General features: G+C 46.7%; 42 protein-coding genes, 1 pseudogene and 1 riboswitch. Of the genes and pseudogenes, 18 read left to right on the top strand and 25 right to left on the bottom strand.

What is annotated here, in order from left to right; all coding sequences use genetic code 11:
* Nucleotides 1–83 precede the first annotated feature (83 nt).
* From AC5YB3_RS22470 to AC5YB3_RS22460, 3 genes are all read left to right on the top strand, one after another.
* Complete coding sequence (locus AC5YB3_RS22470; protein ID WP_494526220.1) at nt 84–1,274, top strand: amino acid aminotransferase; 1,191 nt, start codon at nt 84–86, stop codon at nt 1,272–1,274.
* A 391-nt stretch (nt 1,275–1,665) separates the two neighbouring features.
* Nucleotides 1,666–3,213, top strand: a complete 1,548-nt coding sequence (locus tag AC5YB3_RS22465) for a YjjI family glycine radical enzyme (RefSeq protein WP_494526219.1) — start codon at nt 1,666–1,668, stop codon at nt 3,211–3,213.
* A 26-nt stretch (nt 3,214–3,239) separates the two neighbouring features.
* Nucleotides 3,240–4,100, top strand: a complete 861-nt coding sequence (locus tag AC5YB3_RS22460) for a YjjW family glycine radical enzyme activase (protein ID WP_494527205.1) — start codon at nt 3,240–3,242, stop codon at nt 4,098–4,100.
* Here AC5YB3_RS22460 and AC5YB3_RS22455 read toward each other — a convergent pair.
* The 3 genes from AC5YB3_RS22455 to gyrA all read right to left on the bottom strand — a co-directional run bounded on the left by AC5YB3_RS22455 (nt 4,097) and on the right by gyrA (nt 9,396).
* Nucleotides 4,097–5,017, bottom strand: a complete 921-nt coding sequence (locus tag AC5YB3_RS22455) for a LysR family transcriptional regulator (RefSeq protein ID WP_494526218.1) — start codon at nt 5,015–5,017, stop codon at nt 4,097–4,099. The two genes, AC5YB3_RS22460 and AC5YB3_RS22455, sit on opposite strands and share 4 nt — an antisense overlap.
* Nucleotides 5,018–5,418: 401 nt before the next feature.
* Nucleotides 5,419–6,510: a 3-phosphoserine/phosphohydroxythreonine transaminase gene (serC, locus tag AC5YB3_RS22450; RefSeq protein WP_006086766.1), complete on the bottom strand. Its 1,092-nt coding sequence runs from the start codon at nt 6,508–6,510 to the stop codon at nt 5,419–5,421.
* Nucleotides 6,511–6,645: 135 nt separating this feature from the next.
* Complete coding sequence (gyrA, locus tag AC5YB3_RS22445) at nt 6,646–9,396, bottom strand: DNA gyrase subunit A (RefSeq protein ID WP_283628960.1); 2,751 nt, start codon at nt 9,394–9,396, stop codon at nt 6,646–6,648.
* Between the two features lie 385 nt (nt 9,397–9,781).
* Between gyrA and ubiG the strand changes: the two genes are divergently transcribed.
* The 5 genes from ubiG to yfaE all read left to right on the top strand — a co-directional run bounded on the left by ubiG (nt 9,782) and on the right by yfaE (nt 15,655).
* Nucleotides 9,782–10,492 (top strand): bifunctional 2-polyprenyl-6-hydroxyphenol methylase/3-demethylubiquinol 3-O-methyltransferase UbiG, encoded by a 711-nt coding sequence (ubiG, locus tag AC5YB3_RS22440; RefSeq protein ID WP_006086768.1) that lies wholly within the window; start codon nt 9,782–9,784, stop codon nt 10,490–10,492.
* Nucleotide 10,493: 1 nt separating this feature from the next.
* Nucleotides 10,494–11,165 carry an HAD family hydrolase gene (locus AC5YB3_RS22435; protein ID WP_006086769.1) on the top strand — a complete coding sequence of 224 codons (672 nt, stop codon included), beginning with the start codon at nt 10,494–10,496 and terminating at the stop codon, nt 11,163–11,165.
* Between the two features lie 526 nt (nt 11,166–11,691).
* Nucleotides 11,692–13,980 carry a class 1a ribonucleoside-diphosphate reductase subunit alpha gene (gene nrdA, locus AC5YB3_RS22430; RefSeq protein WP_494526217.1) on the top strand — a complete coding sequence of 763 codons (2,289 nt, stop codon included), beginning with the start codon at nt 11,692–11,694 and terminating at the stop codon, nt 13,978–13,980.
* Between the two features lie 83 nt (nt 13,981–14,063).
* Nucleotides 14,064–15,194 carry a class Ia ribonucleoside-diphosphate reductase subunit beta gene (nrdB, locus tag AC5YB3_RS22425; protein ID WP_413495265.1) on the top strand — a complete coding sequence of 377 codons (1,131 nt, stop codon included), beginning with the start codon at nt 14,064–14,066 and terminating at the stop codon, nt 15,192–15,194.
* Between the two features lie 11 nt (nt 15,195–15,205).
* Nucleotides 15,206–15,655: a class I ribonucleotide reductase maintenance protein YfaE gene (gene yfaE, locus AC5YB3_RS22420; RefSeq protein WP_494526216.1), complete on the top strand. Its 450-nt coding sequence runs from the start codon at nt 15,206–15,208 to the stop codon at nt 15,653–15,655.
* Nucleotides 15,656–15,969: 314 nt separating this feature from the next.
* On the opposite strand, the gene AC5YB3_RS22415 is transcribed toward yfaE, so the two are convergent.
* Nucleotides 15,970–17,988 (bottom strand): oxidoreductase, encoded by a 2,019-nt coding sequence (locus tag AC5YB3_RS22415; RefSeq protein WP_494526215.1) that lies wholly within the window; start codon nt 17,986–17,988, stop codon nt 15,970–15,972.
* Between the two features lie 165 nt (nt 17,989–18,153).
* Here AC5YB3_RS22415 and sppA point away from each other — a divergent pair, with 165 nt between their 5' ends.
* Both sppA and ansA read left to right on the top strand, forming a co-directional pair.
* The gene (gene sppA, locus AC5YB3_RS22410; protein ID WP_494526214.1) at nt 18,154–20,001 is read left to right on the top strand and encodes a signal peptide peptidase SppA; all 1,848 of its coding nucleotides are present in this window, start codon (nt 18,154–18,156) and stop codon (nt 19,999–20,001) included.
* A 137-nt stretch (nt 20,002–20,138) separates the two neighbouring features.
* Complete coding sequence (gene ansA / locus AC5YB3_RS22405; RefSeq protein WP_006086774.1) at nt 20,139–21,152, top strand: asparaginase; 1,014 nt, start codon at nt 20,139–20,141, stop codon at nt 21,150–21,152.
* A gap of 262 nt (nt 21,153–21,414) precedes the next feature.
* Here ansA and AC5YB3_RS22400 read toward each other — a convergent pair whose 3' ends face one another.
* The 11 genes from AC5YB3_RS22400 to AC5YB3_RS22350 all read right to left on the bottom strand — a co-directional run bounded on the left by AC5YB3_RS22400 (nt 21,415) and on the right by AC5YB3_RS22350 (nt 36,021).
* Complete coding sequence (locus tag AC5YB3_RS22400) at nt 21,415–21,696, bottom strand: YeaC family protein (RefSeq protein ID WP_006081736.1); 282 nt, start codon at nt 21,694–21,696, stop codon at nt 21,415–21,417.
* A complete protein-coding gene (locus AC5YB3_RS22395; protein WP_006081737.1) occupies nt 21,693–22,010 on the bottom strand; it encodes a hypothetical protein in 318 nt (105 codons plus the stop codon). Before AC5YB3_RS22395 ends, AC5YB3_RS22400 begins: the two co-directional genes overlap by 4 nt.
* Before the next feature lie 12 nt (nt 22,011–22,022).
* Nucleotides 22,023–23,150 (bottom strand): M14 family metallopeptidase, encoded by a 1,128-nt coding sequence (locus AC5YB3_RS22390; protein ID WP_494526213.1) that lies wholly within the window; start codon nt 23,148–23,150, stop codon nt 22,023–22,025.
* A 224-nt stretch (nt 23,151–23,374) separates the two neighbouring features.
* Complete coding sequence (ssoR, locus tag AC5YB3_RS22385) at nt 23,375–24,055, bottom strand: response regulator transcription factor SsoR (protein WP_494526212.1); 681 nt, start codon at nt 24,053–24,055, stop codon at nt 23,375–23,377.
* A 261-nt stretch (nt 24,056–24,316) separates the two neighbouring features.
* Nucleotides 24,317–26,878, bottom strand: a complete 2,562-nt coding sequence (locus tag AC5YB3_RS22380) for a TonB-dependent receptor plug domain-containing protein (RefSeq protein WP_006086779.1) — start codon at nt 26,876–26,878, stop codon at nt 24,317–24,319.
* Nucleotides 26,879–27,884: 1,006 nt separating this feature from the next.
* Nucleotides 27,885–28,889: a Holliday junction branch migration DNA helicase RuvB gene (gene ruvB / locus AC5YB3_RS22375; protein ID WP_259504153.1), complete on the bottom strand. Its 1,005-nt coding sequence runs from the start codon at nt 28,887–28,889 to the stop codon at nt 27,885–27,887.
* A 47-nt stretch (nt 28,890–28,936) separates the two neighbouring features.
* Nucleotides 28,937–29,554 (bottom strand): Holliday junction branch migration protein RuvA, encoded by a 618-nt coding sequence (gene ruvA, locus AC5YB3_RS22370; RefSeq protein ID WP_494526211.1) that lies wholly within the window; start codon nt 29,552–29,554, stop codon nt 28,937–28,939.
* Complete coding sequence (ruvC, locus tag AC5YB3_RS22365; protein WP_006081743.1) at nt 29,551–30,072, bottom strand: crossover junction endodeoxyribonuclease RuvC; 522 nt, start codon at nt 30,070–30,072, stop codon at nt 29,551–29,553. The genes ruvA and ruvC overlap by 4 nt, the downstream gene beginning before the upstream one ends.
* A 120-nt stretch (nt 30,073–30,192) precedes the next feature.
* On the bottom strand, nt 30,193–30,939 hold the full coding sequence (locus AC5YB3_RS22360) for a YebC/PmpR family DNA-binding transcriptional regulator (RefSeq protein ID WP_012089297.1): 747 nt from the start codon (nt 30,937–30,939) through the stop codon (nt 30,193–30,195).
* A gap of 308 nt (nt 30,940–31,247) precedes the next feature.
* The gene (gene aspS / locus AC5YB3_RS22355) at nt 31,248–33,026 is read right to left on the bottom strand and encodes an aspartate--tRNA ligase (RefSeq protein WP_012089298.1); all 1,779 of its coding nucleotides are present in this window, start codon (nt 33,024–33,026) and stop codon (nt 31,248–31,250) included.
* A 184-nt stretch (nt 33,027–33,210) separates the two neighbouring features.
* Nucleotides 33,211–36,021 (bottom strand): transporter substrate-binding domain-containing protein, encoded by a 2,811-nt coding sequence (locus AC5YB3_RS22350; protein ID WP_494526210.1) that lies wholly within the window; start codon nt 36,019–36,021, stop codon nt 33,211–33,213.
* Between the two features lie 150 nt (nt 36,022–36,171).
* On the opposite strand from AC5YB3_RS22350, the gene cmoA reads away from it, so the two are divergent.
* The 7 genes from cmoA to AC5YB3_RS22315 all read left to right on the top strand — a co-directional run bounded on the left by cmoA (nt 36,172) and on the right by AC5YB3_RS22315 (nt 44,419).
* A complete protein-coding gene (gene cmoA, locus AC5YB3_RS22345) occupies nt 36,172–36,903 on the top strand; it encodes a carboxy-S-adenosyl-L-methionine synthase CmoA (protein WP_494526209.1) in 732 nt (243 codons plus the stop codon).
* Nucleotides 36,900–37,895: a tRNA 5-methoxyuridine(34)/uridine 5-oxyacetic acid(34) synthase CmoB gene (cmoB, locus tag AC5YB3_RS22340; protein ID WP_494526208.1), complete on the top strand. Its 996-nt coding sequence runs from the start codon at nt 36,900–36,902 to the stop codon at nt 37,893–37,895. The genes cmoA and cmoB overlap by 4 nt, the downstream gene beginning before the upstream one ends.
* Before the next feature lie 34 nt (nt 37,896–37,929).
* Complete coding sequence (locus AC5YB3_RS22335) at nt 37,930–38,673, top strand: ATP-dependent zinc protease family protein (protein WP_494526207.1); 744 nt, start codon at nt 37,930–37,932, stop codon at nt 38,671–38,673.
* Between the two features lie 344 nt (nt 38,674–39,017).
* Nucleotides 39,018–40,523, top strand: a complete 1,506-nt coding sequence (locus tag AC5YB3_RS22330) for an inactive transglutaminase family protein (protein WP_494526206.1) — start codon at nt 39,018–39,020, stop codon at nt 40,521–40,523.
* A 2-nt stretch (nt 40,524–40,525) separates the two neighbouring features.
* The gene (locus AC5YB3_RS22325) at nt 40,526–41,470 is read left to right on the top strand and encodes an alpha-L-glutamate ligase-like protein (protein ID WP_006086787.1); all 945 of its coding nucleotides are present in this window, start codon (nt 40,526–40,528) and stop codon (nt 41,468–41,470) included.
* Entirely contained in the window at nt 41,445–43,307 is a 1,863-nt protein-coding gene (locus tag AC5YB3_RS22320; protein WP_494526205.1) for a M3 family metallopeptidase, read from the top strand. The genes AC5YB3_RS22325 and AC5YB3_RS22320 overlap by 26 nt, the downstream gene beginning before the upstream one ends.
* Before the next feature lie 203 nt (nt 43,308–43,510).
* The gene (locus AC5YB3_RS22315; protein WP_006081753.1) at nt 43,511–44,419 is read left to right on the top strand and encodes a LysR family transcriptional regulator; all 909 of its coding nucleotides are present in this window, start codon (nt 43,511–43,513) and stop codon (nt 44,417–44,419) included.
* A 218-nt stretch (nt 44,420–44,637) separates the two neighbouring features.
* Here AC5YB3_RS22315 and AC5YB3_RS22310 read toward each other — a convergent pair.
* The 10 genes and pseudogenes from AC5YB3_RS22310 to AC5YB3_RS22265 form a co-directional block, all read right to left on the bottom strand.
* Nucleotides 44,638–44,842, bottom strand: a pseudogene (locus tag AC5YB3_RS22310) (hypothetical protein).
* A gap of 98 nt (nt 44,843–44,940) precedes the next feature.
* On the bottom strand, nt 44,941–47,163 hold the full coding sequence (locus AC5YB3_RS22305; protein WP_494526204.1) for a putative metalloprotease CJM1_0395 family protein: 2,223 nt from the start codon (nt 47,161–47,163) through the stop codon (nt 44,941–44,943).
* Between the two features lie 5 nt (nt 47,164–47,168).
* The gene (locus AC5YB3_RS22300) at nt 47,169–47,432 is read right to left on the bottom strand and encodes a hypothetical protein (protein WP_006081755.1); all 264 of its coding nucleotides are present in this window, start codon (nt 47,430–47,432) and stop codon (nt 47,169–47,171) included.
* A 102-nt stretch (nt 47,433–47,534) separates the two neighbouring features.
* Nucleotides 47,535–48,650 (bottom strand): 2-iminoacetate synthase ThiH, encoded by a 1,116-nt coding sequence (gene thiH / locus AC5YB3_RS22295; protein ID WP_494526203.1) that lies wholly within the window; start codon nt 48,648–48,650, stop codon nt 47,535–47,537.
* The gene (locus tag AC5YB3_RS22290; RefSeq protein WP_494526202.1) at nt 48,647–49,411 is read right to left on the bottom strand and encodes a thiazole synthase; all 765 of its coding nucleotides are present in this window, start codon (nt 49,409–49,411) and stop codon (nt 48,647–48,649) included. Before AC5YB3_RS22290 ends, thiH begins: the two co-directional genes overlap by 4 nt.
* 1 nt (nt 49,412) lies before the next feature.
* Entirely contained in the window at nt 49,413–49,616 is a 204-nt protein-coding gene (gene thiS, locus AC5YB3_RS22285; protein ID WP_006081758.1) for a sulfur carrier protein ThiS, read from the bottom strand.
* Between the two features lie 16 nt (nt 49,617–49,632).
* A complete protein-coding gene (locus AC5YB3_RS22280) occupies nt 49,633–50,547 on the bottom strand; it encodes a HesA/MoeB/ThiF family protein (RefSeq protein WP_494526201.1) in 915 nt (304 codons plus the stop codon).
* The gene (locus AC5YB3_RS22275) at nt 50,540–52,495 is read right to left on the bottom strand and encodes a bifunctional hydroxymethylpyrimidine kinase/phosphomethylpyrimidine kinase (protein WP_494526200.1); all 1,956 of its coding nucleotides are present in this window, start codon (nt 52,493–52,495) and stop codon (nt 50,540–50,542) included. The genes AC5YB3_RS22280 and AC5YB3_RS22275 overlap by 8 nt, the downstream gene beginning before the upstream one ends.
* Before the next feature lie 2 nt (nt 52,496–52,497).
* The gene (thiC, locus tag AC5YB3_RS22270; protein ID WP_494526199.1) at nt 52,498–54,603 is read right to left on the bottom strand and encodes a phosphomethylpyrimidine synthase ThiC; all 2,106 of its coding nucleotides are present in this window, start codon (nt 54,601–54,603) and stop codon (nt 52,498–52,500) included.
* Between the two features lie 201 nt (nt 54,604–54,804).
* A riboswitch (TPP riboswitch) is annotated at nt 54,805–54,903 on the bottom strand.
* Between the two features lie 168 nt (nt 54,904–55,071).
* Entirely contained in the window at nt 55,072–56,403 is a 1,332-nt protein-coding gene (locus AC5YB3_RS22265; RefSeq protein WP_494526198.1) for a hypothetical protein, read from the bottom strand.
* A gap of 505 nt (nt 56,404–56,908) precedes the next feature.
* Here AC5YB3_RS22265 and trhA point away from each other — a divergent pair.
* Nucleotides 56,909–57,592 (top strand): PAQR family membrane homeostasis protein TrhA, encoded by a 684-nt coding sequence (gene trhA, locus AC5YB3_RS22260; RefSeq protein ID WP_494526197.1) that lies wholly within the window; start codon nt 56,909–56,911, stop codon nt 57,590–57,592.
* Nucleotides 57,593–57,671 lie beyond the last annotated feature (79 nt).

Raw genomic sequence — 57,671 nt, 5'->3', positions numbered from 1 at the left:
TATTCTAAGCCCCAAACGATAAATAACGCATATCTGATACAAACAATCACGTTTGCACTATAACCAGAAAGGTAGATGGAGCTATGTTTAACTCACTCATCGCAATGCCAGCAGATCCCATCCTTGGCTTGTTGACTCAGTACCGCGAAGACACCCACCCACAAAAAGTTGATTTAGGTGTAGGCGTTTATAAAGACCCTACAGGCGTGACCCCGATCCTTAACTGCGTGAAAAAAGCTGAGAAATTCCGTCTCGATACCGAAACCACCAAAGTGTATATCGGTCCAACGGGCTCGCCACAGTTCAACACCTTGATGACTGAACTCGCCTTTGGTGCTGGCCACAGTGCCATAATAGCCAATCGTATCCGTACCGTTTCTACACCCGGTGGTACAGGCGCACTGCGCGTGGCAGGAGATTTTATCAAACGCTGTAACCCGAATGCGGTGTTATGGGTAAGCGACCCAACTTGGGCAAACCACATCGGTTTGTTCGAAGCGGCTGGCATTACCGTTAAAACCTATCCGTATTATGACTACGATAGCAAATCATTGAAATTTGATGAGATGCTTGCTGCACTATCGCAGGTGAGTCCAGATGATGTGGTGTTATTCCACGCCTGTTGCCATAACCCGAGCGGAATGGATTTAACCACAGAACAATGGGATAAAGTGGTTGCCCTGACAAAAGAGCAAGGCTTTACCCCACTGATTGACATGGCCTACCAAGGTTTTGGTGATGGCGTTGATATCGATGCCTACGGCGTGCGTCAAATGGCGGCAGCGGTCGATAATATGATCCTTTGCAGCTCATGCTCGAAAAACTTCGGTTTGTACCGTGAGCGTATCGGTTCCTGCTCTGTGATTGCCAAAGATGCCCATACCGCCAATGTCGCGCAATCTGTGCTGCTTTATGTGGTTCGCTGTCTCTACTCTATGCCGCCAGCCCACGGCGCCGCGATTGTTGAGACAATTTTAGGATCGGCGGAGTTAAAACAAGAATGGCTTGATGAGCTGAAAGTAATGCGCGATCGTATCAACGGCAACCGCGCCATTTTAGTCGATAAACTAAAAGCCAATGGCGTAGACCGTGACTTTAGCTTTATCGCCCGCCAAAAAGGCATGTTCTCCTTCCTCGGGGTAGCTCCAGAGCAAGTGGCGCGCCTACAAAAAGAATTCAGCATTTATATGGTCGGTTCAAGCCGCATCAGTATTGCTGGGATCAGTGAAGATAACGTCGATTACTTAGCCCAATCGATCGCCAAAGTGCTCTAAGCACGGCTGAATTTATCTGCATCGCTCACTCTGCTGTACTCCCGCAATAAAGGAATACAGCAGAGTTCATTTACCGCCTCAAGTTTTAAGTTTTAAGTTTTAAGTTTTTCAATCATCCCACCCGATCAGTTTTGACAGTTTATTATCCTCTGTTACATATCCCCCAATATGGCAAGCTGCGCCACGTCTCACTGTTTCAAGCATTTATTTTCAATCGTAAAACCACATTCTAGTGATTTTGACATCGCGGCTTTATCGCAAGAAACCACAAATTGTGACCTCGGTCGGCGGATTTCCATTTCATCAATCAGTGCTGCGGCTATTTTCACTTTTTAAAGCCAGAGTCGCCCAGTAGATTAATGGTCATCCTAGAACCTGTGGATATTACGCCATGTTATTACAAGATAAATTAGTGCAAATCGTCACCAACCCGCAGCTTTCACCTAAGCAAAAATCCAGCTACTTAGCGTTGGAGGCTGAGGCGAGCTTGCCCTACATGTTGATATCGACAGAGGTAAAAGCGGCGATGAATGATGGTATTATTTGCGACATGTTTGAAGGCCATGCGCCATTTAAACCACGCTATGTATTGCCAGATTATGCCCGCTATCTAAAGCAAGGTTCAGAATATTTAGAGCTTTCACCGGCGCAGGATTTAGATGAAGCCATCAATGCCTTGACCATCCTTTATCATCATGTGCCATCGGTGACCAATATCCCCGTGTATTTAGGTCAGCTGGATAAAATATTAATGCCTTTCATCGAAGGAATGGATGCGGAAGTCCTTTATCGTAAATTAAAACTGTTCTGGATCATGCTCGACCGAACCCTGCCCGATGCCTTTATGCATGTGAATATTGGCCCTACAGATAACATCGTTTGCCGCACCCTACTGCGCATTGATGCCGAGTTAAAACAAGTTGCCCCCAATTTGACCTTTATGTACGACCCAGCCATTACGCCAGATGATTTGTTGTTGCTCGCCACCACCAATATTTGTCAATGCAGTAAGCCGCACATCGCGAATTATCCACTGCATGCCAGTGCGTTTGATGCACGCGGTTTTGGTATTGTCAGTTGCTACAATGCCTTGCCGTTAGCGGGCGGCGCTAATACCTTAGTGCGGCTCAATCTTAAAGAGGTCGCGTTAAAGGCAAATTCTATAAACGATTTTTTTGATACAGTATTGCCAAATTACTGCTCGCTCACCTTTGAACTTATCGAGGCGCGCTCGGCATTTTTGCATCAAGAGTCACACTTCTTTGACAGCTTTTTAGTTAAAGAACAATTGATTGATGAATCGCGCTTTGCACCTATGTTTGGCATTTACGGCATGGCAGAAGCAGTGAACATTCTGCAGGGATTAACAGCCAGTGGAGAAGTTAAGTCAGCTAAACACGCGAGATATGGCCATGAAACGGATGCAAATCAGCTGGGCTATCGTATTTCTGCCACGCTCGATGCCATAGTGAAATCCACACCAGTCGCGTATGGTTACCATGGGCGAGCACTGCTGCATTCACAGGGCGGCATCAGTATCGACAAAGACGTGACCCCAGGTGTTCGCATTCCCTATGGCACTGAGCCCAATCCCATCGCCCATATTCAAGCCCTAGCACAACATCATCAATATTATACGGCGGGAATTAGCGATATTTTGACTATCGATGAAACCGTAAAATCCAATCCTCAAGCCATGTTGCAACTGTGTAAAGCCGCGCTTGAGTTAGGTTTTAGGGAGTTTACCGCCAATGTCGCCTCTAACGATTTAATGCGCGTGACTGGCTATATGGTAAAACGCTCAGATATTGAAGCGTTTAAACAGTGCGGCTCGCGTCTCAATACCACAGGCTTAGCCGCAGAAGCTGCGGTCAATACGGGAATATTGCAACGACAAGCACGCGTTATCGCCCATGAGCACTCCCCCCTGTGTTGTTAAATGAACCGGCCATAAATAAACAGGCAATAGTCAGTCAGCTGTTGCCCTTTTCTTGCGTCGACGGGCCTGGCAGCAGGCTAGTGTTATTCCTGCAGGGCTGTAACTATCAATGCAAAAACTGCCATAACCCACATACCATAGGTTTATGCGATGCCTGTGGCGATTGTGTCGCCACCTGCCCTGACAATGCGCTGACATTAATAAACCTCAATGATAAGCCTCGCATTCACTGGGATAATGGGCGTTGTAGCCAATGCGATACTTGTCTTAATGTGTGCCCGAAACAAGCCAATCCTAAAGTCACCCAATACACTGTTGAAGAGATACTGACGATTCTTCACCATCAGCGTCACTTTATTAATGGTATTACCGTGAGTGGCGGCGAAGCGAGTCTGCAACTGCCATTTATTATTGCGCTGTTTCAAGCGATTAAGGCCTCAAAGCCGTTATCACACTTAACGTGCATGCTCGACACCAATGGCAGTTTGAGTCTAACCGGTTGGCATAAACTACTGCCGTTTTTAGATGGCGCTATGGTGGATCTTAAAGCATGGCAGCAAGATACCCATAGGTATATTACCGGGCGAGATAACCATGCGGTATTCAAATCCATTCAGCTATTGGCTAAACAGCAAAAACTGTATGAGGTGAGATTGCTGCACATTCCGAGCATCACGGATTACGAGGACGAAATAGACGCACTAGCGACCTACTTACTTCTGCTAGGCCCAGATACGCGAGTTAAGTTAAATGCCTTTCACCATCATGGTGTTGTCGATGACGCACTCAATTGGCCAAGCTGTAAACAAGCCGATATTGAACGCTTAGCAGCAACGCTTGCAAAGCGAGGCGTAACCAATCTCGTGTTACCGTCCATCTACCTTTAACGACTGCAAAGCAAAATTTGCTCATAAAGCCAGCGCAGTGCGGGATCTTTCATGCTTTGTTTATGCCAAACTAGGCTGTAAGCCACTTTGCCATATTCTATGGGTAAAGATTTAATCGTTAAGCCTTTGGCTTGGCTAGCGATGGATGCCCAGCGGCGCGAGCAGGTAAAGAGCAACTCACTGTGATGGCACATTAACGCCGCGCTGCCAAAATCAGGGACCGAAATGGGTACAGCACGTTTTTTAGATTGCTGGGAGAGCAAAATATCAAAAAATGGCGTACTCAGATCCGTATCGGTAATGCCAATATGGCGGTAACTTAGGTAATCATCGAAGCTGATCTGCGGCTGTTTAGCCAAGGGATGGGACGAATTCATCAGACAGACCATTTCATCGCTGAACAAGGTTTCCCACACCAGATCATCTTGAAGATAATTAGGTTGGCTCAGATCGTGAGGTAACAGCACAAAATCTAACGAGCCTTTGATGAGTCCATCAAAACCAATATTGTCTTTACTATAAATATCGAGATGGATATGGGGGGCCAAATTGAGAATATGGGCACTTAATTTGGCGGCCAGCAGTTCAAAGGTACTTTCGCGCATCGCAAGTGAAAAACGCCCCTCAAAATGGGCTGAATTAAACGCATCTTGACTCATGATCTGATTCATATCATTGATCATTTGCTGCACGCTTGGCCCTAGTCGTCTTGCCAATGGGGTGGCGACCAGTGAGTTGCCGTTACGATAAAACAGTTCATCGTTCAAACTGTCCCTGAGCTGGCTTAAGGTTTTACTGACGGATGAGGGGCTAAGACATAAACGTTCGGCGCTGGCGGTTACGCTCAGGGTATCGAGCATCACATGCAAAGTGATCAAGTGCTTCATACTAATTCGCGAAAGCTTGGCCAAATCCATCAGTGACATCCTATTGATTTATCTTCTATGCACACTCAAATACGTACTTTTAAGCATGATAAACAATAGCATCCAACCAACCCAACACATTGCTGAGAATATTCACCAGTAATGCGCGTCAGCTCACAGGCTTGCACACCGCCCTCTCTAATCCAAGTTAACTTTAATATAAGGTTCTTCCGAAGTTCATCTTGCTTAACGCCAAACGCCAATAATCGATAAATTACAGCCAACAAAAAAGCGAATGCATTTGAGCATTCGCTTTTGGGATGTCTAGCTTTGGATAGCTAACTTGGAATGGCTAACTGATGATAAACGTTCAATAAACATAGCGGTTATCTGCAGGCAGCAAAACCTAGGCGCTAAGCGCCGCAAGCTAGTGAGTGACTATATAGCTAAGCCTAGCTATGTTTCGCCGCAAACTCGTTCATGAACTTGACCAAGGCAACTATGCCATCGAGTGGCATCGCATTGTAAAGGCTAGCACGCATGCCGCCGACAATGCGATGACCCTTGAGGGCCACGAGTCCGGCAATTTGCGCTTGCTTTAAGAACTCACCATCGAGCGCTTCGTTGACTAACTGGAAGGTCACGTTCATTTGTGAGCGATTCGCTGCAACAACACCATTACGGTAAAAAGCATTACCATCAATGCATTGATACAACATCTGCGCTTTTTGTTGATTAATTTTCGCAATACTCGAAATACCGCCAGTCGATTTAAGCCAAGCAAAGACTTCAGCGGCAAGGTACCAAGCAAAGGTTGGTGGCGTGTTGAACATAGAATCATGCTCGACGGCTAGACGATAATCCATGATGGACGACTGCGGTAAACTCGGCAGTTTTAACATGTCATCGCGTACTATCACTATCGACAGACCCGATGGACCTATGTTCTTTTGCGCACCGGCGTAAATCAAGCCGTAGCGGCTGACGTCGATTTCACGGGACATGATTGTTGATGATAAATCGGCAACAATCGGCCATGGTGAGTCTAATTCGTCAAAAATTTCGATACCATCTACTGTCTCATTTGGACAGTAGTGAACATAGCGATAATCGGCATCGATTTTATGTAAGTCAGGTAAGACAACCGCATTGAGTCCATTGTGTTTTTCAACAATATTCAGACTATCAATTTGTGCTTCACCCGCCAGTTTCTGCGCTTCTGCTAACGCGGCAGATGACCATTGACCACTGACTAAATACAGGGCTTTACCCTGCTCGCCGAGAAAATTATTCACAACAGCAGAGAACTGTCCGCGACCACCGCCGTGCATAAATAGCACATGGTAATTTGCAGGGATCTGCATCAGTTCACGTAAATCGGACTCGGCTTGCTCGGTCAGCGCGATGAACTCTTTACTTCGGTGGCTGATTTCCATCACGGAAACGCCTTGGCCATTCCAATCAAGTAATTCCTGTTGTGCTTTTTTCATTACCGCTGCGGGTAACATTGCAGGTCCAGCACAGAAATTATAAATCGCGCTCACTGACACTCTCCTTAATCCCAACCATGATGTATGTATTGATAAAACGAAATCATTCTAAAACGAATAATGCTACCAACAATCAATGCCATTAAAAAAACGAGCGTCCAATTGGACGCTCGTTAATATGACACTTAATTACTCTTCGTCTTGCTCATCATCAGCAAGCTCGTCTTCATCTTCGTCCAACTCTTCTTCGTCATCCAGCTCTTCATCAAGCGCCTCGTCGGCTAACTCGCCTTCGATAATCACAGGAACAATCGGTAAACCGTTTTCATCCAGCTCGACTTCATCTTCATCACTTTGGATTTCGTCGATACGTTGCAGGCCAACCACTTTCTCATCGCCAGCGGTGCGGATAATCGTCACACCTTGCGTGTTACGGCCAATGATTGACACGCCGCCCGCTGGTGTACGCACTAAGGTGCCTTTATCACTGATGAGCATAAGTTCGTCGTTAAGACCCACTTGCACTGCGCCAACAACTGCGCCGTTACGTTCGCTCACCTTGATAGAAACCACGCCTTTAGTCGCACGACTCTTCGCTGGGTATTCAGACAGTTGAGTCCGTTTACCGTAACCGTTTTCAGTCACAGTCAGAATCGCGCCATCGCCTTTGGGTACGATAAGCGACACAACTTTTTGACCTTCTTCTAAACGGATACCACGAACGCCTGTTGCAGTACGGCCCATAGGACGTAAGGACAAGACTTCTTCACCAGTTTCAGGATCGGTTTTCACTTCGCCGGTTTCAGAATCACGGACTTTCTCACCAAAGCGAACCACTTTACCTTCGTTCGAGAACAACATGATTTCGTCATCACCGTTAGTGATATCGACACCGATCAGTTGGTCACCGTCTTTCAGGTTAACGGCGATAATGCCGTTTGCACGTGGGTTGCTATAAGCTGTTAGTGCGGTTTTCTTCACAGTACCGTGTGAGGTCGCCATGATGATGTACTTGTCAGCCGCGTATTCACGTACTGGCAGAATCGCAGTAATGCGCTCGCCATCGGATAACGGCAACAAGTTAACAATTGGACGACCGCGGGCCGTACGGCTCGCTAATGGCAATTGATACACTTTGAGCCAGTACATCTTACCAAAGTCAGAGAAGCACAAAATGGTGTCATGGGTATTGGCAACTAACAGCTTCTCGACGAAATCTTCATCTTTCACTTTAGTTGCCGCTTTACCTTTACCACCACGGCGCTGGGCTTGGTAATCGGTCAAGGGTTGATACTTGGCATAACCTAAGTGCGACAGTGTCACCACAACGTCTTCTTCGTTGATCAAGTCTTCAAGACTCATATCGACTTCGTTGGCATTGATCACGGTACGGCGAGCATCACCGTATTCATCAAGGATTTGAACTAATTCTTCCTTGATGACTTCCATCAAACGCTCAGGACTGCGCAGAATAAACAGCAGACCCGCGATAAATTCGAGCAGCTCTTCGTATTCGGCGATGATCTTATCGTGTTCAAGACCGGTTAAACGGTGTAAACGCAGTTCCAGAATCGCCTGAGCTTGTTGCTCAGTCAGGAAATATTGACCGTCACGGATACCGTATTGTGGCTCTAACCACTCAGGACGCGCGGCGTCATCGCCTGCTTTTTCCAGCATGCCTTGAACGTGGCCTAATTCCCAACCTTGCTCAACCAATTTAACTTTGGCATCCGCAGGCGTTGGCGAAGCTTTGATCAACGCAATAATCGGGTCGATGTTAGCCAGTGCAACCGCCAGCGCTTCCAAAATATGGGCACGCTCACGGGCTTTACGCAGTTCAAATACGGTACGACGCGTCACGACTTCACGGCGATGCAGAATAAAGCATTCGAGCATTTCTTTAAGGTTAAACAGTTTAGGCTGACCATTGGTCAGGGCCACCATGTTAATCCCGAAAGAACACTGCATTTGCGTTTGAGCATACAGGTTGTTTAATACCACCTCGCCCACTTCGCCGCGCTTAATTTCGATAACGATACGCATACCGTCTTTATCAGACTCGTCGCGTAGACCGCTGATCCCTTCAAGCTTTTTATCTTTAACCAGCTCGGCAATCTTTTCGATTAAACGGGCTTTGTTCACTTGATACGGGATTTCAGTCACGATAATGCGCTCACGGCCATTATCTTCGGTTTCCACATCCGCCAGTGCACGCATGATCGCGCGGCCACGGCCGGTTTTATAGGCATCAATAATGCCTTTACGGCCATTGATAATTGCCGCAGTTGGGAAATCCGGACCTGGAATGTATTCCATCAACTGTTCAATAGACAGTGAGGGTTCTTCAATCAGTGCCAAACAGCCTTTCACGACTTCCGTTAGGTTGTGTGGTGGGATGTTGGTTGCCATACCGACCGCAATACCCGATGAACCGTTAATTAACAGGTTAGGTACGCGTGTGGGTAGTACCGCTGGGATCTGTTCTGTGCCGTCGTAGTTAGGGACAAAATCCACTGTCTCTTTTTCAAGATCGGCCAGTAATTGATGCGCTAACTTATCCATACGGATTTCGGTATAACGCATTGCCGCCGCGGAGTCACCGTCGACCGAACCGAAGTTACCTTGGCCATCTACTAAGGTGTAACGCAGTGAGAATGGCTGGGCCATACGGACGATAGTGTCATAAACAGCAGAGTCACCATGAGGGTGATATTTACCGATGACGTCACCGACCACACGGGCAGATTTTTTGTAAGGCTTGTTCCAATCGTTCTTCAATTCACTCATGGCAAACAGAACGCGGCGATGAACCGGCTTTAAGCCGTCGCGCACGTCTGGTAATGCACGTCCCACGATAACGCTCATGGCGTAATCAAGGTACGAATTCTTTAGTTCGTCTTCGATATTAATTGGCGAAATAGATGATGCCAGATCAGTCATAAACTGCTCGTTCCCCTGAAAAATAGCCGACAACGTATAATCCGTATCATTGCCTAGCCCAAAAACGTGATTTGGCATTCTAACACAGTTATTTAATGTCGCCAGACCTATCCTTATCGAATTGAGAGTCTGGTGGCTTAATAGATGAAAACACTGTCAATTTGGTCGTTTGAGCGATAAACCAGCGTTGAAATTCGCGGCTTAGGATGAGAAAAAATCGTCAAAGGGATGAAGTAAAAGGTCGATACGGAGCACAACAATTAACATAAAACCAGAAAACTGCTGAAAATTCACTCAACCACAAGGGCTTAGCTCAGTCGAACACTTTGTTTATCAAACATAGTCGTTATAATAGCCGCACAATACAGCTACTTCAGGTAATAGCATGCATCAGAATACCAATGTGGACCCACAGGAAATCGCAAAGTTTGAACGTATGGCCGAAACGTGGTGGGATCTCAACGGTGAATTTAAGCCGCTGCATCTATTAAACCCGCTGCGCTTAAATTATATCGATCAAACTGCCGGCGGCATTTTCGGTAAGAAAGTGCTCGACGTTGGTTGCGGCGGCGGGATTTTATCTGAAAGCATGGCCCGTATCGGTGCCGAGGTTGATGGTCTTGACATGGGTGATGAGCCCTTAGAAGTCGCCCGCCTACATGCCCTCGAAACCGGCGTAAGCATTAATTATGTAAAAAATACCGCCGAGACCCATAGCCAAGATCATCAAGCCTATTACGATGTGGTGACCTGTATGGAAATGCTGGAGCATGTGCCCGATCCACAATCGGTGATCAAGGCTTGCTGTGACATGGTTAAACCCGGTGGCTTTGTGTTTTTCTCCACCATTAACCGCAACATTAAATCCTATGTGCACACGATTCTGGGCGCAGAATATTTGCTGAAGATGCTGCCAGTTGGCACCCATGAGCATAAAAAATTCATTAAGCCTTCGGAACTGATTGAGCTTGTGGACAATACCGATCTGATCTGTACCGATGCATTAGGCATCAGCTACAACCCGCTGACGGGCATTTTTAAATACACGCCTAAAGTTGATGTGAATTACATGATCGCAACGCGTAAGGTTGATTAATATGAGTCTGGCACAGATCCAAGGCGTGCTGTTCGATCTCGACGGCACCTTAGCCGATACCGCGCCGGATCTGGTGCAGGCCCTTAATTTAAGTCTTCAGGACGTCGGCATCGCCGCGCAGCCGTTAGCGGCCATGCGCTACGCCGCATCCCACGGCAGTTTTGCCTTAGTCGATGCGGCGATCCCCAATGCAGCGGATGATCTTCGTACTCAAGTTCAGCAAGGGCTGCTCGCCCACTATCAGCGCATTAATGGCGATCACTGTGCGCTATTCACAGGCATTGCAGCATTACTCGACTGGCTCGAGTTAACGCAGCTGCCGTTTGGGGTGATCACCAACAAGCCAGCCCGCTTTACCCGTCCCTTATTGCGAAAACTGAATTTACACTTACGTATGCCCGTTATCATCAGTGGCGATTCAACCAAACACCCAAAACCCCACACAGCACCTATGTTGTTAGGGGCTCAGCAACTGAACTGCGCTCCAGAGCACATTTTGTATCTTGGGGATGCCGAGCGGGATTTGTTAGCAGCGAAGGCGGCGGGCATGTTAGGCGGCGTTGCCCTATGGGGTTATCTGGGTGTCAACGACAAGCCATCGCAATGGCCAGCTCACGCACACTTTGCCAGCCCAACTGAGCTACATCAGGCATTAGTCGACGCATTGGCCTAGAAAAACTCGCTAATAAAACGGCTAACAGACGTCACCATGACACTCAAAGATAAACCTTTTGCTAAAGCCAATATGCAGACACACATAAGTGTGTTTGCCTGATTTTTACCTGCGAATAAAATCAGGCGGCGAAAGGTCGGCGGATAAAAGATCGGCACTTGTGCGCGATCGCGATCTAAAGAAAAGATCGCCTAAAAATCCCCCATGAGTGCGACACACTAACCTGAAATTGAGCTTCAAGGTTAGTCGTTACTAACGCGAAAGCTTATCCTCAACTTATCCACAAGATGTCCCCTGAATTCAGACTTGCAAATAGGGTCAAACCTCACTATCTTGTATCCCAGATAATTTAAAACACCATATCTTGTGTATAGGTAGCAATCAGACACACTAAAAGCTCGCCGCTTAATTGACTCGTTTTCAACCAGTCAGCAGTATTTAAGGGACGGTTATTGATTGTTTTACAAGGATACGTACGGTGAACTTGCTCACCTAAATAGATATAAGAACCAAGGCCTATCTCCAAATGAATAGCACTATGACAGTCACAAAACGCTGTGGCGATCGTGAAAATATCGATCTCGAAAAAATACACCGCGTAATTACTTGGGCAGCCAAGGGATTAAAAAACGTTTCTGTTTCTGAAGTTGAACTTCGCTCGCACCTACAGTTTTTCGATGGCATCCCAACCGAAGCTATCCATGAAACCATTATCAAAGCGGCTGCGGATTTAATTTCTCCAGAATCACCGGACTATCAATTCCTCGCCGCCCGTTTAGCGGTGTTTCATTTGCGTAAGAAGGCCTTTGGTCAGTTCGAGCCGCCAGCACTGTATACCCACGTGACTAAGTTAGTTGAGCTTGGCAAGTATGACATGCACATTCTGCAGGATTACAGCAGCGAAGAACTCGACGTGATGGATACCTATATCGACCATTGGCGCGATATGGACTTCTCTTACGCTGCGGTAAAACAGCTTGAAGGCAAATATTTAGTTCAAAACCGTGTGACGCACGAAATCTACGAGAGCGCCCAGTTCCTCTACATTTTGGTCGCGGCCTGTTTGTTTGCCCGTTATCCAAAAGAAACGCGCCTGAAATACGTTAAAGATTTCTATGACGCGGTATCGACCTTTAAGATTTCGCTACCAACGCCAATCATGGCCGGTGTGCGCACGCCAACGCGTCAGTTCAGCTCTTGCGTACTGATCGAATGTGGTGACAGCTTAGATTCCATCAACGCGACAGCTTCGTCTATCGTGAAATACGTTAGCCAACGTGCGGGTATCGGTATTAACGCCGGTCGTATTCGCGCCTTAGGTAGCCCAATCCGTGGTGGTGAAGCCTTCCACACAGGTTGTTTACCTTTCTATAAGTATTTCCAAACCGCAGTGAAATCTTGTTCTCAAGGCGGCGTGCGGGGCGGTGCTGCGACCCTGTTCTACCCTATTTGGCACTTAGAAGTCGAATCTCTGCTGGTATTGAAAAATAACCGCGGCGTAGAAGACAACCGTATCCGTCATTTAGACTACGGTGTGCAGTTGAACAAAGTCATGTATCAACGTCTGATCAAAGGCGAAAACATCAGCCTGTTTAGCCCATCTGACGTACCTGGCTTGTACGATGCTTTCTTTGAAGATCAAAATGAATTCGAACGTTTATATGTGCAATATGAGCAAGACAGCAGCATTCGTAAGAAAACCATAAAGGCTGTTGAGCTGTTTTCACTGATGATGCAAGAGCGCGCCTCAACTGGCCGTATCTACATTCAAAACGTGGATCACTGCAACACTCACAGCCCGTTCGATTCAAAAGTCGCACCGATCAGACAGTCTAACCTGTGTCTTGAAATCGCCCTGCCGACAAAACCATTGAACAACATCGATGATCCAGAAGGTGAAATCGCGCTTTGTACGCTGTCAGCACTTAACTTAGGTTCTATCAAAGAATTATCTGATATTGAGCCATTAGCCGACCTCGCCGTACGTGCACTGGATAACCTGTTGGATTATCAAGATTACCCCATCAAGGCCGCGCAAATTGCCTCGATGAATCGCCGTACTTTAGGCATAGGCGTGATTAACTTCGCTAACTACTTAGCGAAAAATGGCATGAAGTATTCCGATGGCAGCGCGAACGAGCTGACCCACAGAACCTTCGAAGCGATTCAGTTCTATTTACTGAAAGCCTCAATGAACTTGGCCAAAGAGCAAGGTGCGTGTCCGTTATTCCACGAGACCACATACTCTCAAGGTATTTTGCCAATCGATACCTACAAACGTGACCTAGATAAAATTTGTGCAGAACCATTGCACTTAGACTGGGAATCACTGCGTAGCGATATCAAGCAATATGGCCTACGTAACTCAACGCTGTCGGCATTAATGCCATCAGAAACCTCGTCGCAAATCTCCAATGCGACCAATGGTATCGAGCCACCACGTGGTCTTATCAGCGTGAAATCGAGCAAAGACGGTCAGTTGAAGCAAGTTGTACCTGATTTCGATACGCTGAAAGATAGCTATGAATTGCTATGGAAAATGCCAAGCAATGACGGTTACTTACAGCTAGTGGGTATCATGCAGAAGTTCGTTGACCAAGCTATTTCGGCCAACACTAACTATGATCCTTCACGTTTTGAAGGCCGTAAAGTACCGATGCAAACCCTGCTGAAAGATTTGCTCAATGCTTACAAGTTAGGTGTGAAAACGCTTTACTACCATAACACTCGCGATGGTGCGTCGGATTCACACGATGACATCACCAATTTAGAGAAAGAAGACGATGGTTGCGCCGGCGGCGCGTGTAAAATCTAGTCTTTAACGTTAACGCGGCTCTTACAAATAAAAAGTATAGGGATCCCGATTGAGTGGATCCCTATCCATTGGAAAATAGCACCATGGCCTACTCTACCTTCTGTCAAACACCCAACGATGCCACCCGTGAACCTATGTTTTTAGGTCAATCGGTCAACGTGGCTCGTTACGATCAACAAAAATATGAAGTGTTCGAAAAACTGATAGAAAAGCAGTTATCTTTCTTTTGGCGCCCGGAAGAAGTAGACGTCAGTCGCGATAAGATCGACTACGGTGCATTGCCCGATCATGAAAAACACATCTTTATTTCTAACCTGAAATACCAAACCTTACTCGACTCGATTCAAGGTCGCTCACCCAATGTGGCCTTTTTGCCATTGGTGTCGCTACCTGAATTAGAAACTTGGATTGAGACTTGGTCTTTCTCTGAGACGATTCACTCGCGTTCATACACCCATATCATTCGCAATATCGTTAACGATCCTTCGGTGATCTTCGACGATATCGTCGTGAACAAAGAAATCTTAAGCCGTGCGACCGATATCGCTGCTTACTACGATCACTTGATCCAATTGACTCAAGTGTTCCATTTACTCGGCGCGGGGACCCATGTTATCGATGGCAAAGAAGTCATAGTCAACACTCGTACCCTGAAAAAATCCTTGTACCTGTGCATGATGTCAGTCAACGCCCTAGAAGCGATTCGTTTCTATGTTAGCTTTGCCTGCTCATTTGCCTTTGCTGAACGTAAGCTAATGGAAGGTAACGCGAAAATTATTCGCCTTATTGCCCGTGATGAAGCCTTACACTTAAACAGCACTCAGCATATTTTAAGCATCATGCAAGGCGGTAAAGACGATCCAGAAATGGGTGAAATTGCTGCAGAATGCCAACAGGAAGCTTTCGATTTATTCTTCAAGGCCGCTGAGCAAGAAAAAGAATGGGCAAAATACCTGTTCAAAGACGGCTCTATGATAGGTTTGAATGAACAGATCCTCTGCCAATACGTTGAGTTTATTACTAACCAACGGATGAAGTCGGTGAACCTGCCACAACCTTATCCTGAAATAACCAATCCATTACCTTGGATGAAAAACTGGTTAGAAAGCGATGCGGTGCAAGTCGCACCACAGGAAGTTGAAGTCTCTTCATACCTTGTCGGCCAAATCGACTCAGCGGTTGATGGTGATGAGTTCCTCGACTTCGATCTATAAGACACTTAAAAATGACGTTACAAAATGGCATTAAAACAGTGACATCAAAAAAACGGCCACAAAACCTGTTTGCGAAGGCGCCAATCGTGCGCCTTCAAGGTCAGCCTGTATTGCTCTTTACCGAGCAACAAGGCACTTTGCTGCAAGCACTTGAAGCCAAAAAAGTCAAAATCTTCTCAGAATGTCGTAACGGTTTCTGCGGTGCCTGCAAAACACGCGTCATCAGCGGAAAAGTCAGCTACTTAAACGAACCCTTAGCCGAACTCAAACATGATGAATGTTTACCCTGCTGCTGTGTGCCTACCGAAGATTTAGAGCTCGACTTGTCACCTGAAGGTGCTGCCGTAGTCACCTATGCGTGCCAACCTCGTCAGAGCAAACCCAGTTTGGCTAAGTCAAAGCAAACACAGCATGAAGCAAGCAACACGCGCACGTTAAAACAAGAAGTATTTGAAGACTAACAGCGCCAAGAATTAGACTTATCTATAAGCTGCTTTAAATGATCCACTCTGAATGAGCAACTTTCACTTTTTCAGTAGGCGGCGTTAAAACAAGCATTAGCTGTTAAACACAAAGTCCCTTTCAATACTGCCTTAATCAATCCGCGCCAATTAGTGACCAAACGCATTAAACCCCACTCTTCTTCCTTCTCTCTATTTTCAATGCATTCCCGCGGAAAACCAAAACAAAAAAGCCTGAACTCAGGTTCAGGCTTTCAGGATCTAAAACTTAACGCATGACGCCTAAAGCTTATTGCAGAAGACTTATCGAGTTTCTATAAGCGCATAGCCAGCTCAGCGCCTTGGCGGATTGCACGCTTAGCATCAAGCTCTGCCGCGACATCCACGCCGCCAATCAGATGCACAGGCAAGCCTGTCGCTTTCATCTCATCCACTAAGGTGCGATTCGATTCTTGTCCAGCGCAAAGCACAACATTATCAACGGCCAGCACTTCAGCGGTTTCGCCCACGCGAATATGCAGTCCCGCATCATCAAACTTATCGTAACTCACGCCCGTTTTCATCTTCACATCATGTTGCTTAAGCACAAGACGGTGGATCCAGCCAGTGGTTTTACCTAAGCCTTTGCCCATCTTCGACGTTTTACGTTGCAGTAAAAACACCTTACGATGATCGGTATTGTCGGATTGAGGTTCTGTTAGGCCGCCCGCATGTTGGTAAGTTTTATCTATGCCCCACTGTTGCAGCCATTTATCGGCGTTCAGCGTGCTAGATTGGCGCTCACACAAAAAGTGCGCCATATCGAATCCTATACCGCCGGCACCAATCAAGGCTACTGTATTACCGACAGTCACTTCACCCGAGAGCACTTTTTGATAATCGACCACCCGTGGGTCATCAAAGCCGGGTAAGACTAAATCACGCGGCACAACGCCTGACGCTATCACCACTTCATCAAACTTTTCGGTTGCCAACACACTGGCATCGAGGCGAGTGTTTAATCTCAGCTCCACCTTATGCAACTTAATTTGGTTGATGAAATAACGGATAGTTTCGTTAAACTCTTCTTTTCCTGGGATTTTACGGGCGAGATTAAACTGACCACCTACCTCGGATTTCGCTTCAAACAAGACAACGTTATGGCCACGCATGGCGGCATAGACAGAGAACGCCATGCCCGCAGGACCTGCGCCCATCACCGCAATACGCTTTTTATTGGCAGTGGGTAAGAAGTTGATTTCAGTCTCATAACAGGCACGAGGATTCACTAAGCAGGTCGCGCGCTTGAGTGAGAATGTATGATCAAGACACGCTTGGTTACAGCCAATGCAAGTGTTGATCAGCTCTGGCGTGTTCGCCGCGGCTTTATTCACAAACTCAGGATCGGCAAGGAAAGGCCTTGCCATCGACACCATGTCAGCTTGACCAGAGGCAATGATCTGCTCGCCAATCTCAGGGGTGTTAATGCGGTTAGTGGCAATTAAGGGCACAGAAACTGATTGTTTGAGCTTTTCAGTCACCCACGCAAAGGCGCCGCGGGGCACACTTGTCGCAATGGTCGGTACGCGCGCTTCATGCCAACCAATGCCGGTATTCAAAATGGACACGCCTGCTTGCTCTAACCACTGGGCGAGCTGCACCACTTCATCCCAAGTCGAGCCGTTATCCACTAGATCTAGCATAGATAAACGGAAGATAATGATGAAGTCTTTACCGACCTTTGCCCGTATCGCGTTAACAATCTCAATTGGGAATTGCGCGCGCTTTTCAAACGCGCCGCCCCATTCATCGGTGCGGGTGTTGGTGCGCGCACTGACAAACTGATTGATCAAATAGCCTTCAGATCCCATGACCTCGACGCCATCGTAACCGGCTTTCTTGGCAAGGGCGGCGGAGCTGGCGTAATCCTTAATGGTCGAGCGCACTTGGCGACTAGACATAGCAGACGGCGTAAAAGGTGTAATGGGTGATTTAATCTTGCTCGGTGCTTGGGAAAAAGGATGATAACCGTAGCGGCCCGCATGCAAAATTTGCATACAGATCTTACCGCCAGCCTCATGCACCGCCTGCGTGACCACGCGATGCTTACCGACTTGCCAAGGAAAACTCAGCTGACAGGCATGGGGCGTAAGGCGGCCACGAAGATTAGGGGAAATACCACCCGTCACAATCAAACCCACACCGCCCAGAGCGCGTTCTTTGTAGAACGCTGCCAGTTTCTCAAATCCGCCCTTTTCTTCTTCCAAACCTGTGTGCATTGAGCCCATAAGCACGCGGTTTTTGAGCTGGGTAAATCCCAGATCTAAGGGTTCTAATAAATGGGGAAACGACATTCAAACATCCTTTTAAAACAAGTGATTTAAATCAGCATACCTTGAGTCAAATCTAAGCTCAACCGTTGGATCGAGGCCATCAGTCAAAATCCTTTACAATTGTGTTTAGCCTGTAGCGCCATTTTCAGTTAGCATTGGCAGATTGGACTTATAAAGGAGTGACAGATGTCCGCTAACCCATCGTTTTTCAAGAGAATATGTTTGTTTATTTGGCACACCCTGAACGGGACGCGTAAACTGATCCTCAATCTGATCTTTTTTGGCATCTTAGCCGCCATCATTATTTCTATTGGCAGCAGCGAAGATATCCAAGTAGAAGACAACTCAGCGCTGGTGCTTAATCTGGCCGGCTCGATTGTCGATCAGAAACAACAGGTCGATCCCTTAGAAGCCGCATTCAAGCAAGGCCAAAATGCCAACGCAGATGGGGAAATCCTGCTCGCCGATGTGCTGTATGTGATTGACAATGCCGCACAAGATCAAAGGATTAGTACCCTAGTACTTGATCTAGCCGATTTGAAACGTGCCGGGATCAGCAAGCTGCAATCTATCGGTGATGCACTTAACCGCTTTAAAGAAAGCGGTAAAAAAGTGGTCGCCATCGGTAATTACTACGAGCAGAATCAATATTTCCTCGCCAGTTTTGCCGACACCATTTACCTCAATCCCCAAGGCGGCGTGTCGCTTGATGGCCTGAGTATGTACAACCAGTACTTCAAATCGGCCTTAGATAAACTCAAAATTAAAGCGCATATTTTCCGCGTAGGGACCTTTAAATCCGCGGTTGAACCCTACATGCGTGACGATATGTCCGACGCCGCTCGCGAAGCCAGCAGCGCGCTTTTAGCGGATGTATGGCAAAGCTACACCCAGACTGTCGCAGGCAATCGCAATATTGAGCCTAACTCGTTGGTGCCCGATGCAACCACTTATTTGGCCGAGCTCGATAAAGCCAATGGTGACTCTGCGGCAATGGCCATCAACATGAAATGGGTTGATAGCTTAGCTACCACGGAAGATTTTCGTCAAACCATGCTAGAAACCGTGGGCAAAGCCAGCAGCGGTGACAGTTTCAAGCAGGTGAGTTTTTATGATTATTTAACCTTAGTGACGCCATTGCCAAGCTTTGTTGAGCAAGACAGTGTCGGCATTATTGTCGCAAGCGGTACGATTCTGAACGGCACTCAACCTGCGGGCCAAATTGGCGGCGAAAGCACTGCCGAGCTGTTACGTAAGGCCCGTTTCGATAAACACGTTAAAGCCTTAGTGCTGCGCGTCGATAGCCCTGGCGGTAGCGCCTTTGCCTCGGAGCAAATTCGTCAAGAATTACTGGCACTTAAAGCAGCGGGCAAACCTGTTGTCGTCAGTATGGGCAGTTTAGCCGCATCGGGTGGTTATTGGATTTCGGCCAGTGCCGACTACATCTTCGCAACGCCAACCACGCTCACGGGCTCAATTGGGATCTTCGGCATGGTCACCACCTTCGAAGATTCTCTGGCCAGTATAGGCGTGCATACCGATGGCGTATCGACGTCGGAATGGGCGGGATTGTCTGTGACGCGCACGCTGTCACCGCAAGTTGAAGCGATTATCCAACGTCATATTGAACGTGGCTATTTAGACTTTATCTCGCTGGTCGCTAAAGAACGCAAGATGACCATAGAACAAGTCGATAAGATTGCCCAAGGCCGTGTTTGGAGTGGTAAAAAAGCCCTTGAGCTTGGCTTAGTCGATGAACTGGGTGATTTAGATGAGGCGATAGCTAAAGCCGCTAAACTCGCGGATATGACACTATTTGATACCCGCGTTATCGAACAAGAACTGACACCCGAGCAACGCTTTATGCAACAGATGTTTGCCTCAGTATCGAGCTATCTGCCCGCCTCACTGAGCCAATCATCGATGTTAGAGCAAATGCTAGCGCAATTGACCAGCAGCTTGAAAACGTTAACCTCTTTTGATGATCCAAATAACGTCTACATCTACTGCGATACTTGCAACATGATGAACTAAAGCTGCCAGCGTCTAGGTTGCTGCTCGCAACTTCAAGATGATGACAAAGACAAAGCCCGGCTCTCCGGGCTTTTTTATTGGGTTTATGTCAGTTAAATCGTATAATTCGGCCACTTGAAGCTAAGAAAACGACAAGAATGACTAAACGCTCCATTTATGTTGCCTATACAGGCGGCACCATCGGTATGCAAAAGACCGATAACGGCTTCGTCCCTGTGGCGGGATTCCTGACTCAGTGCGTGCAATCTATGCCTGAGTTTTACCATGAAGAAATGCCGACATTCGTAATCCACGAATACTGCCCGCTTATCGACTCTTCCAATATGGCGCCGACCGATTGGCAGATGATCGCCGACGATATACAAGCTAATTACGATAAATACGATGGCTTTGTGATCCTCCATGGCACTGACACCATGGCGTACACGGCTTCGGCGCTGTCGTTTATGCTGCAAGGCTTGTCAAAACCTGTGATAGTGACGGGTTCGCAAATTCCCCTTGCCCAGCTGCGCTCAGACGGTCAAACCAATTTATTAAACTCACTCTATATTGCGGCGAATTATCCGGTCGCAGAAGTGTGTCTATTCTTCAATAACAAACTCTTTAGGGGTAATCGCTCGACTAAGGCCCATGCCGACGGCTTCGATGCTTTTGCTTCGCCTAACTTCCCGCTACTGCTTGAAGCTGGGATTAAAATCAATCTGCGCGCAGGCAAAATCACCGTTGCCAACGATACCCCATTGGAAGTGGCGCATATCAGTCCGCAGCCTGTGGGTGTAGTGACCTTGTATCCAGGGATCTCGACACAGATTTTTGAGAACATTCTGCAACAGCCGGTTAAAGCCCTCATACTGCTAACATTTGGTGTGGGTAACGCGCCGCAGGATGCCGCTTTACTCAAAACCTTAAGGCAAGCGGATGAACGTGGCATAGTGCTGGTGAATCTTACCCAGTGTTTCCAAGGTAAAGTGAATATGGGCGGCTACGCCACGGGCAATGCACTAGCTAAAGCGGGCGTGATCAGTGGCGCCGATATGACCATAGAAGCGGCCTTGGCAAAACTGCATTATTTACTATCGAAAAATTTGCAGCCAGCGGAGATAAAAGCAGCCATGTTACAAAACTTGGTCGGTGAATTGAGCATAGATTAAAGATAGTGTCTTTTAATCTGTTCGTAGTTCTCAATCACTAGCAACAAAAAAGCCCATATTTAATGGGCTTTTTTATTTAAACTCAGATTAAACGACGTCAAATGAGTGCTTGTCTCGGTGCTTTTACAGAGAGCTATTTACAGAGGCTTTTGGATTGAAATTAGTTGATACTAAATCAATGTTAGCGTCACATAAATAGCTAGTCCTAGATCCACGCCTAACATCTTAGCAAACACAAACCACCTTGAAGTCAGTGAGTAATTTATAAATCCTGCACTTTAAACTCAGCAATCGGCTCACCGCGGAATTGCTTTTTCAGCTCGGCTTTAGACAATTCATTGATTTTACCGTCAGGCGCAATAGTGAAATGCTCAGTTTGCTCCAGCTTGCGAGCTTGATACAACATCACGACCTGCAGGGTCGATTCACGCTGCGCTTCACTTAACACAGTGCCATCTTCCCACTTACCCAGCTCTGCTGCACTACGAAGCCTTTCATAGACTTCAATGGGCATTTGATCGATCACTTGATTAATATCTGTCATACACTTTTCCGCTTATGTAACACGATTCTGACTCGTGTGATGAGATAACCCACAAAACCAAACACAAAGCATATTCCAGCGATATTCGCCCGCATACCTTCGGCAGGTTCACCACCCCAAAACCAAATAACCACACCAGCAATAAACAAGGTCATAGCAACAAAACTCTGATTCATTAAGCTGCTGGACTTTTGAATATGACTAATGCGCGATAAAGACTCATTGTCACCATTGGTGCTCGCTTGACAATGGGGACATGAAGGCGCCTTACTCGACATCCGCTTGCGACACACTGGACATTCAATTAATGCCATATCAGCCTCGCCCTAACGTAATTTATCAACAACGGCGAGCATGGCGATAAGCGATGCTTCACCTAAATAAATACTGCGCTCTGGCGACCAACCCACAAAAGGATCGGCCAGATTGTTATTGTCTTTAAAAGGCATTTCGAGGGTATTGGATAAACACTCGAAGGTCTGAGCGACCCAATTAGACGCAACCGTTAGATTCGCTTGGCCTGGCTCGTCTTTGTCATAGCCAAACTGAGTTTGGAAATCGGCACTGGCTAAGGTTAATGCTTGACTGAAGTCCGCTTGCAGCTGCGCCAGCTTATCATTGTAGGCAGGCACGCCCTCACAACCTGCGAGAAACACATAAGGTAAACCTTCATCGCCGTGGACATCATAAAACAAGTCGACACCGGTTTGCTGCATCTTGTTGACGACGTGGTAAACCTCGGGACTCTTTTCTAAACTTGGCGTTTGCCACTCGCGGTTAAGATTGATCCCAATCGCATTGGTGCGCAGATGGCCTCTGACACTGCCATCGGGATTCATGTTCGGCACTATATAGAAATTGGCTTTGTCGAGCAGCGCTTTCGCTGTTGGACAATCATTATCGAGTAAACGATTCACTAGACCTTCGACTAACCATTCAGCCATGGTTTCGCCCGGATGTTGTCTGGCGGTGATCCAAATATTGCGTTTAGAAGGATCGCCATTACCGACTTTCATCAGGGTAATATCGCGGCCATCTAAGGTCAGGCCTAAATGCTCTAAATTGACATCTGGGTGTAACTGGGCACTGCTGAGTAAATCTAAATGACGCTCATAGCTGTATGGCGCAAAGTAAGCAATTTGAATTGCATCGCAATCCAGCTCTAAGCTAATGCTCAGTTTGCCGTCTTGATACTGTGTAGGAATACGGAACCAATGTTGACGGTCGTAACTGGCTACTGCCTGATAGTCTTCCCATCCCTTGGTATAGGAAGCCGTCCCCGCGTTGATGATATTTAAGGTGTAATGGTTACCCACCTCACCTTCGAATCGAAAATTGAACCATTGATAAAACTCGCCGCCCGCATCGGGACGAATAGCAAGTTGAATATCGTCTTTATTATCAAGATTGACGACTTGGATATTTCCGCCATCAAAGTTGGCACTGATCCGCATAATGATTCCTAATAGGTTGTTAAAGCTAAGGGCTGTTAATGGCACGCGACAGATAGCACGCGGCACATTTTATTATATGGCCGATAGGATAAACCAAAACATCCCAAGGGGAAAACGAAAGCCAGTAAATTCAGTCAAGGCAGTTGTAGTCGACCTTTTATTGACCAAGTTTCACGCCAAACATCCGTCAAACTTAGCCGTTAACGAGGTGGTAAACGATGGTGTTAAGCCATAAAACTATAACCTTGGCCTCGTACTGTATTAATTAAGTTACGCGGCAAGCTGATGTTGGCTAATTTACGGCGCGTGTTACTAATGTGCATATCAAGATTGCGGTCAAATCGGCCCAGATCTTTTTGTAATACTGAGCGTTGCAACTCTTGTTTCGTGATGACTTGACCTTTCCTTTCAAACAGATATTTAAATAATTTAAATTCGGTTTGAGTCAAATCGACATAACGGGTGCCAATGGTGATCCTATGACTCATATCATCAAAGTTAATCACTTTCGCCGCCACAGTCGCTATTTGCGGCGAGTGAGATTGACGAGAACAAAGACGCCGCTCTAAGGCACGTAAGCGAACAAAAATCTCTTTGATACTAAACGGTTTACTCAAAAAATCATCGGCCCCCAATTCATAGCCTTTGATGCGATCGTCTTCATTATCCCGAGCAGAAATCATCAATACCGGCGTTGAGCATTCCCGCGCTTTTAACAGCTCAAAACCATTCATTTGTGGCATGACTAAATCAAGCACTATGATGTCAGGTGCAAAGCTTTCAATGCATGCCAGACCATCGACACCATTCACCGCACATGTAACTTGATGCCCTTGTGTGCCCAAGGCATCGGCCAACCACACACTAAACAAGGGATCATCATCGACTAAGAGTATTTTACTCATCCTTAAAACCTAAACGAGAATCTATATCATTTATATTACCATGCGAATCTAGATGACTCTAGACCTATTACATTAGTTAAGAAGTGTGATGTTGAAAACTGTGAACAAAATACGACATTAGAGGAAAAACTAAACGAAGATTGGCTATTTAAAAGTGATGAGTCAAATGATGTTTAGCCACTCAAAATCTGTGTCTGGTTCCATTTCACAATAAAAAAGCGCCTTAAGGCGCTTTTTAAACACTAAGAGTATTAACTTAGCTTAGAACTTAACCGTTACACCACCGTATATAGTACGGCCAATGGTGTCGTATACTTCAGGAACTGTACCAGCATCACTACCGTTAGTAACGTACAGAGGCTTCTCGTCAGTAAAGTTCTTCACCCCTAAGCTAACTGTTGTGCTGTCATTTACGTGATAAGTACCAGAAATATTGTGATACAGAATAGAATCAACACCTCTAACAGCAGCAAATGGTTCATCATTCACATCATAGTCAGTGTAATTATCATTCATAGATCGGATATAGCGGTTGAAGTACATTACACTCCAATCATCTTGACCCGCAGAAATGCTGAAGTTGTTACGAACACGAGAGTAAGCACCGAAGTTCCCATCGATAGTGCCAGTATAGTTTTCACCATCTTGCTCATAATTAATGAGGTATGTAGTGTCATTACTGACTTTCCAGTCTAACCCAAACAATGCAAAGCTATAAGCTAAGTTGAAATCAACACCGCTAGTATCCTGTGACCCAACGTTTGTTAATGCACTTGTTAAATTAAACAAATCACCATCGGCAGTAATATTGAATGTACTACATGCTTCAGCATCACCTTTATAACAATCATCTAAACCAACTTGAACATCTGCACGAGCAATAGCATTGGTTACTTTGAAACGCCAGTAGTCTAAAGTCAGAGACATACCATCAATATAGCTTGGTGAGTAAACTAAACCAGCGGTATATGACTCAGATTCTTCAGGTTTTAAATTTTCATCAGATGTACGATTAACTAAAATCTGTCCAGTTTGTTCACTCAGAGGTAACCAAGGGTTCGTTAAATAATCAAAAGAACCTGAATTACCACCATATAATTCAGCAACACTTGGGGCACGGAAACCTGTAGCAGCGACAGTACGTAACATAAGTTCGTCGGATGCGACATATGTCAACCCAATTTTCCACGTAGTTGCTTTACCAAATGTTGAATAATCATCTAAACGCAGTGCAAATTCACCCGTTAATTTTTCTGTAAATGGTACGCTCACTTCTTGGAAAATAGAGATAACGTTGTAGTTACCGCTTGTAGGGTCTTGCTGAGCAGCAGTACTATCGCCAGCGACAACAACTGGATCTGGATTATAGAAACCACTTTCACGACGGTATTCAGCGCCAATCGCAAAGCCCACAGCACCCGCACTTAAATCGAAGAGTTCACCATTTAAGCCAGCAGACAACGTTTGTTGTTCATTGCCACCAGTTGATTTCTCGTCATACGAAACGTCTTTCATCTCATTCGTCAGTGGAGACCCTTCAAACCACGCATATGGGTCTGCATAAATAGAAGCAGCCATTAATGTTGCGTTAATTGAGTTATCAACACCAGTTTTAGCCTCGTTCTTACCAAATGTGTAGTCCACATTCCAGTTCATACCAGTATGAACATCCAAAGAACCCGCTAATCCACCAGATAAACGCCAAGTATCAGTATCTTGGCTGTAAACACGAGGTCCAACATCATTCATACGTCTGTTATATTGCACTTGTCCGCGAGCGTCAGCTTTAATCCCTGCATCAACCATGCTTTGGTCAAGATTAAGGCAACCAGCAGTTGGATCTGTCACTCTTGGGTCGCCACAAACATTTAATTTGATTTGCGCAGGCTGTGCCGCAAGCTGTTGGTTTGAACGACGATTGGTATAGATAGCATCCGCGGTTAGTACCACATCATTACCTAACTCTTGTGTCATATTTGCAAATAAGCTACGGCGTTCGCTTGGCGTTTGGAAGTAAACGTCATTCGAATAATCATAACCTGTGGCTCTGTTAACCCAATTACCATTTGCATCAATAACCTTCTGGTTTAATGCACCAGTTGGAATAATTGAACTCGTATTATCGAGTGGGTCATACCAATCTCGATCACCTTGGATAACACCACGACGGTCAGCATAAGCAGCACCAAAGGTGTAGTTACCACCCTCTGTGTTGAAACCATATAATGCACTTACATCACCACTCTCACCGTCACCTTTGTCAGTGCCACTGCCGTTAAAATCGAGCTGGAAACCTTCAAAGTCTTTCTTAGTGATAATGTTCACTACACCGGCAATCGCATCTGAACCATAAACCGCTGAGGCGCCATCTTTCAGAATTTCAACACGTGCGATCATAGCCACAGGGATTGAGTTCAAATCCACTGCACTATCAGCACCAGAACCTGAGTTCACCATACGACGGCCATTCAATAATACAAGCGTGCGCTGTGACCCCATGCCACGCAAATCAACTTGCGCGACGCCATCTGCACCGTTGTTAGTGCTTGAACCCACGGCTGCACCCGCCATAGATGTTTGTACTTGTAGCATTTGGTCAACAGAAGTAAAACCTTCCGCTTTAATCGCAGCAGCATCAATAACGGTCACAGGTGAAGCTGTTTCCATATCTTGGCGCTGAATGCGTGAACCCGTGACTTCAATACGTTCAACTTTTGCTTTTTCTTCCGCTGCAAATGCGCTTGACGTTACAAATGCACCAGAAGTGATAGATGCAACGATAGCTAAGTTAATAGCCGACGCTACTTTGGTTCTTTTGATCATGTATGAATGCTCCCTAGATCTTACTATTATTTTTATGCTTACAGCTTGTACAACTATTGATGTACTAGTGTTGCACTCGATACTGAGGATTCACTTTAACTCCGTCAACACTCAAAATATTAACCAATTAAAAATTGATGTTAATAAATATGAGTTAACTTGTTTTATTTGATGGTTTTTATTTTCGATAAAACTTAAGCGATATAATTTATCAGAAGTTAAGTCTTAATGATGATAATTAATAAGTGATTAACACTGTTAATGAGTTACTTTTATGAAACATTCTCAGTGTGCAAAAGTGTGATATAGATCACGCTTGGCATGTGCGACGAGAGCTTTTGGTTGGAATGAAGTACTGATTAACCACCACTTAAACTGCATAAAAAAGGTTGTAAGCAACTAATGAAAAGCCAAAATAATTAAGATAATCTCACTAAATCAGCATATAACAACAGATGCAATCAGCATCAATTATGTTATTTATGCATATGGAGTAAGGTCACCAATAAAATTACAACAATAATATTACAAATTATTCAGCATGCTAAACCTAGCAAAGAGTAACTGTAGCGACTATTATTTTGAGGATTTAATGGCCTAAATCAAATTTGTTAAATTAAGTTAATCTCAGAGAAAAAAATCAATCTAAATAGTGGAAAACTCAGGCTTACGCTCAATAAATACACTATAGAGATACATTTGTTAATGAATATAGGCAAGCACTAATTGGCAATAAATATATAGATTTCTATATAAAAGCTATTATAAATGTCTAAATAGTGAGCTATAAAAGCCGTAAAACTTTTGAGTTTTGATACAACTTAATAATGAGGCGCGAGCAGCTATCAACTCATAAAAGCTCCTACATTTAACGCCAGATTAAACATCATTCGATTTGCTAAAGTGCGCTTTTACTTCACCCAAATTGTACGCAAAGGTAAATTTTAACCATAAAAAAGGCGACCACTTAGGTCGCCTTTCATTATCGGTATTATCAAGCAGATGGCTATTCGGGTTTGATCAACTCAAAATGCTGGTATGCCCGTGCGGTTGCAATTCGGCCGCGGGGCGTACGTTGGATAAACCCTTGTTGGATCAAGAAAGGTTCTAACACATCTTCGATGGTTTCACGTTCTTCGCCTATGGCCGCGGCTAAGTTATCTAGCCCAACGGGCCCGCCCATAAACTTATCGATAATGGCCAGTAATAGCTTGCGGTCCATATAATCGAAACCTTCACTATCCACATCTAACAAGTCTAAAGCGTGTTCGGCCACAAATTTGGTGACAGCGCCGTCATGCTTCACCTGCGCGTAATCCCGTACGCGGCGAAGCAATCGGTTAGCTATTCGCGGTGTGCCGCGTGAACGGCGTGCGATTTCAAATGCGCCTTCGGCATCAATATCCAGCTCCATTACCTGCGCCGAACGCTTGACTATGGTGCTTAAATCTTTGATGTTATAAAACTCAAGTCGCAGCGGGATCCCAAAACGCGCCCTCAGTGGTGAGGTTAACGCCCCTGCCCGTGTTGTCGCGCCCACTAGAGTGAACGGCGGTAAATCAAGCTTGATAGAACGCGCCGCCGGTCCTTCACCTATCATGATATCCAGCTGATAATCTTCCATAGCAGGATACAAAATCTCTTCTACCACAGGGCTTAATCTGTGGATTTCATCGATGAATAACACATCACCGGATTCAAGATTGGTCAGGAGAGCTGCGAGATCCCCCGCTTTTTCAAGAACTGGCCCCGAGGTGGATTTAATGTTTACCCCCATCTCGTTCGCCACAATCATAGCCAAGGTAGTTTTTCCCAATCCTGGCGGACCGTAGATCAGCATATGGTCTAAGGCTTCATTACGATTCTTCGCCGCTTGAATAAACACCTTAAGCTGCGCCCGAGTGTCATCTTGGCCAGTGTATTCATCGAGCATTTTAGGGCGCATCGCCCTGTCGATGGATTCATCTTGAGCTTGGATCTGCGGCTGGATGAGTCTGTCGGCCTCAATCATTGTTCTTCCTTCTCGCAGCTTTCATCTTAATTATCATCATTATTCAATTAAAGCATCGACTTAAGGGCTGCTTTGATCAGAGTTTCTGAATCCATACCTTCTTTGTAGGCTGCAGACACTGATTTGCTCGCCTGCGGCGGTTTATAACCCAGCGAAATCAAAGCTGAAATGGCATCTTCTTCGGCACTATTGACTGTCGGCGCAGGAGAGTAATTAGATTGCAGCACAAACTCACGCTCTGAACCTGCTGAGGCTTCCATCAAGCTCTTGAGCTTATCGCGCATTTCTACCAGTAACCGCTCGGCGGTCTTCTTGCCCACACCGGGCAATTTCACTAAGGTCACTATGTCATTACGCTCAACACAACCGACAAATTCACCTGCAGTCATACCAGATAAAATGGTCAGTGCGAGCTTGGGACCCACGCCATTGGTCTTGATCAGTAAGCGAAATAACGCCCTTTCCTGCTTAGTGATAAAACCATAGAGTAACTGTGCATCTTCACGCACCACAAAATGGGTGTAGACCATAGTTTCATGGTTAACTTCAGGCAGCTCATAAAAACTGGTGAGCGGCATCTGCAACTCGTAACCCACACCATTAACATCGATCAAAATTTCTGGCGCTTGTTTCTCAACTAACACGCCCCGTAAACGACCTATCATCTGTACCGTCCGTATGTTCTTGCCGTTGCCCGGCCACTCAATGCAATTAAACTCTGGCTGGTGTGATAATGACACACAGCAACACCGAGTGCATCTGCGGCGTCAGCTTGTGGGGCTGCGGGTAATTTAAGTAGTTGTTGGATCATGTGTTGTACTTGGGCTTTTTGTGCTCGCCCCGTACCAACGACTGCGCTTTTAATTTGAGTCGCACTGTATTCCGCCACAGGTAAATTGGCGACCGTGGCGGCGACAATGGCCGCGCCGCGTGCTTGGCCAAGCTTGAGCGCAGAATCAGCATTTTTTGCCATAAATACCCGTTCAATCGCAAATTCGTCCGGTTGATACTGACGAATAATTTCAGTGATCCCATCAAAAATTTGCTTTAGCCTACCAGGAAGCTCTTCAGACGAAGTGCGAATACAGCCACTGCCGAGGTAAATCTGATGCCGTCCCTGACATTGGATCACGCCGTAGCCTGTGATCCGTGAACCTGGGTCAACACCTAAAATAATTGCCATTTAATGCCTTATATGGGATCTGAATGTTCGTCTCAGTTCCTGGATTAGCGAGTGTCCTACGTTAGCGTGTGCGAGCTGAAATTGGTCTAGATTGACGCCCAAATCCAGCTCACATTTAATCTAACCTAGGCTTGCCATCACGTCATCGGAGATTTCCGCATTATGATACACTTCTTGCACATCGTCATGATCTTCAAGGGTGTCGATAAGGCGCATAAATTTTTCGGCGGTGTCTAGATCAAGCTCAGCTTTCGTCGAGGCTATCATCGCGATTTCGGCATTATCCGCCACAAAATGGGCTTTATCGAGTGCATCTTTCACCGTATAGAAATCAACGGGATCGGTGAAGACGTCAATCGCGCCATCATCATAGCTGACAATATCTTCCGCGCCTGCTTCAAGCGCCGCTTCCATCAATGCATCTTCATCGGTTCCCGGCGCATAGGATAACACCCCACGCTTAGTGAATAGATAAGAAACCGACCCATCCGTGCCTAAGTTACCGCCCGATTTACTAAACGCATTGCGCACACCGCTCACAGTCCGATTACGATTGTCCGTCATGGTTTCGACCATCACAGCGGTGCCGCCTGGGCCATAACCTTCATAGAGAATGGTTTCGAGTTGCTGACCTTCCAACTCACCGGCGCCGCGTTTAATCGCGCGCTCAACCGTATCGCGGGTCATATTGCCGCCGAGGGCCTTATCAATGGCGACACGTAATCGTGGATTGGAATCGGGATCTGAGCCGCCTTCACGGGCTGCGACGGTTAATTCGCGAATGAATTTAGTAAAGAGTTTACCGCGTTTAGCATCTTGAGCTGCTTTACGGTGCTTAATGTTGGCCCATTTACTGTGACCTGCCATGGGAAGTCTCCTTAACTTAGGTGTCATCGCATAGCTTATCAAGAGCCGAGGTGTAATGGATTGAATAACGGCTATTTAGAATTGAACTAACAGATATTGATAAGCAAAGAAATGACGGTTCACTAAAACAGACCGAGGCTTGCGCCTCGGTTTTCGGTACGACTAAAAATAACTGATAAGGACTAATGCTAATAGACTAACGCCAATCGACTAATGCCAATCGCCTTTCACAAAACGAGTTACACAACGTCGACTTGAATAAGGTCGATTTGCATCAGATCGATTTACAAAAGCCCTGTTACGAAAGATCAGTCTTCCGTTTTAACGGCTTTCTCAACCACGGCAATGCCAAGTTCAGCTAACTGCTGTGGATTAGCAAATCCTGGTGCGTTAGTCAGCGGACAAGCGGCTGTTGTCGTTTTCGGGAACGCCATCACATCACGGATTGAGCTAGCGCCCGTCATCAGCATGATGATGCGGTCTAAACCAAATGCTAAACCTGCATGTGGCGGAGTACCGTAACGCAGCGCTTCTAACAGGAAGCCGAACTTCTCTTTAGCTTCTTCGTCGGTAATACCCAAAATACGGAATACCGCAGACTGCATTTCTTGGTTGTGGATACGTACTGAACCACCGCCTAATTCGCAGCCGTTTAATACCATATCGTAAGCATCAGAAACACGATTTGCTGGGTTAGCTTCAAGTTCTGCCGCCGTTACGCCGCGCGGTGCGGTGAACGGATGGTGAACAGCGTGGAAATTGCCGTTGATTTTCTCAAACATTGGGAAGTCAACCACCCACAGTGGACGCCATTCGCCTTGTAATAAGTTGAAATCTTCGCCCGCTTTAAGACGCAGTGCGCCCATAGATTCGGCAACCACAGTCGCTTGGTCAGCACCAAACAGAATAATGTCACCGGTTTGCGCGCCAGTGCGGCTGACGATTTCATTGACTATGCTTTCGTTTAAGAATTTCAGCACAGGTGATTGAATGCCCTCTAAGCCAAGGCTTAGGTCATTAATCTTCATCCACGCTAAGCCTTTAGCACCATAGATGCCAACAAACTTAGTGTAATCATCTATTTGCTTACGAGACAGTGCAGCGCCGCCTGGAATACGCAGTGCAGCAACACGGCCTTCTTCATCATTAGCAGGACCAGAGAATACCGCAAATTCCACTTCTTTGAGTAAATCGGCAATGTCCACCAGCTCTAATGGATTACGTAAATCTGGCTTATCTGAACCGAAACGACGCATCGCTTCGTTGTAGGTCATGCGTGGGAACTCGCCCAGATCGACGTTCAGCATTTCAAGGAACAGACCGCGCATCATCTCTTCGGTTTTCGCCATCACTTGCTCAGAGCTCATGAAAGACGTTTCGATATCGATTTGGGTAAATTCTGGCTGACGGTCGGCACGTAAATCTTCATCACGGAAGCATTTTACGATTTGATAGTAACGATCAAAACCTGACATCATCAGCAACTGTTTAAACAGCTGTGGCGATTGTGGCAAGGCAAAGAACTGACCTTTATAAGTACGGCTTGGTACTAAATAATCGCGGGCACCTTCTGGGGTTGCCTTGGTCAGGATCGGTGTTTCTATGTCTAAGAAACCGTTTGAGTCGAGGAAACGACGCACAGAACTGGTCACTTTAGCGCGGAAAATTAATCGCTGCGCCATTTCTGGGCGACGTAAATCTAAGTAACGATACTTAAGACGTTGCTCTTCGCTGTTGTTCTGGTAGTTATCCATGCTCAATGGCAGTGGATCGGCAGCGTTGATAATAGTCAAGGCTTGGCCTAAGACTTCAATCTCACCCGTCTTCATTTGACCATTGACTTGGCTGTCAGGACGGGCGCGAACTAGGCCTTTAACCTGAACGCAAAATTCGGCGCGCAGCGTGCTGGCGACATTGAACACCTCAGGTAAGTCTGGATCATAGACCACTTGGATCAGACCTTCTCTGTCTCTTAAATCTAAAAAGACAACGCCACCCAAATCACGGCTACGATTAACCCAACCTACCAAGGTAACTTCTTGTCCAACGTGAGACTTATTGACGTCTCCACAATAATGACTGCGCATCTAACTCTATCCTTTATCCGGAAACCGGTGCTTTGGAAATAATCAAAACGAGATAAAAGCGACATTATAGTAAAATAATGCCGATTACCAAAGTACTTCACACTTAGGCGGTGAAGTATCAAACAGTTTTACGCCCTTGACTAGAGGCGAACGCACTATCTGAGCATGAGCGTTCAAAAAAACATCAAGCTGAGCGATAACAACGCCCGCCGCAACTTTTTGCTTGGTACATCAGTTGATCGGCTTTTTTCAATAAGCCTATCGCGGTATCACCATCGCGAGGATAAATCACCACGCCCATACTGACCGCTATGCTGACACTGACGCCTTGAATAAGCAAAGGGCTCGACAGTGCCTGTAGAATATTATCAGCAACTTGGGTTGCAGCATCGAGATCTTGCACACGATTTAGCAGGATAACAAACTCATCGCCGCCAAATCGCGCCACGGTATCTGAGCCACGGATAACCTTGGTTAACTTTTGGGCGACCTGTACCAGTAATTCATCGCCAATCGGATGACCATGTTGATCATTGATTTGTTTAAACCCATCCAGATCGATAAATAGCAAGGCAAAATGGGCTTGCTCGCGCTGATGGGACAGCAAAGCTTGGGCTAATCTGTCATCGAGCAAGGCGCGGTTAGGTAACTGAGTCAAAGCATCGTGGTTCGCCACATGCAACAAACGTTTTTCAGCGACTAATCGCTGGGTGATCTCACGATTTAAGCGGCGATTCACTAACAACACTGCCACCATCACTAAGCACAAAATAATCACGCCAAATACGATATAACGCAGCCATTGCAGATATTTAGCGCTCTCTGTCGCGACAGAAAATGACACCCAACGCGCATAAATTTGCTGTTGATGCTGAGCGTCAATCAAGGCTAAGGCTTTGTTAATCAGTGGCACCAGCGGCGCAAATTGAGGATAAACACCAATATGGCTATGCTGATCGGCAAGATCACTCAGCAGCGACATTTTCAGCGTCGGGTAGTGACTGGTTTTAAGTTCGGAGGCCAATGTCACCACTTTATCGATAAACACATCCGCATTGCCATTCGTCACCGCCGCCAATCCCGCCTGCGTATTTGGCACTATCACTAACTTGAGTGAAGGTTCCAGACTCATCAATTGCGCCACCAAATGATAGCCTTCGACCACGGCCACCCTTTGCCCTGCAAGCTGGGCAATATTGAATACCGAGACTTGCTCCAATTGCGACACTAATGCCCACGGCGATGGCCAATATGCCTCACTAAACGCTAAACGCTGCTGGCGCTCCGCCGTTTGGGCGACACTACCAGCTAAACTTACCTCACCCTTTTGCAGTGCGTCGATTAACGAATGCCAATCATCAAAGGCAACGGGCGTGAGCTTAAGTTTGAGCTGTTCCTTGAGTAATTTGACGATATCGCTATTGATCCCCGCAAACTCGCCCTGCTCATCCATAAACTCCATCGGCGGCCACTGCTTTAAATAGCCCACTTTAAGCTCGCCTACACTTTCCACATAGGCCTGTTCTGCTGGGCTTAGGCTGACATGGCGCTCAGCTTGGGTAAAAACATGATCTTTGGGATTGAGCATCCATTTATTTTCAATATCGGCAAACTCTTGATTGCTAATATTGTTAAAGCCATTGGCGATCCGCTGCGTCAGGCCAGGATCATCACTGCGAGTCAGCACATAAATGTTGGTGCTAAATTCGAGATTGGGATACTGGCTAAAGTCAGACCAACCTTTATTGAGCAGTAAATAATGGGATGTCCATGCACCCGAAGCCACAAAGCCAACAATCTCGCCCGATCTTGCGCCCGCGACCATGGCATCCATATTGTCGTAATAGCGCAGTGCCATTTGGGGTAAGGCTTTACGTAACTCCACCAGATAAGGCGCCGTCGGCACCACCCCGATACGTTTACCTTTTAAGCTGTCTAAATCGGTCAACTGCTGCTGAAAGAGAAACAAACGGCTCTTAACCGTATATAAGTGCCAAGCCCGATTAAGCCCCGTTTTGACATCATCACTCTCTGGATAACCAATGTGCGCATCGGCAAGACCACGACGAACGTCATCCACACTGGAGTTCATATCGCCAGAAATAAAATCAACGGCGATACCGGTCTTCTCGGACCACAATTGCCACATGTCCACATACAAGCCATGGGGTAAACCATCGACCCCTAAGTCCACAAAAGGCTCGACGCCCAGTTGCATGGAAATAACAATCCCAGCTTGTTGACGTTGATAGCCAAGCCATCGTCGCTCCGTTTGTTGGATAAAGTGCGGATCGAGCGCGGTGAAACCTTTATTGATCCTATCAACTAAATCAAGATTGCCCTTTTTGACCGCAGGAACAAATTGCATCGCCTTAATTTGGATACGCGCCGTATTGGGATAATTCGCGGCAATCTCTTGGGACGAAGCGGGATCTTTCAAATAACCTTCTAAGCCCGCAAACACCATAATCTCACCAGCGGCAACCCCCGCGAGTAATTTCTCACGACTTTCGTAACGTTTAAACACGAGCTGAGGTTCGATACGGTGCAATTCCGCTTCGTGGGATGAAGCCGCCACCACACCAATTTGAAAGGGAATGAGTTCTTTAATGGACTTTTTACCCTGCAGGGATTTATGCAAATACAAAAAGGTACCAACATCGGCGATGGGCACAGCAAAGTCGAACTCTTGCTCACGCTCTGGGGTTTTCCCCATGCCGATATGCACTTGCGCCTTACCTTGCCGCAGTTGATCAAGGGACTCGTGCCAATGGCGCGCCACAAAAACTACTTGGGTATGGCTTTGTTTCGCCCACTCTTTCCATAAATCGACCAGTAGTCCGGTCGGCTCGCCGTCGTTGTCGACATATTGATAGGGAAAGCTATCTTCACCCATCACCACGATTAATGGCTCGTCGGGCAATGGAGTTGCCTGCCCTGTTATGCTCAAAAAACAGCTGCACAAGATCACAATTAAGTGGATCACAAACTTCAAGTTGAGCCCTTAGTACTTGATGTACATGTAACGATTTTGTTATCTATGGCGTATTAGACAAAAATTTATCGCAAATTACCAGTATGAGACTTGCTGCTAATCGATCGGATTCGTTAAAATGCCGGGTTGAATTCCCATGAAAAATCTCAGATGAACGTTTATCAAGACACTATCTACGCTCAAGCGAGCGAGCATATTAGCGATTTCCAGTTTGATAACCGTGTAGCAGGCGTGTTCAGTGACATGATCCGCCGCTCCGTGCCTGGATATACGCAAATTATCAATACCATAGGCGATTTTGCAGATCGTTTCGTCATGCCAAATACTCAAATTTACGATTTGGGTTGCTCACTCGGCGCCGCGACCTTAAGTATTCGTCGCCAAATCCAAGGCCGTCAATGTCGTATTATCGCCGTGGATAACAGCGAATCTATGGTTGCACGCTGCCAAGAGAACCTGAATGCCTATGTCAGCGATACGGACGTCGATCTGGTTTGCGGAGATATTCGCGATATCGATATTCAAAATGCCTCACTGGTGGTACTCAATTTTACCTTGCAGTTTTTACCGCCAGAAGACAGAGAAACCCTGATAGCCAAAATTTATCAAGGCCTAAACCCCGGTGGGATTTTAGTGCTGTCGGAAAAAATTCGCTTTGAAGATGCCCCGATCCAAACCCTATTGGAAGAGCAACATTTAGACTTTAAACGCGCCAATGGCTACAGCGAACTCGAGATCAGCCAAAAACGCAGTGCGCTGGAAAATGTCATGAAGCCTGACACCTTAACCACGCATCAACAACGCCTAACCAGCCAAGGCTTCAGTCACTTTAGTCTCTGGTTCCAATGCTTTAATTTTGCTTCTATGGTGGCCATCAAGTGATCAGCTTTAGCTCGTTTTACCAACAAATCGCCGATTCAAATCTACAACACTGGCTCGAAACCCTGCCGAGCATTTTAGGCAAGTGGCAACGGGATCATAAACACGGCAACTTGCCAAAGTGGGAAAAAGTGCTCAACAAGCTGAACTATCCTGCACCCGACCAAGTAGACTTTATCGATAGCGTGACCGTCGGTAGCGGCGAGCAACTTAGCCCTGGCGAGAAAGAGAAGCTTGAGAACCTACTGCGCCTATTTATGCCATGGCGTAAAGGCCCCTTCCACATTCATGGCATTCATATCGATACTGAATGGCGCAGTGACTGGAAATGGGATCGCGTGAAGCAGCATATTTCACCGCTGAAAAACCGCACTGTGCTCGATGTCGGTTGCGGCAGTGGTTATCACATGTGGCGCATGTTGGGCTCAGGTGCCAAACGTGTCGTCGGTATCGACCCTTCGCCGTTGTTTTTATGTCAATTTGAGGCGGTAAAACGGTTAGCGGGCACACATCACCCTGTGCACCTGTTGCCTCTTGGCATTGAAGAGTTGCCACCGCTTGATGCATTCGACACCGTTTTCTCCATGGGCGTTTTGTATCACAGACGTTCGCCTATCGATCACTTGTTACAACTGCGTGATCAGTTGCGCACCGGTGGTGAACTAGTGTTAGAAACATTAGTGATAGATGGCGACGAAAACGCCGTACTCGTGCCTCAAGATAGATATGGCAAAATGAATAATGTATGGTTCATTCCGTCCGTTGCCGCGCTGATGCTCTGGTTAAAAAAGTGTGATTTCACCGACATACGTTGTGTCGATACCGATGTCACTGCCCTTGCTGAGCAACGCCGTACCGACTGGATGCCCAACGAGTCACTGGTTGAATACTTGGATCCTAACGACATCACCAAAACGGTTGAAGGTTATCCTGCGCCCAAACGCGCCACGATTATCGCGGTGAAGAACCAGCCTAATCAGGATTTAATCAGTTGATCTAATATAAGATTTACCGCTAACAGGAAGCACTATGCTTAAGCATCTGCTCGCTATTGTCATTGCCACTACACTTGGGGGATGTGCAATGACAGAACCGACCACCCATGCCACAGTTCCCGTAGATGCTGCCACATTCAATACCCGTTTAGCCCAGCAACAAAACTCGCTGATTGAGGTCATCAATCAGCGATGCCAACCTCAAGATACGGCGCCACTCGTGCAACTGCACGAGCAAGTGCAGCGACTGCAACAGCAAGTCGCGAGTCTAGAAACACCCAAAGCTAAAACCGTTGCCGTGCCCAAACAATGCGCCCGCACGCCCTTAGGTGACAAGTTTATCTTAGGTGAAGTCGAAAGCGTGTTTGTGGATGAACTCAACACGTATTTTGCCACCCGAATCGATACGGGCGCTGAGTCTTCCTCTCTCGATGCGCGCAATATCACCCTGTTTGAGCGCGATGGTATTCAATGGGTACGGTTTGAGGTATTCACTCAGGGGGCAAACACTCCGCCACAACAGTTTGAGGCCAAAGTCGTGCGCTTTGTCCGCATTAAACAAGATGCGAGCGAGAAAGAAGATCGCCGCCCTGTGATCCACGCGCATCTTAAAATTGGTCAATATGCTGCAGAAACCGATCTCAACCTCACCGACCGCAGCCACCTCGATTATCCGTTACTACTTGGACGCAAGTTTATGAAAGACATTGCCGTAGTCGATGTCAGTCAACGTTATGTCCACGGCAAAGTAACAAACCAAGTAACCTCGGCGCAGTGAGCACGCTTTGGACTAAATGGCCGAACTCAAGAGGCGTGAGCACCAAGAGCGATGAATGTCCAAGCCAGGCGTCAGGCGTTGACTTTGTATCAGCTTTGTATCAGTCACGCCGCCGCTCAAATTCACCTTTCACAACAACAGCTTAAAATTATTATTTTTCGACAACTTAACACGCAAAAAAATAGCTCAGCCAACGCAGGCGTCGTGACTATCACACTAGTGACAATCACATCTGTTTTTTAATAGACAATCCCGCGTTGACATAACACTGAGTAGACACAGCACTAGATGGCCAAACACTAAGTTGACCTAATACTAAGTAGTCCTAACAAGAAGGATCCATAATGCACTCACGCAACCCTTTCTATATCTTGGTGGCAGTGCTCTTTATTGTCGGCATCGGCGCCAGCATTTACCGCGGCGTCGAGCATAACGTGCCCTTTTTGCCCGGTAAGCAAGTTCAAAGCTGGGCCGTGGAAGCCAAAGTCAGTTTTCAAGGTACGGGTGAGCCTGCAGAAGTGTCTTTCTCTTTACCGCAAGATCCTGCCTACCAAGTGCTGGTCGAAAATGCCAGTTCACCGGGTTACGGTTTAACCATCAATCATAATGACAACGATCGCCGCGCGGTTTGGTCGATACGCCAAGCCCTAGGCACACAGGATTTATATTACAAAGTGACACTGGTGCCGACAGGGCATACCGAAATGTCAGCGACTCAAACTCCCACAGCGCCCGAAGCCTATTCATGGCCCGCGACTGAACAAGCCGCCGCAGAGCAAGTGATTGCAGATGCCTGGGCTCGCAGCGCGAGCAACCTCTCCTTCGCCCAACAATTGATGGCATCGATAACCGAGCCTAAACGCAGCCAGAATATCGAGCTATTGCTCACAAGCCAAACGCCGACCCAACTGTTTTTACACATGCTACACAATAAGGGCATTCCTGCGCACAAGGTCAGCGGTTTGTATTTAGAAGATCAACGCCGTCGACAGCCCTTATCGCCCTTTGTTGAAGTCTTTCACGACGGTCAATGGATACTGTTCGATTTAGTCAAAGGCAAACAAGATCGCCCCCAAAACCTGCTGCTGTGGGAACGTGCGGGCCACTCAGTGCTTGATGTCATGGGCGGCGTTAACTCGCAGGTGAACTTCGCTATGCTGCAGGACACCCGTTCCGCCCTTGCGACGTCTATCGACATGATGATGAACAACAATGCGCTCGATTTCTCCCTCTACCAATTACCCCTTGAGGAGCAAAGCCTTTTTAAAGGGATCTTGCTGATCCCCATTGGCGTACTGATGGTGGTATTTTTGCGGGTGATGATTGGCATTAAAACCTCAGGGACTTTTATGCCAGTATTAATCGCACTGGCCTTTATTCAAACCAGCTTACTCACCGGATTAATTGGTTTTTTGCTTATCGTTTCCTGCGGACTCGTCATCCGTTCCTACCTGTCCCATTTAAATCTACTGCTAATCTCACGGATATCGGCAGTGATCATCGTGGTGATTGGGATCATCGGCGTATTCACACTGCTTTCCTACAAGTTTGGTTTGAGTGAAGGCTTAACCATTACTTTCTTCCCGATGATTATTCTAGCGTGGACCATAGAACGTATGTCGATTCTGTGGGAAGAAGAAGGTCCGAGGGAGGTCATGCTCCAAGGTGGCGGCAGTTTGATGGTTGCCACCTTGGCCTACCTCACCATGAGCGCAAGCTGGGTACAGCATTGGGTGTTTAACTTCCTCGGGATTCACTTAGTGATCTTGGCCTTAGTATTACTTATGGGGCAATACACTGGTTATCGCCTGCTCGAGCTCAAACGTTTTAAATCATTGGCGGGAACATAAACATGGGGTTCGCTTGGCCGTGGGAGCTACGCAAAAATGGCGTGCTTAATATGAACCAACGTAATATCGATTACATTGGCCGTTACAATCCGCGTAAATTTTATAAACGCGTCGATGATAAGTTGATCACTAAACAGCTGGCCTTGGCGAATGATATTGCGGTTCCTGATCTGATTGCGGTTGTACGCGAACAACACGAGATAGCGCATATCCCTAAACGCATCTCAAGCCGAAGTGGATTTGTCATCAAACCCGCCAAAGGCTCGGGCGGCAAAGGCATTATAGTGATCACTAAGGTCGATAATGGGCGCTACTTTAAACCCAGTGGCCACGAGATCAGCCTCTCTGAACTTAACCGTCATGTCTCCAATATTCTCAGTGGGTTATTTTCACTCGGCGGTAAACCCGATGTTGCCATTATCGAAGGCCTAATCGAATTCGATCCTGTGTTTGAAGGCTACAGCCATGAAGGGGTACCCGATATACGCTTGATTGTTTTTAAGGGATTTCCCGTGATGGGCATGCTGCGTTTATCAACTGCGGCATCCGACGGCAAAGCCAACTTACATCAAGGCGCTGTGGGTGTAGGCGTTGACATTGCCTCGGGAAAAGGGTTACATGCTGTGCAATTTGATAGACAAATTGAGTTTCATCCCGATACAGGTAAAAAACTCACCGATATCATAGTGCCCCATTGGGAAAGCTTGCTCCATACGGCTTCCAGCGCTTATGAAATGTGTGAAATGGGTTATCTCGGCACTGACATGGTGCTAGATCAAAGCAAAGGCCCTTTACTACTTGAACTCAATGCGCGCCCGGGACTGGCGATTCAGATTGCAAATGGAAAAGGTATTTTGCCTCGTCTTAAGCATGTTGAAGCCATGTCATCTCATTCTATGACAGTTGCAGAACGTGTTACCTATGTTAAAACCCACTTTACTGGTTAGCCTGCTTGGCTTAAGCCTTTATGCTACGAATGCCGCCTATGCGGCGCCAAGTGCTGTTCCCCTCTTGGTTGAGCAATGTCTACGTTTGCCAAACATTGAGCTCGCGTCAGCCTTCGCCAACGCGCGCTTAACGACGGCGCAATTAACCTTGGCCCAGCGCGCGCTTATTTTCGAGCAACAGACGATAGGACTCAATAATATCAACGACAGGCTCAACTATTACCGTGGGTTTAACTTACCGAGTGAAGAACGCGAAGGCTTACTGCAATGCCAGTTACACCTCGCCGATACTCTGTCGCAACTTCTCAACCAAGCGGAATTTAGCCAACTGGCTTACGCCTTAGCCCAAGGTAATGCTGAACAAATACTGTTGAGCCAACAGCTTAAACACTTGCTACAACAGCATTGGAGCGCCGAGGAAAAAGCGAAACTGCATACGGCGCAGGCCAGCATAGGCCAAGGGTTAGGCAGCCAACAATTTAGTCTTGCCTTCAATGACAACCAATGCCAACCCGAAGCGACTCAGCAGCAACATCATCTGCATGAAGAAGAGGATAAAAGTAACGAGCCGAAGCGCAGCAGTGCAAAGCAAAGCGATTTTTCGGGCACTATCGTCAGCTACTTACTGACACAGGAAAACGCCGTATGTCGCCAAAATGTATGGCAGGCATACCAAGCCAGAGCGAGTGAAACCAATCAAACGGCATTACAGCGAATTGCAGAGCAGCGCCAACAAGCCGCCACGGCGGCAGGCTTTACCGATTACAGCGCATTAGCGCTTAATTCGCAGCAGTTATCATCCCCTGAGTTGGTCAAAGCCTTTCTTGATAGCCAAACCCAAGATTTGCAAGTGGCTCCCTGGGATATTGGACGTACCCTGTCACAACAAGCATCAGCCAAGGGCCCCACATGGCAGACCCCAGACGTCTTGAGTCGCAGCTTTACTTATCTGCAAGTGTTTGGTTTGCAGTTTGAGACCATAGCAACCGCCAACGCCGAGAAAACACCAACCGATCCTAATCGGCCGCATATTGTCAGGGTCTACCACCAGCAAAGATTGTTGGGTGAAATCTATGTAGCGTACAACCAAAATCCACAGCAAAGTAGTCAACAGCAGACATTGCGCCAAAGTATACTCGGCCAGCAATTTGGGCAACAGGCGTTGGATCTTAAGCCGCAACTGAGTAACTACAAAGACATTGAACAGTTAACCGAATCCATCGCAGAAGCAGTGACTTCCCTTGCTAAAGCGAGCCATTTTTACCTCAACAATGCAATGGGACAAAGTCAGGATAGCCATTTTGTGGCGAGTCTCTGGTTAGCTGAAGTACTGCGCCATCAACTCTTTCCGCAATTTGAGCAAAGCTATTTACAAGAGCGTGAAACACTGGCTAAAGCTTATTCGAAACAGCTCAAAGTCTTTCGCGCTAAGGTTGCAGTCAACTTTTATCAAGACGCAAATTCACAAATCTATCCGGATATCGGTGCAGAGTTTAGTGCTAGCTTTGGTCAAGACTGGCTGCAAACCAAGGATTATCCCTATAGTTTCAATGCTATCGCCAACGAAGGGCCGCTATACTACCAATCGCTCTGGCAAGCATCGTTAGCCCAGCTGATTGATCAAGCCACATTAGGCTGCCAAGACAAACTTCAATTATTCAATTTGTTAGTCGTCAATGAAGACGCTTTAAACCTAAGTGAACAATTGAATGCCATTATTGGTGCGCCCGTTGACAGCGCTTCGCTGATCCAAAGGATCTCCAATAGCGCCGCTTCGGAGCATACTGGTAATTCTAACAATCAAACTTTCGACGCCACAGGTTCTTGTGCGTTTTAAGAGTGAATACATAAGCTGTGTTTGTGACTCGCTCGGGCACAGACACAGCAAATCGTCATGATTCGCCTCTCGAACACCTCAATAACTTAGCGCGACATAGATAGCAGTATGTAGTGAGAATGACTGACTCTATGATATTTAATTGAAAAAGTCGTAAGAAGTGGCCACTATAAGCCTCAATCTATCGTTTTTTTGAGATTATAATGACTCGAGCTAAATCTACCTTAGAACAATGGCGTATTTTGCAAGCGGTGGTCGATTTTGGCGGCTATGCCCAAGCGGCCGAAAAACTCAATAAGAGTCAATCGTCGCTCAACCATGCGGTTGCCAAATTACAGCATCAGTTAGGTATCGAACTACTCGAAGTCAAAGGCCGTAAAGCCTATCTCACCCAGCAAGGCGAAGTACTGCTGCGCCGCTCACGGCATGTCACCCAAGCCGTCAACGAGTTAGAACAACTTGCGAGTAATCTCGAGCAAGGGTGGGAGCCGACACTCACGATTGCCCGTGAAATTATCTATCCGATGGAAAGCTTAGTGTGTGCCCTCAATGCATTTCTGCCCCACAGCCGTGGCACTCGCATCATCATGCTGGACTCAGTGATCACCGGCACCCAAGAGCTCATTCTTCAGAGCAAAGTTGATATTGCTATCTGTGCAGGGGTGCCGCCCAAAGGGTATTTATCCGAACCTTTATGTGAACAAGAACTCTACCTCGTCTGTCATCCAAGTCACCCACTCGCTGACTTAGGTTCGATTGAAGACGATAAGCTACTGGCACAGTATTTACAGTTAGTGATCAAAGATACCGGCGTGCAATCCAATATCGACATAGGCTGGCTCAAAGCTGAGCAGCGCTGGACCGTTTCTAACTTCCACGAAGCAAAAGTCATTTTAAACCAAGGTATTGGTTTCTGTTGGATCCCGTCTTTTTTAGTCCAAGAGGAATTGGCTTCGGGCAATTTAGTGCGTTTACATCTTGATGGCAGTCAAAAACGCCGCATCATGTTAAGCCTAGTGATCCCCAATAGGGATCAACAAGGACCAGCATCCAAACTGCTTGCCTCTTTGATTTTAAAACAGCATGGAATTGAACCGACAAATAACAATTAATAGCATGAAACCAAATCATGGGAATTGTTAAAGCTTAAACTTACACACTAAAGTCAACATAGCGCGCTGGTTGCTGACCCAAGTATTGCGGCTGAATAGACTCACTCTGCAGTGACGCACTGCGATTCTCACTCGCACTGATGCTTGAGGGCGACTCGTTTATCTCGTTGGTATCTTTTGCTGCCAGAGTTGGCAGAACAGTAGCGGATTGCGCATTATTAGGTAGGCAGCTCGTTTACAGGGGCGAGATTAGAAGGCTGAATATTGACTTGCGGTGTTATACCAATCGTATTAAATATCTGTTCATTCAGCGGGAGTTCAAGGCGCTTTAGACAAGGCGAAGACTTTAAGGGCATAGTGGCGCTCTGTCGAAAGTCTTAAACGCAGTATAAAGCGCGTTGAAACCCGCCCTTCGGGAGCCACACAGGCACCCCATTCCCGTGTTGCATTGACTTAAAAGGGAATAACCATTTCTGCGTCAATGCGCCTTGGATTGAGATACCTGTGAGGCTCTGAACTGATTAGATATTCAATGTGATTGCTATTACGTCAGCACGGACTGAAGGTCCAATACTGGCTTGTGCAACAGCGACATAATAACGACTTGCTGTACTATCGAGTCTTGGAATAAAACGGGTCGCTAAATCAGCAGCAGTTGATGCTTTTCCAAATGCTAAGGTTGCAGTCGGTGGCTCAATGGTTTCCACTGCCGTTGGGGTATTAACTAAGCCGCTGGTACTAAAGGTATTAGATGGAGTTTCCGAACTAGGATTAGAGCTAGTATCTGTCGTCGCTGCGGTTTTGGCCCTCTGCGCTTCAACCCTTTGAATAAGCTTATCGACTGCATCTGATACTGGTGTTGAGACGGAATTTTGAGGCTGAGCAATATTCCCTGACTCATCGACGTTCCCCGTTACTACGGGTGTGTGTTCTTGCAACGGCGGTAGCTCTTTAATCTGCGCATCGGCGCCCACTAAGATTTGGGTTGTTTGCAAGTCTACAATCTGTTGTTGCCGCTCTTCAGCAAGCTTCACCTTTGCTTCATTCATTTTTTGCAAAGCTTCCGCGGCAACGCGGATATCCGCAGATGAAGGATCAACCGGAGCCATTGCCGCCGCGTACACTTGCTTCATTTTGTTTATTGTTGCAAGTGGATCGCCTCCGACAGCAGAAACATCGATCTGCACTTCACCATCGGTGGCATAACGTTGGCCATCGGAGCCCTTCTCATACTTAAAACTCGGACTCTGAGCGTATTGCCCGCCGACGGTGGCATGGGCATGTTCATGGGCTTTAACCTCAGAATCTCTGGCCTTAAGTGAATCAACTTGTTGTTGCTGTTGCGCCTGCGCTTTTTCTTGGGCTTGCTTCACTTGCTCCTGAGCTTGCTGTGCCTGTGATTGCGCCTGTGATTGTTGCTGCTTTGCTTGTTCCACTGCTGCAGCTTGCTGTTTCTGCGACGCTTCTTCCTGTGCTTGCTTTTCAAGCTGATTATCATTTTTAGCAAAAACATCAGCTAAGGCTTGCTGACGATCATCGGGGTTAGACGCTATAGCAGGATCTTCTACCTGACTGACTTGAGCCTTAGCGTCACCGAAAACCTGAGTAAATTGTTCCAACACTGTCGGTTGAGCCACTTCATTGCGAGCGGATTGTTCTACTGCTTGTGCAAAGTTTGACTGCTCAACAGTCCCTGCACTCGCAGCTGAACTATTACTACTACTTATATTTCCAGAATTTCCAGAACTGTTATTTACAGAGCTATTACCTGCCGAGTTAGAGGTGGATGAGTCAACTACCGCAGCTCCAGTAAAGACAGTTTGTGGCCCAAACACTGCGGCTAAATCAGGCGTTATTGGAGAAACACTGCCCGTACTCGATGGATTGAAAGCGGGAATATCTGTGCTACTCGTGCCAATTGAAGAACTCGGAGGCGTAAAAATATTAGCTGGAATACTGCTCGTGACACTAAGACTCGGACTTGTTGTAGATAAGGCGTTTGCGCCAAGGCTAGTTCCTATAGTACTCATGATTGATGAAAATGCCGAAGTCGACACAGGTGCGGCAATTTGTCCCCCACGCACACCAGAAATGGATCTTGGCCCCGTTAATAAGCTAAAACTGGCATCGGCATGTAAACTCGCCCGATCTTTTAACCCATTGACTCGAGGAGCATTGGTTTGAGGAAGTGTAACCTGCGGCCTTGATTCAGCAAAAGGACTGGCCTTTAGTGCTTGGCTTGCGCCATTAAACGCTGGTAGTACAGGCGTAGCATCAGCAATTGCAAGCAGCGCTTTTGCAGCATCAATGCCAGCAACATTTGAACTGATAGGTGTCGCGGTATTTGTCCCGTTGAATAAAGGCGCTGATGATATAGCGGCAGGCGTTGCAGAAAATGTTTGAGTGCTCGAGGGCAATGAACTAGCAGCCGAAGAACTCGCGTTAAAAGACACATTCGGTGATGAGTGCAGAGATTGGGAAACGTGAGTTGCTAATGAAGCAATAGGCGCAGCTTGAACCGGAGCGGTTGAGGTTCCAGTAAAATGTGGTTCATAGGCACCACTCGCTTCAAATTTTGCGGAGCCTGCAGTGTGAGCGCTGGCTCCTTGATAAGTGCTATTAGCTTGACTCTGGATTAGGCTCTGGCTTTGAGCCTGGCTTAGATTCGAGCTTAGCGTCTTATCATGTGCCGAAAATGAAGAGGATGGCGCTCCAACCTGAGGTGATAGCGCCACAACCGACATGATATTTACACCTTAATATTAATGATCGAACCTATCGTTTCTGAATCAGTTTCAATCACTTCTGTTGAGGCTTCACCTTGTCTTAATGACTCATTTGCTGCCAGTAATGCCGAGGTTTTATCGGGCTGGGCAACATCTCTAGCAGGCTCAGCCGGAGTCGCACTTTGCGTCTGTGTAGGTTTAGCCACATCTATTGTTGCTTGAGTAAGCCCAGATTGAGCACTTTGCAAGCCTTGCAGACCGGATGAATAAGCAGATTGGATTTGCATAACGGTATTCCTGCACGCTGTGATTAATGGGTCAATTATTGACCAGTAACGTGCAAAAGTACAGATTTTATCCGCATTCTCAGCATTTATTTACGGCCAGATTTATCCTGTGATCCAATTAGCTTCCCAATCCTTAAATACGGGATTAAAACCCTGCCGTTGCATCTGTTCGATAACTTGCTCGACACTGCGATCATCGCTTATCTCAAATTGATCGAGTTGACTGTCAGGCGCTTGATAGCCTCCCGGTTGTGTCGAACTGCCCGCACTGATTTGAGTGATCCCAAGTGGCAAAAGATTATCCCTCAGCTCAGGACTTTCTCTTGTCGACATGCTGATATCAAGCTGTTGATTAAAAAGTCTAAATGCACAAATCATTTGCACTAAACCTAGATCCGATAGCATGACTTTTGGGGTGATCCCGCCAGTACAAGGTCGTAACCTTGGTAGCGAAATACTAAAGCGGGTGCGCCAATAGCGTCGCTCTAAATAGTCGAGATGATATCCCATCATTAACGCATCTAAACGCCAATCATCCAGCCCTAATAAAACCCCAAGACCAATTTTATCTACTCCCGCCGCTGCAACTCTGTCTGGTGTTGCTAAGCGATAAGTAAAATCCATTTTTTTACCTCGGGAATGGTGACGAGCATAAGTCTCTGGCTGATAGGTCTCTTGATAAATCATCACAGCATCTAAACCTAGCGCGACTAACTGGCGATAATGGTCCTCACTCATGGGCTGGACCTCCATCGCCACATGGCTAAATTGCTGCTTTACCAGCGGCAACATTTGCTTGAAATAATCGATGCCGACCTTAGTTTCATGCTCACCCGACACCAGTAAAACAGAATCGAAGCCCCTATCTTTGATAATGGCCATTTCGGCCATCAACTCCAGCTCATTCAAGGTCTTGCGTTTGAGTTTGTTACTCATGCTAAAGCCACAGTAATCACAATCATTAGCGCACAGATTCGAGACGTATAGCGGTAAATACATGCCCAGATTCGCGCCAAATCGCTGCCGCGTAAGCGCCGCAGAGTGCTGCGCCATGGTTTCGATATAAGGTTCCGCCGCAGGTGATAGCAAGGCCAGTAAGCTACGTAAATCCCCTGCTGGACTCACTAGCGCCCGCTCAACATCTTGGGCAGTGCAAGAATACAAATCGAGTAACAGTTTATCCCGTGGGATCTTGGTAAATTCCGCTACAAAACTCATTGATTTAAAAATCCCGTCAGAGGACTAGTATGTACCGCGCCCGTTTGTACTCGGCCAAGTCCTGCTTCAAAGGCCCGTCTACCGCATTGCACCGCCTCCCTAAAACACTCGGCCATCACTATCGGCGACGCGCTGCTGGCGATGGCCGTGTTAACGAGCACCGCATCGGCGCCCAGCTCCATTGCCCGCGCAGCCTGCGAAGGTGCGCCAATGCCTGCATCGATCACCACAGGCACCCGCGCCTGCTCTATGATGATTTTTAAAAAGCTTTCAGTGACTAAACCCTGATTACTGCCAATCGGACTCGCCAGTGGCATAACCGCAGCGCAGCCTACATCTTCCAAGCGGCGACAGAGCACAGGATCGGCATGCACGTAGGGCATCACGATAAAGCCTTTCTCACAGAGGATTCTAGCCGCCTCTAAGGTTTCTATCGCATCGGGCATTAGGTACTTAGGATCCGGGTGGATTTCGAGCTTAATCCAATGAGTTCCCAGCATTTCACGGGCAAGCTCAGCCGCAAACACCGCTTCCTTGGCGTTTCTCGCCCCCGAAGTGTTAGGCAATAGCCGTACACCCGCTTGGCGTAACGGCGTGAGTAAATCATCAAGCCCCATTTTAAAATCAATTCTTTTCATCGCAACTGTCACTAACTGCGATTTTGAAGCAGTTATCGCCTCAAGCATCACTTGGCTATTGCTGAATTTTCCCGTTCCGGTAAATAACCGTGATTCAAACTCCACATCGGCAATCTTTAACATACTAGCCTCCCGCTACAGCTGAAAAAAGTTCTAATTTATCTTCATGTTGGCAGAGAATCGATTGCCAGCGATTACGCGGAACCACCTCTGCATTCAACACGATAGCGACCGAATCGAGGGCTATATCTTGCGCGAGGATCACAGCCGCGAGCGAAGTCGGTTCCGTTAATGGCTGCGGGACATTATTTATGTGAATTAAAATCATATCAAACCTTCATATTTTATAGTCTGCTGGGCTTATCGGATGATGAACGAACCTCTTTTGGACCACACACATCACAATGGGGATCCCGCGTTAATATCGCCGCTGTCCATGAAAGTGATTTAGCGTCGAAGCGCCAAAAACGCCCCAACAAGACATTTTTCGATTCATCGCAACCGCTATCCACATTCAACAAGAGCTGCATGGCCACCAAAGATTGCATTGACGCCATGACGCCTACGCTCGGCCCGAGTACGCCTTGGGCACTGCAGCTCTGCGACACTCTCGTCTGTGCGGGGAAAATACAGTGATAACAACCACCAGAGGGGAACAGCATTTGGTCGACCGCGAACAATTGGCCGCTAAATGCTGCGATTGACGCGCTAACTAAAGGCAAAGCCGCTTCGATACAGCGGCGATTAATGGCTTGGCGAGTCGCAAAGTTATCGGTGCAGTCAAGCACTAGCACTTTTTTGCCCTGTTGTTTTGCCAGTAAAATATCAGCCAAATGATGAGCCGATGTCGCAGGATTAAATGCTGTTTCATAGGCAGTAACAGTGCAATGCGGTGCTATGCCATTGAGCTTTTGCTTGGCAACTCGCGCCTTATTGAGTCCAATATCGGCATCGTTGAATAACAATTGTCTTGGCAGATTTGATACTTCAACCTTATCCATATCGATTAAGGTCAAGCGACCAATACCTGCACAGGCCAGATATTGCGCCGCCAATTGCCCTAAACCGCCAAGACCGATAATAGCGACACCAGCGTCGGCCAGTTGTAATTGCCCAGCCTCACCCACTTCTGGCAATAAGACTTGCCGAGAATAACGGATGAAATCGGCATCACTGAGTGCATGGCCGCAGTGTTCATTGTCGCTGTGTATATGACCGCAAAGAACCTCTGCGTGAGAAAGAGGTGTTTTTTTACTCATGCTTTGCATCCAACTCATGCTTTACAGCCAGTTCTTCAGACAAGCTACATTGCTCCCAAGCTTGGCTCAGCTCTGCAAACGCTGCGACTGGCTCCTTAGCTTTCGTTATTGCGCGCACCACAGCAATATTGCCCACCCCTGTTGCTTTCACCTTTGCCAGATTTGTTAAGTCAATACCGCCAATTGCGACCAAGGGATAATGGCATTGGAGTAACGCCACATAGTGTTTAAGTTTTGCGAGCCCTTGGGGCGCCGAAGGCATTTGCTTCGTCGTGGTTGGGAATATATGCCCAAGCGCTATGTAGGATGGCGAGTATTGGTGCGCCAATAGCAACTCGAAATAACTGTGGCTCGATATGCCTAGCGCGAGCCCCGCGGCTTGAATGGCCGCTAAGTCAGTAACGGCGAGATCTTCTTGGCCTAAATGTACCCCGAAGGCATGGTATTTTATCGCTAACTGCCAGTGATCATTAATAAAAAGCTGTGCATTAAAATGCTTGCCTAAGGCAATGGCTGTTTGAATTTGTGCTTCTAATTCGGAGCCAATTAACTCAGGTTCGCCTGACTTAGATTTGCCTGACTCACATCTACCTAGCGCAGACTTGCCTAAATCAGATTCGGCTGGCGCGGTGGTAGTAGTTAACTCGCTGATGTCGGTTTTTATCCGTAACTGCACAGTTTTAACGCCTGCCGCTAATAAACTTTCCAGCATGGTTAAGTCACTCACCACGGGATAAACACCAAGCTCGGCATCGAGCACTTTAAAACAGTGGGATAAAATATTTTGAGGTGGCGTCGAGGCTATTCTTACCTGAGCGGTTGCCTGATCTGTTGCGGATAAAACTGTTGCAACTAAATCATTACCAACATCAAGGTGTTGGTTGAGTTGATAACTAATAAAATTGCCATCACACAGATTTATCTTGGCATATCGGGACAAGTTATTAGGCCAACCCGTACGGGCCAACGGCCCTGGACCTTGCCCTAAACCAATCGCCGCGCTTAAGCCTTGACTCACGTAGGCTTTCGCAACAACCACCGCATCTTGCAATACAAAACCCTGCGCTAACACGGCGGCAATGGCCGATGACAAAGTGCAGCCGCTACCATGATTATGACGGGTATTAACCCGCTGGCTGGCTAACCAGAAGCGCCCATTTTGATGCAGCTCAGAGCTCGCGCGCACTTGACGACAAACTAGATAATCCTCGGCAAGCTCAAGGTCCCAGCCGTTGCTATCAAGAGCGATAACATGAACGTTAGCCTGAGTTTGAGCATAAGTGTTATCGTGAGTTTGAGCATGAGTATCATCAAGAATGTCAGTGCAACCAAAGCTCACATCGCCACCTTTAGCGAGCACACTGCAATCAAGGCTCTGGGATAAAGCCAGTGCCGCGGCAGCGAATTGCGCTTTCGTTGAAACATCACTGTGAGTTAACCGCCCAAGTTCAAGCACATTGGGCGTGATAAGTTCGATTAAACCTTTGAAAGGCTTAAAATCTAAGGCTGATTTGGCCGCACTTTTTATATCCTGACAGTTATCTACTGCTAATGCATCGCCACAACTGGCGACCATCACAGGATCGACAATCACAGGCACAGATGGATAGTGGATTTTAAAACTCGCGATCCAATCTGCCAGCAATGCCACTTGAGTTTGATCTGCCAGTAAGCCGATTTTAATTGCTTTGGGTGGCAAGTCGGAAAGTAGAGTCGTCAGCTGAGCCATTAACATCGCCGCTGATACGGGCTCGACTAAAGTGACCGCCACAGAACTTTGCGCCGTCACTGTGGTGACCACACTGCAACCGTGACAGCCCAAATCTTGAATTGTCGCTAAGTCCGCCTGAATACCGGCACCACCGCCACTGTCTGAACCAGCTATGGTCCAGACAAACGCGGGACGCTCGGTATTCATGGGCACATTATCCCCATGAATACCCAACATAATTAGGCTTCCTCAGCTTCGGCGACAAGCTTGTCTTTCACGTGATAGATCTCGGCGCCCGAAGCAGCAAATTGTGCCGATTTTAGCGCCATTGCCGCTTCCAACTCCTGCGGCGTCTTAACTGTGACTTGCATGGCTTGGTCAGCCGCTTCAACTTGCTCCGCCTTCGCTTGTGCCGCCTCTAAGCCTGCGGCATAGGCGCGCACATCTTGGGTGATTTTCATCGAACAAAATTTAGGGCCGCACATAGAGCAAAAATGCGCGACTTTAGCGGATTCCTGCGGTAAAGATTCATCGTGATAAGCACGTGCGGTTTCAGGATCGAGTCCTAAGTTATATTGATCTTCCCAGCGGAATTCAAACCGCGCCTTTGCCAGCGCATTATCACGAATTTGCGCACTCGGATGACCTTTCGCCACATCGGCGGCGTGGGCGGCAATCTTATAAGCAATCAAACCTTGCTTAACATCTTGTTTATTCGGTAATCCTAAGTGTTCTTTTGGCGTGACATAACACAACATAGCGCAGCCGTACCAAGCAATCATGGCCGCGCCTATGCCGGAGGTGAAATGATCATACCCAGGTGCGATATCGGTGATTTGTGGGCCAAGCGTGTAAAACGGCGCTTCATCGCAGTGAGCTAACTGCTTGTCCATGTTCTCTTTAATGAGCTGCATCGGGATATGTCCCGGCCCTTCGATAATGGTTTGTACGTCGTATTCCCACGCGATTTTGACTAGCTCACCTAAGGTTTCAAGCTCTGCAAACTGGGCGGCATCATTAGCGTCGGCAATCGAGCCTGGACGCATACCATCACCTAAAGACAGGGATACATCGTAGGCGACGCAAAGCTCACAGATCTCACGAAAATGGCTGTAGAGGAAGTTTTCCTTGTGATGACTCAGGCACCATTTGGCCATAATTGAACCGCCGCGAGAAACGATCCCAGTAACACGTTTAGCCGTCATCGGCACATAACGCAGCAGCACACCAGCATGAATAGTAAAGTAATCAACACCTTGTTCCGCTTGTTCAATCAAGGTATCGCGGAACACTTCCCAGGTTAAATCCTCTGCCACGCCGTTCACTTTCTCCAGCGCTTGATAAATCGGCACTGTGCCGATGGGCACTGGCGAGTTGCGGATGATCCACTCGCGGGTCTCGTGGATATAACGCCCCGTGGATAAATCCATTACCGTATCTGCACCCCAACGGGTTGACCAGACGAGCTTTTCCACTTCTTCCTCGATGGATGACGTCACCGCAGAATTACCAATATTGGCATTCACTTTCACCAAAAAGTTACGCCCAATGATCATAGGTTCGGCTTCGGGATGGTTAATATTCAGCGGAATAATCGCGCGGCCACGGGCAACTTCGGCGCGGACAAATTCGGCGGTAATCGGTTCGCCGACTAAGGCACCAAAAGCTTCGCCCTTGGCTTTACGATTGAGGATTTCATCCTGTACTTCGGCAAGTGCCATGTTCTCGCGGATCGCCACATATTCCATTTCGGGAGTGATAATCCCTTGACGGGCATAGTGTAATTGGCTGACTCGTTTACCCTGCAGCGCTCTGCGTGGGCGAACAATTGCACTCGAGCCAGCCTCAAAACGCAGATGGTCTAAACCATCATCGGCGAGTCTTTGTTGGGTAAAGTCTGAGGTCGCGCAGGGTAATTGCTCTGTATCGTTGCGGGCTAGGATCCAGTTTTGTCTTAATTTACCAAGGCCTAGACGCACATTGATGTCGGCCTCAGGATCGGAATAAGGTCCGGCGCAATCGTACACTCGGATTGGCGGATTTTTCTCCATGATAGGCGCATCATCTGTTCCGCCCACCAGCGTGTCAGTCTGCAGAATGTGTCGCATGCCAACGCGAATATCGGCACTTGAACCTTCGAGATAAATCTTTTGTGAATTAGGATGTTGCAGTGGCGCTAACGTATCGATAAAGGCTTGGGCCTGCGCGCGGGTTTCGCGGCGACTCGGCGCCTTAGGCACTGTTGATTGACTAGACTCAGACGATTTATTAGGGATTGTCGATTCTGGCGCTGTAATTTCTATCGCATTGGCAGCTACAGCTGGGTTTTGGTTTGAACTGGACATAAGCAATCTCACGTTAAAAAATGGAGTTGCTTGTCTGGAGAATTGAGTTGTTGATAGCTGGGCATGGCAATCAATTTTTGTGGCCAACACTGGCTTCAAAAATTGAGTTACCCTGCTCAATAACAATTAAATCTAAACATTAAGGCTTAAAACACTGCTTAGTTAACAGATGTTCAAGCCGTCTATTTTGGCGATTTAATGTGTGTTATTACGCTTGTTTCCTTCGCAGGTTTTAACCTGATCAGGTTCAACGGATCCCGAATAAACGGTCTCAGCCAAGAGGCACTCCGACAAGATGAGTGCGCAGTATAGACAGAAGCGGCAGTAACAAACAAGGAAAAAAGTAATTAAAAATCTTAACTACCAATCCAAAATAAAGACTCACAATCTATTGTTTTTAATTGAAAAAATTAAATAAAACTAAAAAAACTTATAATAGTCGTGAAAATAAATCATAAAAGAAAGTCACTATTTATGGGGTTTGAGCATCATTTTGTTTAATCGAGATTGAATGGCATCATCAATAGCTTGATTGATTTTTTTGCCACTGCAGTTAATGGGAAAACCTAAATTTTCGGCGTTAGGATTAATTTGTGTCCCCAGACGGACGACGCGATAACAAGTATCCCCTATACGCACAATACGATTTGGGTCTAAGGGTAAATCTAGACTCGTTGTGCCACCGAAATCATCGGCGTTAGGGACAAATAACACTTCCATCTCAGGGCTCATTTCACTCATATTCGATTTCCGGGTGAATTTATCGGCCTGTTCAATGACGAGATCATCGAGCGCTTGCTCGCGCTGACGTTCAAAATATTGCTGGGTGAATAAACTCATGCTTGAGCTTGTCGCTATTGTGCTCTCACCTTCTGCTGCGGGCGAACTCTTAGCGCCAAGCTGCGGCTTTATTTCTGTAGCATCAAACATATTCGTTGGCTTTTTTGCCGTTGCTTCCACGGGCTGTACTTCACTTTGTACACTTGATTGAGATTGGCTTGATTGAGTGATGTCCGGTTTAACCGTATCTGGCTTCACTTTTCCCTGATCTACTTTTTCAGGCACGACCTTTTCAAGTATTGGCATAGGCTTAACTTGAGTTGTAGGCGTGGGAACAGTTGTAGGCGTAACAGAACTTTCCGCTTCAGTCTTATCCACGGCCTTGCTCTCTGTTTCTAGCGCAGCGCTTTCAGCCTTCTCTACCGCGGGAGCATAAATAAAGTAAGCTTTAAGCGCCGTCACTTTAGAGCCCCGACTTCCCGTTTCCGTTAATCCAAAGGGATTTAACTGTGGGCGCCACAAAATGCAGATAAGTAAAAATAAACACGCATGCACTAAGAGCACAAAAAATAGCAGACTTAATCCTTTGAAATACGGCTGACGAGCACGTAAAACTGATCCCGTCTCCAATGCCTGATCACTGGTTTGTATTATCCTAGACAGTTCAGGTTTGGATTCAGATTCAGCAACCAATTTATCTTGATGTTGATCTTGATGTTCAGCATGGATTTCTTGCAGTACTAAATCTTGGGCTTGCTCATGATATATAGCTTGAGTGTCATGCTCAGTGACTAAACGGCCTGCACCACGATTGAACGCTGACGGCTCGGCATCAGTGGTAAAAACAGGCGTTTGAGCAGTATCCAGATCACCGAAGTGATGATCAAATGCAATAAAAGTCTCACCTTCTGGCGATGTGACCGAAAAAAGCAAAGCACTATCAGCATCATCTCCAATCGCTATTGCTGTAGGAGATACTGTCAATAAAGGCGTGGCTTTGGGTTGACGTTGAAAAGGCAAAATCCATCCTTAGGTTTTGTGTAGTCTCAATTGATTTCGATGATACTTAACGTGGAACAATTGCACTCAAATCCAATATCAATCCAATATCGAGTTGCTGAATATTGAAAGAGAATTATCCAATGATTGCATTTACTTGCGAGTGCTCAACGCAGATTAGAGGAGGCAAACAGGGTAAAGTTCAACGCGAATACAACACGCGACAAGCGCAGTGCTTACTCCAATGCTTGATCAGACACTTGTCAGTTGAGACAAATAAGGCTGGGAATTGAGCTCACTATCGCGCTAAATTGAAAGGAAATGGCTTGCTAACTCTTACGTCTTGAAGCGGATAACATCATCAATGCGATACGCTGACGGGAATGCAAGACGGCGTTAAAAATCTAAAGGTGAAAACAATAGAAGCCAGCCATATATTTAAGCTTACAAGTGTACGCTTAGATGTGGTGATTTATTTTCCTTACTGATAGACTCAGTCATTATCGTTTGCGAGTATGTATCTACCATGTCGAGTCAAAGTATTATCGAACAACAAAACCCAGCTAAAACCCTTGCTAAGCCTGGGCCGTATAGTATTAAAGAAGAAATCGCTAATAGCGTATCCCATGGCTTAGGCGTCATCGCAGGCATAGTGGCATTGGTACTGATGTTACTCAAAGGGCAAGATCATCTAACGCCAATTCAACTAACAGGCGTTGCCATTTATGGTGCGAGCATCATAGTGCTTTTTCTATGCTCGACCTTATACCACAGCGTTAGCCATTCAGGCTGGAAACATAAACTTAAGATCGCCGATCACTGCGCAATTTACTGCTTGATTGCAGGAACTTACACACCTTTGATGCTGATAAGCCTACAGGGGACGCAATCGATAGTAATTTTAACGGCGATTTGGTCGCTTGCAATTGGTGGGATCCTATTTAAGACGCTATTTATTCACAAATTCAAAAAGTTAAGCTTAGTCTTGTATCTCGCCATGGGTTGGCTATGTGTCACTGTGATGGGCGATTTAACGGCGGCCATGTCGGAGTTAGGTTTTAATCTATTGATCTTAGGCGGATTATTTTACACTTTAGGGGTGGTGTTCTACGTAGGGAAACGCATTCCATTTAACCATGCCATTTGGCATTTGTTCGTGCTTGGCGGTGCCATGAGTCACTTTCTGTGTATTTATCTGACTGTTATTTAAATGGCTATGATTTACCTGATGGTGATTTAACTGGCTTTAATTTAAATGGCTATGACTTAACAGATGGTGATTTATCTGT

Source organism: Shewanella sp. 1311 (assembly GCF_059338235.1).
The sequence above is the reverse complement of the archived record's forward strand: the minus strand, read 5'-3'. Positions and strand labels throughout refer to the sequence as shown.

What these genes read in the sequence shown, in the direction of transcription:
- ssoR (WP_494526212.1), bottom strand. Translation starts at nt 24,055, where the DNA reads ATGAGTAAAATACTCTTAGTCGATGATGATCCCTTGTTTAGTGTGTGG.
- cmoA (WP_494526209.1), top strand. Translation starts at nt 36,172, where the DNA reads ATGAACGTTTATCAAGACACTATCTACGCTCAAGCGAGCGAGCATATT.
- AC5YB3_RS22335 (WP_494526207.1), top strand. Translation starts at nt 37,930, where the DNA reads ATGCTTAAGCATCTGCTCGCTATTGTCATTGCCACTACACTTGGGGGA.
- ansA (WP_006086774.1), top strand. Translation starts at nt 20,139, where the DNA reads ATGACTAAACGCTCCATTTATGTTGCCTATACAGGCGGCACCATCGGT.
- AC5YB3_RS22330 (WP_494526206.1), top strand. Translation starts at nt 39,018, where the DNA reads ATGCACTCACGCAACCCTTTCTATATCTTGGTGGCAGTGCTCTTTATT.
- AC5YB3_RS22435 (WP_006086769.1), top strand. Translation starts at nt 10,494, where the DNA reads ATGAGTCTGGCACAGATCCAAGGCGTGCTGTTCGATCTCGACGGCACC.
- AC5YB3_RS22315 (WP_006081753.1), top strand. Translation starts at nt 43,511, where the DNA reads ATGACTCGAGCTAAATCTACCTTAGAACAATGGCGTATTTTGCAAGCG.
- AC5YB3_RS22275 (WP_494526200.1), bottom strand. Translation starts at nt 52,495, where the DNA reads ATGTTGGGTATTCATGGGGATAATGTGCCCATGAATACCGAGCGTCCC.
- ruvB (WP_259504153.1), bottom strand. Translation starts at nt 28,889, where the DNA reads ATGATTGAGGCCGACAGACTCATCCAGCCGCAGATCCAAGCTCAAGAT.
- AC5YB3_RS22325 (WP_006086787.1), top strand. Translation starts at nt 40,526, where the DNA reads ATGGGGTTCGCTTGGCCGTGGGAGCTACGCAAAAATGGCGTGCTTAAT.
- AC5YB3_RS22455 (WP_494526218.1), bottom strand. Translation starts at nt 5,017, where the DNA reads ATGGATTTGGCCAAGCTTTCGCGAATTAGTATGAAGCACTTGATCACT.
- gyrA (WP_283628960.1), bottom strand. Translation starts at nt 9,396, where the DNA reads ATGACTGATCTGGCATCATCTATTTCGCCAATTAATATCGAAGACGAA.
- ruvC (WP_006081743.1), bottom strand. Translation starts at nt 30,072, where the DNA reads ATGGCAATTATTTTAGGTGTTGACCCAGGTTCACGGATCACAGGCTAC.
- trhA (WP_494526197.1), top strand. Translation starts at nt 56,909, where the DNA reads ATGTCGAGTCAAAGTATTATCGAACAACAAAACCCAGCTAAAACCCTT.
- thiC (WP_494526199.1), bottom strand. Translation starts at nt 54,603, where the DNA reads ATGTCCAGTTCAAACCAAAACCCAGCTGTAGCTGCCAATGCGATAGAA.
- sppA (WP_494526214.1), top strand. Translation starts at nt 18,154, where the DNA reads ATGTCCGCTAACCCATCGTTTTTCAAGAGAATATGTTTGTTTATTTGG.
- AC5YB3_RS22320 (WP_494526205.1), top strand. Translation starts at nt 41,445, where the DNA reads ATGTTAAAACCCACTTTACTGGTTAGCCTGCTTGGCTTAAGCCTTTAT.
- nrdA (WP_494526217.1), top strand. Translation starts at nt 11,692, where the DNA reads ATGAATAGCACTATGACAGTCACAAAACGCTGTGGCGATCGTGAAAAT.
- nrdB (WP_413495265.1), top strand. Translation starts at nt 14,064, where the DNA reads ATGGCCTACTCTACCTTCTGTCAAACACCCAACGATGCCACCCGTGAA.
- aspS (WP_012089298.1), bottom strand. Translation starts at nt 33,026, where the DNA reads ATGCGCAGTCATTATTGTGGAGACGTCAATAAGTCTCACGTTGGACAA.
- AC5YB3_RS22465 (WP_494526219.1), top strand. Translation starts at nt 1,666, where the DNA reads ATGTTATTACAAGATAAATTAGTGCAAATCGTCACCAACCCGCAGCTT.
- AC5YB3_RS22300 (WP_006081755.1), bottom strand. Translation starts at nt 47,432, where the DNA reads ATGCAAATCCAATCTGCTTATTCATCCGGTCTGCAAGGCTTGCAAAGT.
- ubiG (WP_006086768.1), top strand. Translation starts at nt 9,782, where the DNA reads ATGCATCAGAATACCAATGTGGACCCACAGGAAATCGCAAAGTTTGAA.
- AC5YB3_RS22290 (WP_494526202.1), bottom strand. Translation starts at nt 49,411, where the DNA reads ATGTTAAAGATTGCCGATGTGGAGTTTGAATCACGGTTATTTACCGGA.
- AC5YB3_RS22390 (WP_494526213.1), bottom strand. Translation starts at nt 23,150, where the DNA reads ATGCGGATCAGTGCCAACTTTGATGGCGGAAATATCCAAGTCGTCAAT.
- ruvA (WP_494526211.1), bottom strand. Translation starts at nt 29,554, where the DNA reads ATGATAGGTCGTTTACGGGGCGTGTTAGTTGAGAAACAAGCGCCAGAA.
- AC5YB3_RS22415 (WP_494526215.1), bottom strand. Translation starts at nt 17,988, where the DNA reads ATGTCGTTTCCCCATTTATTAGAACCCTTAGATCTGGGATTTACCCAG.
- AC5YB3_RS22400 (WP_006081736.1), bottom strand. Translation starts at nt 21,696, where the DNA reads ATGACAGATATTAATCAAGTGATCGATCAAATGCCCATTGAAGTCTAT.
- AC5YB3_RS22305 (WP_494526204.1), bottom strand. Translation starts at nt 47,163, where the DNA reads ATGTCGGTTGTGGCGCTATCACCTCAGGTTGGAGCGCCATCCTCTTCA.
- AC5YB3_RS22360 (WP_012089297.1), bottom strand. Translation starts at nt 30,939, where the DNA reads ATGGCAGGTCACAGTAAATGGGCCAACATTAAGCACCGTAAAGCAGCT.
- yfaE (WP_494526216.1), top strand. Translation starts at nt 15,206, where the DNA reads ATGACGTTACAAAATGGCATTAAAACAGTGACATCAAAAAAACGGCCA.
- thiS (WP_006081758.1), bottom strand. Translation starts at nt 49,616, where the DNA reads ATGATTTTAATTCACATAAATAATGTCCCGCAGCCATTAACGGAACCG.
- AC5YB3_RS22395 (WP_006081737.1), bottom strand. Translation starts at nt 22,010, where the DNA reads ATGGCATTAATTGAATGTCCAGTGTGTCGCAAGCGGATGTCGAGTAAG.
- AC5YB3_RS22280 (WP_494526201.1), bottom strand. Translation starts at nt 50,547, where the DNA reads ATGAGTAAAAAAACACCTCTTTCTCACGCAGAGGTTCTTTGCGGTCAT.
- AC5YB3_RS22470 (WP_494526220.1), top strand. Translation starts at nt 84, where the DNA reads ATGTTTAACTCACTCATCGCAATGCCAGCAGATCCCATCCTTGGCTTG.
- AC5YB3_RS22380 (WP_006086779.1), bottom strand. Translation starts at nt 26,878, where the DNA reads ATGATCAAAAGAACCAAAGTAGCGTCGGCTATTAACTTAGCTATCGTT.
- thiH (WP_494526203.1), bottom strand. Translation starts at nt 48,650, where the DNA reads ATGAGTTTTGTAGCGGAATTTACCAAGATCCCACGGGATAAACTGTTA.